The sequence below is a fragment of the Bradyrhizobium sp. Pa8 genome (assembly GCF_052588265.1).
Window position 1 is genome coordinate 733,893 of record NZ_CP176767.1, and the last position, 57,671, is coordinate 791,563.

A 57,671-nucleotide genomic window follows, 5' to 3' on the forward strand; every position below is an offset into this window, starting at 1 on the left:
CCGGTTGTTTGTCTCAGAACAGATCGTGCAATGTCAGCCCGCTCCACGAAAGGGTCGGTATAGCCGGTATGGGCGGAATTGAGGGAATCGCTCGAAGCGGTGGAATGCTCGGGACGCTCTTTATCGACGGGATTGATCGCATCGGCGGAAGGGGGCCGCCCGATGCACCATCCGTGAATGCAATTGCATTTCCACCTGAGCCGCGGATCCAACCGTTGTGCAGCCTTGCAACATAGTGTCCGCCATTCGTGTAGACGCTCTCTCCGTTCACAAAGCCAACAGTCTGGCCAGACCACGTATACATGGTCCCGTCGTCATCAGTGTAATGGGGTTGCGCGGCCACTGCGATCGTAAAAGTCTTTGGCCATGCCTTTAACCCTTCACGTCGCGCGGGTCAGCGCCGCGCCGTAGCTGCGCTCTTCCCGGATTTTCCTTCGGTTTTGTGCAGGACGGCTTGGCCAAGTCCGCCGGCATCATGCGCGCGGTGACCAGCCCGGATATCCTCTGCTTGGTTCTTAGGTAATTGACGGAGAAAGCGTGATTGCTGCACCATCCCACGGTCGAATGCGCGCTGGCACGAGTAGGGCACACGCTCGGCGAGCTCATAACCGCTGTATCGTTGGCTGGTTGGCTACACGCGGCCGAGCTGGAAGCCGTCAGTATGGCTGCGGTGCACGCCTGAAGATCAGCAGCAATCATGCAACAGCTAACGCCATTGACTGAGGAGCAGGCCGCGCTGCTTGTTGAATTTCAGCAGCACATGGATACGCAATATCAGATTCAGCTTCTGAAGCGATATAGACTGACCCTGCCTGCGCTTCCGCGCCGAAGCTTTCTAGTTTAGGCCGGCCTGAAGGGATATGGCCCCTGCCAGCTGTGGACCTCGTCTTACTGTGTGTGCGCCGGGAGGCCGGCAAGGAATAGATGGTGAGAGTCCATTACGATGAAGGAGTAGCGTCCCACATCGGCCCCGAGCCGTGCGGCAGCGTCCGTGAGGGCGCTGGCGAAGCGTCGGCAGGGGAGCATGCAGGCCAGCCATTGAGCCGCGAAAGAAGATTGTTCCGGGAGCCGACGCTGTACTCAGAGCGGAAGGCGACACGGACGGGTGCGATAACGCGAGCACCTGGACGTCCCGGCGTGGTCGTAGACCCTGGCATGTATGGACGTTCCTTGCGCGGAAACCGGGAGATCTCGAGTCTGACCGGGGGACGGTTCGGCCGCCCCGGCCCGCACCGGGAAGGCGAGGAGCCGTAGCCGGTGATGCACGGACACGAGAAGTCAGACCCCGCCATACTAGCAACGAAGCTGACGAACAAAGCCGGGCGACCGGCGGCGGAGTCGGTGGAGCGAAGGGCGGGGGCCAAGGGGAACGCGAACCAGCTCAGCACGCGCCGGGCGCAGGACCGGGAAAGCGTGTCACAGGCGCTGGAGCGCGTACGTCAAGCCGCAAGGCAAAGGAAGAAGGAACGGTTCACCGCGCTCTACCACCATCTCAGCCTGCCTATGCTCAGGACGGCGTTCTTCGCGCTTAAGCGGGAGGCGGCGCTTGGAGTGGATGGGGTGACGTGACGAGGCCGATCTCGATCGCAAGATCGCAGACCTGCACGCACGGGTCCATCGGGGAGCGTACCGGGCGCAACCAAGCCGCCGCCGGTATATTCCGAAGGCGGATGGCCGCCAGCGCCCGCTCGCAGTGGCTGCCCTGGAAGACAAGATCGTCCAACGCGCAACTGCTGCCGTGCTGAACGCGATCTTCGAGGAGGACTTCCTCGGATTTAGCTATGGCTTCCGGCCCGGGCGCGGCCAGCATGATGCGCTGGACGCCCTGGTTGCCGGGATCAACAGCACGAAGGTGAACTACATCCTGGACGCCGACATTCGGTCGTTCTTCGATGTTGCGTCATACTACACCTTCAGTTTTTTTGAGAGGGTCGAAGAGGTCCGGAGCAACTGCAGGTACTTGAATTCGTATGCCTTTTGCCCGTCCGCGATAGACGTGAACGGCCTTAAGCTCGCCGCGCTTTACACGTTGCAAGGTGGTTTGCCGCGAGACGCCCAGTAGATTCATGGCCTTGAACATCTTCACGTAACCTTCGGGCGTGCTCTCCACAAAGCGCGACCGCAACTCGTCATTGATACGGATGCGCCACGGCGCGCCAGGTGTGATCTGCTCTCCGGCAATGAAGCCCTCGTTGAGGAAGCGATGCAAAGTAGAGGGTGCGATCCCGAGAGCGCGTGCTGCTTTCTCGATCGTCATGCACTCGCCGTCCTGCACTTGCTGTTTCGGCTCGAAGCACGGGATCTCCCAGTGCGTCCGCAGGCTCGACACACGATTTGCCGTAAACGACAGTCCTGTGGCCGTTGTACGGCCTTGGCGATTGAGGATGCCGGCGATCTTGGTGTCGGGATAATGTGCAGCCAGTCGCCGCAGCAGATCGATCGTATCGTCGGCGGTGCTGATCGGCGATGGGTGCGAGTGCGGCAATGGGACATTAACTTCACTGAAGAGACCGCCGCGCCAACGCAGCGTCAGGTGAGCGTTGTTCATCCGCTCTCAACGTTAGTGCCGATCGCGAAGCGTCTCTCTTCATGCGAGCTGAACATCCCGGCGTCCACCGAACGGGAGACACATATTTTGGCTAAAAGCCTGACGTCGTTTCCGATCAATCGAGTTGATTTGCCCGCCGGATCATTAGTTGGCGCCATTATTTCCGAACACGACTTTTGTACACCGCTATCAGAGGTTGGCATGATCGAAGGACGTGTGGACTGAGCGCCACCAAAGTGTTGTTTCGCTCACTGCAACAAAAGCGAATGAGAATGCAAGGAACTTGGGCGCGCGGATCACTTTCACGCGAGATCATTGTCGGCGTCATCGCAGTGTGAAAGGATGATACTACTTTAGATTGCTTGAGGCGAGATGTTCCCCTCATTGCATAAATGCAATTGGAGATTGTTATGACAAATGCAGCAGCGGCGCTTACCCACTCGGTATCAGTGACAGAGAATTCCGATGGACGATTGGAGGTGTTCGGTCTCGGAACCGACAGGGCGCTCTGGCACGTCTGGCAGGAAAAACCGCACTCGGGGCCATGGTCGAGTTGGGCCTCGCTTGGCGGCGTTCTCACCAGCTCGCCGTCCAGTGTCGATAATTCCGAAGGTCGGCTGGAGGTCTTTGCGCGCGGAACCGATAACTCACTCTGGCACATCTGGCAGGACAGGCCACATGCCGGACCGTGGTCGGGCTGGGCCTCGCTCGGCGGCGCCATCACCAGCGATCCCGCTGCGATCGCCAACAGCGACGGCCGGCTGGAAGTGCTTGCGCGCGGCACCGACAATGCGCTGTGGCATATCTGGCAAGAGAAGCCACATGCCGGTCCGTGGTCAGGCTGGGCCTCGCTTGGCGGCGAGATCACCAGCGACCCCGAGGTGTTCATCAATTCCGATGGCCGTCTCGAAGTGTTCGCCCGTGGCCCTGACAATGCGCTGTGGCACATCTGGCAACAGGAGCCGCATGCCGGTCCGTGGTCACGCTGGGCATCCCTGGGCGGCGCCATCACCAGTGATCCGGCCGTGGTCGACAACAGCGATGGCCGTCTCGAAGTTTTCGCCCGTGGCACCGACAATGCGCTGTGGCATATCTGGCAGGAGAAGCCACATGCCGGTCCGTGGTCACGCTGGGCATCTCTGGGCGGCGCCATCACCAGTGATCCGGCCGTGGTCGACAATTCCGACGGCCGACTGGAAGTGTTCGCCCGTGGCATCGACAACGTGTTGTGGCACATCTGGCGGGAGAAGCCGCATGCCGCACCGTGGTCACGCTGGGCATCTCTGGGCGGCTCCATCACCAGTGATCCGGTGGCTTTCGATAATTCCGACGGCCGGCTAGAAGTGTTTGCGCGCGGCACCGACAACGCGCTCTGGCACATCTGGCAGGAGAAGCCGCACTCCGGACCGTGGTCCGGCTGGGCATCCCTGGGCGGCGTTCTCCTGAGCGATCCACTCGCCGCCTGATACGGACTGCACGAGAGGCCGGCCGTCTCACAAGGCGGTCGGCGCCCTCACTAACCCATCATTAAGCTACTACGTCGTCACGCAACGTCGCGCGATCGCGCGCTAATTCCGGCTTTTGAACCGGCACGGATAGCCGCTTCTTCCGAAGCGCGCTGAGTATGGTGTTTTGAGACGATCTTGCCGTTGTGAACTACGGCCCGACCGTCATTCTTCGGCACGGAGTGAAATACTTTCCGCTTCGACATTCTTAAAGTCCTCAAAAATCAAGGACGACGAGGAGGGATGCGGTCAAACCGACCGCTAATATCTGTGCAATAACTACCGGCGTCGTGATCACATCCCCCGGTCATCCGGTTGGGTGCTGGTCCGGTCGGTGCTCGCTAACGGCCCCCTCAACTGTTTGCGCTGCAAACTAGAGCGATTTGCGAACGCCAGGCACAAAGTTCAAGTTTGAGCGTGCAGATTTTTTGTGTTGAGACCATGCGAATCGATTTGCCTGGCTCGGCACACTCGCCATGCATGCCAGCCGACGCTTGTTGGACTCTGATCGGGGTAGCGGCGCGAGCGAGTTTCGGCAAAGCCGCAAGCCTCGTGCGTGAGAGGCCGAAGATACGATTCATTTCCAGTATGGATGGAGGACAAATTGCGTGCTTCGCACGCGGCGATCTTCGGAATGACCGCCAGGTGTTCGGTATCCAAATTCGGAATGGAGTTTCGGCGCGAAACCCGATTCGAAAGCAAGGCGAGAAGAACGCACGTTCAACCGCGCTCCAAAACAGGTGCAGCCCAACTCTTTTGCTTTCAGGCCGCGGAAAGAACCGGTGAAAGGCGGATTTGCGCTAAGCGCGCCAATCGCGGAGGTCTTCTTCGGCGACAGCAGGACGGAGCCCATCTGAGCAACGCAATGATAACATTGACTGGATCGCAGGTTCGATCGAGCGTGAGCGCTCAAGAATCCGCGAGTGTCGCCCATCAGCTCCTTTCTCCGTAGCCGCCCGGATTGTCAATTTTATGAACACGGTGTTCTACTGGAGGAACACCGGCGGAGGGATTTCATATTTAAACGGTTTTTTCGCGAGATTCCGGTGGCGAGGCCGCGGGACTGCATCGTCTCGCGGCCTCATTCCTTTTTCGCAGTTGAACGCGGACAAGTCCCTCCGGACCGAAGTCGGCCTCGCTCTCCAACAATCATTAGCGCTTCCACCGCGGCTTCGCATTCGGGCGCGTCATACTCGGCGCCTTGGTTGGGTCATTTCTGCGCGTTAGGCTAGCCTTGCTGTCGCAACCCATCCGGACGAGCGGGGATAGGGGATCCGACAAGCGACCGTGATCCCGACATTGGTCCGTAGTCAGCCAGGACCAGGAAGCTCAGACAATGTTGGCGTTGATCGTCAGCTTTCAGACCAATGTCGACAACTTGATCATACAGCCCCGCTACGAAGCGCCTGCAGGACCTCCGAGTCTCGATTCGGCACGGCCCTCGCTCCGTTCGAGGCAGCATCACCGATTACTCCAGATGCGGTGATGTTAGGGGCGGGCTCGGCGCCGCGTCGCCGCTAGCGTCTGGCCCGTCCCGCTGGTGCTGTGAGGCGATATGAAACAGGATCTTCAACCGGCGACCGGTTTCGGTCACGCTCGCCGCCGCTATGTCCTACGCGGGCACGAACGCGAAGGGGGTAAGGACCGAATCAGTGTCTCCCTAAGCCGCGGGAGCCGAAACCGTCATGCCCGCGAGATCTTTGCTCCGCGCAAGTTAGGAAAGTGTACCCGCACCTCCGAAGCAGCCGCGCAGGCATAGCTCGCGACTCCATATCGTCGCGTAAACGTCAATGTACGATCTTCCAATCTCGACAAGCTAGAGCAAAGATAGCAAAGATGCAGACTGGAACGGTAGTTTCGTACAGTGTTGAAAAGGGCTGGGGCTTCATAAGGCCTGATGATCGCAGCGGCGAGGATTTGTTCGTGCACATGTCCGAACTACGCAACTGCATAGGTACCGATCTGGTGCCGGGCACGCGCGTGACGTTCGATCTTTGCTTCAACAAACGGCGCTCAAAGTACAGAGCTGCCGAGGTCAGGTTGATCGATTGAAGCGCCGAAGTAGGTGTTCAAGATTGTTCAAACAGAGCAAAGACGGCGAGTTCGTCCCTGGCAAGCGTTTATGCCGGGTGAGGCAAACGCAGCAGACGTTTTCCGAAGCAGCACTCGAGTAAAAATCTGTCTACTCGGCTGAGCACAGATTTCACTCGGGTACTCACTGGAATGCATCAGAAACTCCTTCGCGTTGGCTCTGTAGGGAGATGTGAGGGCCGCCGCCAAGCGAACAACCGTCATCACGTTGTGCCGGCCGCATGTCATTCCTCCCGGGCCACACTCTCTGCAATGATAGAAGCTTTCGAACCTGGATGATCGCCCTCCAATAATACTTCCTTACGGGACACAGATTGTAAGACCAAGCATCACCAAAATTCACAGGTTCGAGTGATATGCCAGGTCCTCAGTTGATAGTGGCGCTTCGCAACATTCAGACAAAATCCATTACCGCCATTTGGCGAATCCGTCGGCCTTGCCCAGGAGAACAAGAAACGAAACCATGCGTATCCAATATGGATGCCGATCACACCACTCGCTTTGCGCGGGTCGATTTCCGCAATGATGATCGTGTCTTTGGTATCAATGACGAAGATCGACTATTGCATATGTATGTGATCGGGAAGACCGGCACAGGCAAATCGACGCTCATCGAAACGATGGCCCTCCAGGATTTGGCGCGCGGAAACGGCTTTGCGCTCATTGATCCGCATGGCGATCTTGTTGCCCGCATCGCTTCGCGCATTTCGGCAACACATACCGATAGGGTAGTGTACCTCGACGCAACCAACCCAAATCAGCCATACGGTTATAACCCTCTTCGTCACGTCAGCGAAGATCGTATTGCTCTCGCGGCTTCCGGCATGATGGATGTCTTTAAGAAGATGTGGCCGGACGCATGGGGCGTGCGTATGGAGCACATCTTACGAAATGTTCTGATGGCCCTCTTGGAGCAACCGGACGCGACGCTCCATGACGTGTTGCGCATATTCTCTGACAACGAGTTTCGTAAAAGAACGGCCAAATCCCTCCGGAATGAAACCGTCCGGACGTTTCTGCTCAATGAGTTTGAGCGATTCTCATTTGGCTATCGCGCTGACGGCACCGCGCCGATCCAGAACAAGGTCGGAGCGTTTCTGGCTGATCCGCTGCTCGATCGGATATTAACGGCCCCCGAGGAGGATTTGCATATCCGCCGGATCATGGACGAAGGCAAGATTCTCTTGGTCAATCTGGCGAAGGGGCACATTGGGGAAGATAGCTCGTCGCTCCTTGGCGGATTGCTCGTCACAACGATTGGCCTGGCCGCCTTTAGCCGGGCCGACACTCGACAAAACAAACGTCGGGACTTCTTCGTCTACGTCGACGAGTTTCAGAGCTTTACCACGGTCGCGCTGGCGAACATGTTCTCCGAGCTTCGCAAAGTACCGAGTCGGCTTCACCGTGGCGCATCAATATCTGAACCAGCTTGCTCCTGAAGTGCGCCATGCAGTTCTCGGCAACGTCGGCTCTATCATCTCATTCCGTGTCGGCGTCGAGGATGCTCCATATCTCGTTCGAGAATTCCAGAGCCGGTTTTCGGAAATCGATCTCTTGAGGCTGCCAAACCACCGCATCTATCTCAAGCTTATGATCGATGGAACGCCATCAATACCTTTCAGCGCCGCGACGCTTGAGCCGCTATAGCGACATTTGCCAAACTGGCATAATCCCGTGTCTACCACCCGTTTTTCTCCTGAAGTACGATCGCGCTCGGACATTGTTCTTTCCGGCGCCAATTCGGATGTCGGTAGCGAGACGGAGGATCGATCTGTTGCTGTTTTGAGGACGGCGCAGCTCCGCCTCGCTATCCGGCACCCGAATGGTTCGGGCTGACGGTAGTGAGGAGAAGAACATGTCCACGATTGCCCTTTCGTACAAGGCCGTAAAGCTAATGAAGCTCTGCGATCTCGAAGGCTTCCAAAGCCTCGACGATCTTCTGTTGGTGGTCGCCCTTAAGGACTCGGCATGTCCCGCCATCTGTATAACGGAAGGATGTGATCACACGGCAAACATGGAGCCGGATCAGGACCGGGGGTTCTGCGAGGCCTGCGGTGGCAACACCGTCGTGTCGGTACTTGTGCTCGCCGGTCTCATCTAAGAGATCAGCCATGCAGGTCCGAAACTTCTATCACTGCCCAGAGCGCGGTCGCGAGTGGACGAACGTGTGGTCCGCACAGTGCGACAATGACTGCCCGCACTGCGGCGCATGTCATATCTCGCCGTACAAAAGCGAAGACGCGGAGGAGAGCGATGACGAATAGGATTGCTCTTCTCAACGACGCCTTCCGCCGCACGTTTAGCGGCGGCAAGGTAATGATGACATCAGGCGTCAATGAACTGCCGGACTGCGTGAAGGCTGAAGCGCTCGTTCAAGTGGCGAACTTCGCTGAATTCACCGAGAACAACGATCCGTATGACGAGCACGACTTCGGCAGCTTCGATCTGGTCGGTCGGAGGTTCTTTTGGAAGATAGACTATTACGACAAGCGGTGCGAGTTCGGCTCTGACGACCCTGCAGACCCTGAGAAGACCATGCGAGTCCTAACCCTCATGCTTGCCGCAGAGTACTGATAGGATCAAAATTGTCACCTTCGATCACGAAGGCCGCTGTAGAACGTGCTCTATGGTCCTACACGTTTTGACCCTATTCTTTCTGTCAGGTTGAATTTCACGAACTGAGCAGCAGGGGGGGGGCGGCGCGTCTCAAATCACGGCATCCCGTGCTGCTCGGAGATTTTTGCTGGGCTTGATGCGTCCCCTCAGTGACCAAGCTTTCGTCTCGCAGATGGGTAGCCCGTTTCTTTCCAGCCCTGCCCAGGCGGGGCTTGCTTCAGAAACCATCTCGAAGAGGGGTGCCGCGTCGATCGCGCGAGACACTGACCTTATCCGCCTCCCTTCATGACGCTGCGGAATAAGCATCTAGCGGGCTGGTCGCCCGTTGCGGGGATCGTTGGTAGACCCGACTTGCGGCGTGATGCCGTAGAGCCCAACCAGTGCGGATTTACTCGGACGATCTTTTTGACCCTCGCTTCATTGCGAGGGTATTTTCTATGACCCCTTGGTTGCGTTGAACCGCTTCACGATCCCCATCACCACTCTCGAAATCTCCTGTAAGTAATTGGTTCAATCAATAAGCCCGACCGATTGCGCAATCGGTGATGAGGACCAAGACGTCAGTGCCGCGCGGCAAACAAGATAGTGGGTTATGCCCAGTGGTTTGACGGGCCGGACGTATGGGATGCTTCGCCGCATGAAAACTCGTGCGCTTGTTGCTTGGAACGTCCGTTGGATCCGCCTGAAACGCGGCATTTCGCAAGAAAAATTGGCTTGCGACGCCGGGATCGATCGGTCCTACATGGCTAGTCTTGAGCGGCAATCGAAAAACCCGACGATTGATATTCTCGACCGTATCGCCGAAACGCTGGGCGTTCATTTATCTGAATTTTTTGTCCGGCCATCCAAACGTGCGGGGACCCTCAAGGCCTTGCCTAAAGGTCGCAAGCTGCGTCCACGTCGTAGGAAGGAATAGCTATTCCCGCGACCTGGTGACCGAGATCGATTACGCCTAAGCAGGTGAGAGACCCGCGGCATTCATCGCCTCCCGTAGCACGACCCGGGGCAGCAGACTAAGCGGCCAGCCAGTTCCCCGATATGTAGCACGAATAGCGCGTCCCGGCCAATCACCTGCTCACGCCGATAGCTAATGATCTTCGTGGATAAGTGGAAACGGCCCTCGGCTCAGCCAAGCCCGGGCCCTACGATGTGCTGCATATTATTGGGGCATGTGATGACTAAGATCAGTGTAGACCTCGAGAACTGCTACGGGATCAAGAAGCTCAAGGCGGACTTCGATTTCAAAAAGGCGAGAGCGTTCGCGATCTACGCTCCCAATGGGGCAATGAAATCCTCATTGGCGACGACGTTCCAGGACATCGCAGACGGCCAGCCATCAAAAGACCGAATATTCCCCACGCGCACGACAAGGCGAACTATTACCATCGACGGTGCTCCCCTTGCCGAGGATGCTGTGCTGGTCGTTCGGCCCTATGACGAGATTTTTGGGAACAATGAGAAGACGTCGACCCTGCTCATAAACGCAAAACTTAAGCAGGAATACCTCAGCCTGCACGAGGCAATCGAGGAATGCAAAGACAATCTCGTCAAAGCACTCCGGACCCAATCCGGATCAAAGCGAGATATCGAAAAGGAGATCTCACGGACATTCACGGCAAATGAAGATCAGTTCGCGAAAGCTCTATTCCGCATCGAATCCGAGGTGCTTGCTCAAAAGTCCGCCCCGTTCAGTGATGTCGATTACGACACAGTCTTCGATGATAAAGTTCTTGGTCTCCTCGCGACGAAAGACGTCAAAACAGCCATCGAGGATTACATCAAAAAGTACAATGAGCTCTTAGCCAAATCGACATACTTCAAACGGGGTACTTTCAACTATTACAATGCTGCGTCAGTAGCGAAAAGCCTCGCTGACCACGGCTTCTTCAAAGCGAACCACTCGATCAATCTTGTATCTGGGACGCGTCTCGAAATAAGCAATGCGAAGGACCTAGAGAGCCTTATAGCCAAGGAAAAGGAGGGCATTACAAACGATGCAACCCTCAGAAAGAAGTTTTCAGAAATCGAAAAACTTATGCAAAAGAATGCTACGGTGCGCGACTTCCAGTCTTACATCGAACAACGTGAAGATTTGTTAGCCCAGCTGGCAAACGTTGACGCCTTTCGGGAAGAGGTCTGGAAGTCGTACATATTCGCGAATATCGACCTGTTTAAGGAATTGCTAGCTCACTACCGCGCAGTAGAGAAAAGGAAAGCCGAGATCGAAAAAGAGGCTGCCGCCGAACGAACCCGCTGGGAAGAGACTATTGAGATTTTCAACGATCGTTTCTTTGTGCCATTCGAGCTTGTCGCAAAGAACAAAATCTCGGTCATGCTCGGTGAAGACCCCGTTTTGAACCTTGGCTTCATCTTTAAGGACGGCAGTGAGAGCACATCCGTTGACCGGGACGCACTTATCTCGGCGCTCAGCACTGGAGAGAAGAAAGCCCTATACGTTCTGAACATTATTTTTGAAATCCAGGCGCGGCGAGCTGCAAACCAGAAGACTGTCCTTATCGTTGATGATATCGCTGATTCTTTCGACTACAAAAATAAGTACGCAATCATCCAATACCTGAAGGACATAGCGGATGATGAAACGTTTAATCAGATAATCCTCACGCACAATTTCGATTTTTTCCGTACCGTAAACAGCAGATTTGTAGACTACGACTATTGCTACATGGCATCGAAAAGCTCTGCTGGACTTTCGCTACAGAAGGCCGCCGGCATAAAGAACATCTTTGTGAATGACTGGAAGTTGAACTTTCACTCGGATGCAAAGAAGCAAATTGCCTCCATACCGTTCATTCGCAACCTCGTTGAATTCACGAAGGGCGACGCCGATGCGGACTACGGGACTCTGACGTCTTTGCTGCATTGGAAGGCGGACAGCACCACGATCACGCGGAATGCATTAGCCGAGGTCTACAATCGCGTGTTCCATTCAACGATAACGCTGGCCGATGGTACGGGTTCTGTACTGTCGGACATTTTCACCGCGGCCAAGGAATGCCTCAAAGCCACGGAAGGAATGAATTTCGAAAACAAAGTCGTGCTGTCGATAGCCACGCGGCTCTCCGCCGAGAAGTTCATGGCGGAACAAATCAAGGATGAGAAACTGCTAGCCGGCATAACTTCGGCTCAAACGCCCAGGTTACTAAGAGAGTACAAGAAGCGGTTCACGGCTGAAGCCGCCAACATCGCCATTATCGAAAGGGTAATGCTGATGACCCCGGAGAATATCCACCTGAACTCTTTCATGTATGAGCCCATCATTGATATGTCCGACGATCATCTCCGAAAGCTGTATCGAGATGTCGAGACGCTTAGTTAGCGTCGTTTAGCTTCCCGCAGTGTTCTCGCAGCTTTGCCTTCTGAAGCGAGCCTTTTGCTAGATAGGGCGCGCGATTTCGTTGCGCTGTTATCCCGCTCTTTCAAGATGCGGCGTTCAGCCTCCTCGCAATAGCTCTCGTTCATGTCGATTCCAATGACAGACCTCCCGGAGCGAAGCGCCGACATGGCTGTCGTGCCCGAACCAAGAAACGGGTCGAGTACAACCCCGCCCTCCGGGCATCCGCAAGCCAAACAACGATCAACAAGCTCGATCGGATATGGCGCCGCGTGGCTGAAGGGATTTTCAGGTCGAGCGGCAATCCGCCAGATATCTTCCTCGCCATTCAACGCGGATCGATCGAAGAAATATTTTGGCCCCTTCGAGAACATAAAAACGTGCTCAAAGGTGCGGTGTGGCCGATCGTGCGCTGTGGGCTCACTCAAGCAGCCGGGGCGCTCCCAAATCACTGCGGTCCGCAACGTCCACCCAGATTGCTGCATGGCAAGCGCTACACGCCAGGGAAGACCGATGAGCGATTTCCGCGGGAGACCTAGCCCTGGACCATCTACCGCCCGGAGTTTGGCTCTTGCTAGCTGGCGTCCAGCGCTTTTTCGATCACGTCCATGCGGGCGGCCTTTCGCATTGTAGTAGGCATCCCCGATGTTCAGAAAGAAGGTCCCTCTTTCCTTTAGGACCCTGCGCAATTCCTCGAACGGCTTAACGAGCGCGTCAACGTAAGCCTGAATTGTCGCCTCATGGCCGATTTGGCCTTGATAGCCGTAATCGCGCTGCCAAAAATAAGCGGGTGAGGTCACCGCACAGTCGACCGACTCCGACGCCAATGACTTCAGGCCGTCTGAGACGTCAGCCGCCAATATTTTATAGGTCAATCGGCGGCCGACACTTCCTTCACGAACTTTAACTCGCGGTGTCTCGACACCTGGGATATCGTTCGGAGAAGCCTGCGGGTCAGCTTGTTTGAGCGAAGCCTCTTGGGGCGTACATTCCCGACCGAGATACGCATTCACCGCATCTTCTGAAACGCGGATTTGCCCCCTGTCGCCCGCTCTTACGTGGGCAAGCTGACCAGAGCGGACTGCTCGACGGAGGGTGGAAATGGATACTTTGAGTACCCCTTCAAGCTCCTGAAGCGTGAAAAGTCGCTGGAGCATTTCCCCTCCGAATCATTGCCCACTACGCCAACGGCGTTTCTATGCCAGAACTTGCCATAGATGGTCAATGGTGGTCACGCTTGCCGTCGTCTACTGTCAACGCTGTTTTAATACCGGCAGCAAACGTCCGCCTGTCAAACGACGACACCAAAACCACACTCGTTGAATTGAGAGCGACTTCTGGTCTCAATCCGACGTCTTCGGGTACGAGCAGAACCACTTTTGGATTCGACTGGTTGGGGCGCCACATGTCATTAAAGTCGGCGATATAAGCCAGCCCCTTGTAAATGCCGTCGCTGAGGTAGCTTCCCCGCCATGAGTTCTTTGCTTCCACAAAAACGACGTGGCGTTCGTCATCTTTCTCGTGGACGATCACAATGTCTGGTCGCAGCGGAGAGGATCTCACTCCCAGGTGAGCTTCTTGGATCGCAAGCTGCGCAGAGTGGCACCCAAGAAAAGTCACGGGCGACTGGTCGAAGTAAACAGTGACAGTTGACGCACCTCGTACGAACCGAGCGACGTGAGCCCGCCCCGATATCGCCAAGCCGTACTGATGGGGAGGCCCAAATGCCGCTTCGTGCTCCAGGACGTCCAGCACTAGAGTGAGACCGTACAGTTCAAAAAGGTCGTCTTCGTCTAATGGTGAGAGCCAGTTCACTAATAGCAATTCGCGAACTGAAAGCCACCTACTCGCCCTGTTTCGGTCCACCATTTGCCGGCGCTGCTGCGAAAGCGCTGCCGCTAGCCGGTAGGCCGGCAATCTCTGTCGCTGGGCAGACGTAATCATGTTAGCTTCAAGCACCCTTGGAGATGGAACGTCCTTGAACCAGGGATGCCTATTGGCCTCACGACATCCGTCGCGAATCATTTGCAGCTGCAGCGGGAGTGCCTTAGACCCGATGCGCTCTTCGACCTCGCGAAGCGAGCGCTCTAGGCTATCGACCAGCCATCTCACCAACTGATTTTCTGGAAGAGCAAAACTTCGAGCCGGAAGCCGCGTGATGAATTGAACCGGCGAAATGCGTCCCGACTGGCGGGCCGTAGCGGTCAGGTCCCATCGAACGTTGCCCCTTAGCGCCGGACCCACCACAGCGTTCTCACCGAGATGTTCATTTGACAATGAATCGAGCAAGGCCGGTAACGCTTGCGTGCAGAACGACGCATAGCCGGCAGAGAGTAGATCAACTACCGATCCTAGAAACCAAACGTCCGTGGAGGCTGCGGACAATGCGTCCAGAAAATGCTGCACTACATTCGGCTCAATAGCAGGGGCTTGGCTCGCCTCGACAGAAGCCCCAATGCTTGACAGATACCGGCCGGCTCGCCTGGGATCGAGTACGAACTCTTTCCATTGCTGCGAAAGGCTCAATCGACAAACCCTGTCCAAACCGACAACGTGGTTTCGAACCGGTCAATCGCATTCGGAGTAATAATGAATCGCTTAACTAGCTTGACCAAGTCCTCGTGCTTGTCTGCCCGCCCTTGGAATTGCGGCGCAACAAACAACTCGAGGCCTGACAATAGCAGCCCCTCAATCGTCCTAGCGGAATCCAGCGCGAGCTCACCTCTTGCATGGCGCATTATCGCCTCTGGTATGGCGTAACCCATCGCCATCCCGAACGAAGCTAGACCGTCAGTTTCAGCAAAGATGCCCTTCAATGCATCAAGGAAGTCCGTTTTCGCTGGCTTCAGACCGGCGCTGCCTTCACCTGCTCCAACATCAATAAGTCCTTTATACACCTCCGCACTTGGGACCATCACGGGAATGAACGCGAAGCGCCGAATGAATGCATATGATAGGCGCTTCAGACTCGCTTTATCTGCATCATTCATCGAACCGATGATCCGCCACCAGTTCGGCACTCTGATTATCTCAAGCGCCTCATCGGCTGTAGCTTCCTCCATCGCAAGTTGAATTCTTCGCGGAGCGGCACCGCCGACCGCGTCTCTCGTCACATACGGCAAATCGACGGCATGGCCGCTCAAAAGAGTGAACAACTCTCCAAATGCCTTATCGATGTCCGCACGATTGATCTCATCTATGATCAGTGTCCGGCGTTGCTTGAGTGCGGCGGTCACAAAACCGGGTTGGAAATCCAACTGCCCCGGAAGCACTGCAGAGGGTAGATATCCGCCAATTGTATCGATGGTGGTCCATTGATCGGTAGCCGCCGCCATGGTCCAGGGAATTCCGGACGCCCCGCAAAGCCTCCTCGCAAGTTGCGTTTTCCCAGTGCCGGGCGGACCAGTGAAGATCACATGCATGCCCGCCCTTAGCGCTGAGGCAGCGCGAAAGGCCGATTCCTCCACCCCGGCAAGGCCGCCAAGTGCCGCACTAAGATCATCGCCATCAACTTCCCACGTAAAATCCTCCTCGTCAGGGGAAGCAGGCTGCGAATCATCAGTTGATGTGACGCTTGCGGAAGCAGCTGCAACAGAACCGGGCGGCACAAGCAGCGCCAAAATATCCGCATCACTTAATAGACTCGCGCCGAGCGGAATCGAGGACAGCACCGCGTCCCCATCATCCGAGAAGATTGCCCCAACTAGGCCGTAAGTCCTGAGGTGAAACTCCTCAACGAATTGGGCAATGGCGGCCTTCTGCGACGCGACATCCTTTTGTCGATAGCACCAAGTTGCGAGATTGTGGATCGATATTGGGATGCGACCAATTACGTCGCTATGCCGTGCCGAAAGGACCGTTAGAAGGTCTGGATCAAACGACCAAAGATCATTCGCTGTATCGCTGCCCTGCCTGTATACGAACTGTTTGCCCGTACGCATGCGCTGCAAACTCGTCCCAGCATGGTGCTTGGGACGCCAAGGCGTCAAACCCGCGATGGCTTTTCCGAAGGGCACATACCATGGCCTGGCTGAGCTGCCGCCGGATGGTTGAAAATAGTCCCGCAAAAGCGACGTCTCTTGTGCGCTGCCGAACGTCTTCGATGGAGTGGGTGAAATGGGCACTCCGTCCCGCAACATTGCAAGAAAGCTGATCAAAGACTGATGCGTCTGCTCCGGCAAGACTTCCAGAGCGTGCGATATATGGTCTTGGGTGAAATAGGGCATGGGCTTCCAGAACCACCGAATCTCATTGGTTTACGCCGATTCGCTAGGCTGCTTGAAGGTGCACGGGGTAGATTTCTCGATGTCAGATCGTCTATCCGGCCGACATCGCGCAGAGGGACAAAATGCAAGAGGTGACCGCGAAGCCCGCGACGGCGGAAATCCATCCGCTCAACTGTCGTCCCGGTCAGGCCTTTAGCCGCTGTAGCAGGTTTGCCACGGCGGATGAGCGCCACCTCCCACCCCGCGGCGTTATCATCTCCCGGTCGTTCAACTCGTCGGCTGTTGCCAAGAGCGTTGTCGCGCCACCATCCCGAATAGCAACGTCCGACGCCCGCTGGTCGGCTTCGGCTCTCGCCCTCCTCGCGACCGCTGCATCCTTACCCTTCACCGGGCCTGTGTCGGGCAGGCCGGCCGATATCGACGTTGCATTTGCGGCGGCTGTATCGACCTCTCCATCGAATTCGCGAACAGCGCCAACGAAGCGGATACCGATACACCAGCGAGCCGGTGCCACTCCCAAGCCTGGTAGGTTGAACTTAGGTCGGCCCGCGCCCTTAATGGCTAATCATCAGGCGATCTTCAGGCTGCATTGATAGGCAGGCGAGAGGGCGACCCCAATTTGCCGCGACCGCGAGGAAGTTCGTGTCGCGAACATTTCTTCAGGCGGTTCTAACGATGAAACGGTAGGTCATACAATGATACGCACTCTCTTTCTGATCGGCTTAACGTTTGTCGTGACGACAAGATCGAGCGCGCAGGGAGCCGACGCCAATCCTATCTATGCTGACCAAGGTACCGATTGGAGCGCGACAGCGAGGGCGGACTTCTATTCGCGCGATCAGGGCTCGCGCTTGATCACATTGTCCTGGATGCAGGCCCTGAAGCAAAGGAACGGACAGCCGTTCATCGCGGATGGTCTATCACGGTACGGCTATCTACCGAGCCCTGGAAACACGGCCAACCTCCCCGTCGGCTTTCACGCTTCTGGCCCTCAAGACTTTCAGGTCGTCGGCATGACCTGCTCCGCATGTCACACGCGCCAGATTGAAGTTGACGGCAGGGTGTATCGCGTCGATGGTGGTCCGGCGTTTGTGGACTTCTACGCACTGCTTAGCGATTTGGACAAGGCAGTCGGCGACGTGATTGCCAGCGATAGCTCGTTCGCTCCGTTTGCTGCAGCTGTTCTGCGGTCCGCAACGCCAGATGCGACTGACGTTGCGGATCTTCGTCGACAGGTAGATGCTTGGTACTTGCGGTTCCACACCCTCATGGTGCGCGCACTGCCCAAGAACGGCTGGGGAGTTGGCCGTCTGGATGCAGTCGGAATGATCTTCAACCGCGTATCGGGATTGGACATCGGCTCGCCACCCGACTTCATGATCCCGGAAAACATCAAAACGGCTGACGCTCCAGTGAGATACCCATTCCTTTGGAACGCGACGCGGCAAGACAAGACGCAGTGGCCGGCATTCGCAAAAAACGGAAGTGACATCTTGGGGTTGGCACGGAACGTGGGCGAGGTTCTGGGGGTTTTCGCTACGTTCGAACCGAAACGTCAGGGGGCGGTCATTAATTTCCTCAACAATAATTCCGCAAACTTTGACGGCCTGAGCGAGCTCGAAAACTTGGTGAAGCGAATTGGCCCTCCGAAATGGCCTTGGAAGATTGACGCTGCCCTGGCGACCAAGGGCAAGCTGATTTTTGAAAGGGATACCGCCGAAGGGGGATGTAGCGCATGCCATGGAATTCAAGAAGGCGAGCAACGCTTTCCATTCATCAAGACGTGGAGAACTGCGATCCAGAACGTTGGTACCGATACACGGGAATACGATGTCCTCGCTTGGAAAGCGAATACCGGCGTGCTGAAAGGAGCGTACATTCCCCTGGCAACCGCCCCACTGAAGGACAATGACCAGGTTCTTAACATTCTTGCCACCTCGGTTATTGGTTCAATCGCAGAACACGTGTTGACCGGCGGCGCCGCTTCCACCAACGCGCGGGTCGCCGCGGCGCCAGATCCGGGGTCGTCCGACACACCGGAGTCTCTGGGGCTGGTACGACTACCGCCAACGCTGCAGGATCTGCTAACGGCATTCGATACTGCCAGCACCTCGGAAGCGACAAAAAGGGCCAAGCGGCAGCGAACGGATAGAGCTTCTTCTAGCCAGCTCCCTCCAAGCGGCGCCTACGAGGCTCGCGTTCTGCAGGGTATTTGGGCCGCTGCCCCCTATCTTCACAACGGTTCGGTCCCTACGCTGTCGGAAATGCTCAAGCCCTCGGCGCAGCGCACATCACAGTTTAGCGTTGGACGGAAATACGACATCGAAAACGTTGGTCTTGCGACCACCCAGGAGCCGCTGAGCGAAACACGATCCGTAACGGATTGTAGTGACAACAATTCTGGTAATAGCCGATGTGGCCACGAGTACGGGACGAGTTTGAGCGACCAAGACAAGAAAGCGTTGCTTGAATACCTAAAGACACTGTGACCCGCTGCAGCGTTCCCCATTTGAGCGGTTTTCGGACATGCTGGTCACGATACGACCCTGGGCATGTGACCTTTATCAATCAAGCTCTCGTAGTTGGCACGAGCGTGGAAGAGGAGATCTCATTCGGCACAACTGCTCGATGAGTCTGAGTGATGGCTTACAAGATTGTAGCCATTTTACCGTCCGCGTCGTTTGCGGAGGCTCCACATGACACGATCTCAATACCATCGTGACGCGAAGCATGGCAAGCTCGGGCCAATGAGTGATTTGCCCGATGAGCTGCCGAGCGATCCAGCCGAGTTGCGTGCCTTTGCCGCCACCAGTGCTGACAGCTGGGCCGCATTCATCCGCATCACGCCGGCCACGATGGGTGGCCATTTGAAGCCGCCGCCATCGAGCCGCTTCCAGTACATTACAAGGCCGCTGCCATCCCAGACAACGATCTTCACTCGATCGGCGCGCTTCGCACGGAACACCGTAAGCGCTTAGCCGGAACCCTTGCTTCGGGATCCGTATAGCTGTGCGAAAGAAGCCTCCGGCTTGGACGGAGGTTTGGGATGGGATTGGACAGCAAAAAGGACGTCCATTTGGACGGCTCACCGACGGGGTCGGTGAGCCGGTTGGAAATCCTTGAAGGGCCCTCAGGACGTCGAATTCGGTCGGAAGCAGAGAGAGCCCGGATCGCTGTGAGAGTCTGCTACCCGGCGCCCAGGTATCCGAGGTGGCGCGCAGGCACGGAGCGACGCGCTGGCAGATCTACGATTGGCGACGGCGGTTTCGACAGCGAGGCATGTTGCCGCTGTGTGAGGCGTCCCCGCCGACATTTGCGCCGCTGGTCGTGGAACGTGCGTTAGAGGAGCGTCAGGCTCCGGCGATCAAGCTTGAGATCGCGATCGGTGATGTCGTGCTGCGGACAGATACGGCCATCGATGCCGAGCAGTTGTCCCGGGTGATCCGTGCGGTGCGAGCGTCACGATGATCGCGGTCGGTTCTGATCTGAAGATTTACATCGCGACGCGGCCGATCGACTTCCGGTGTGGCCATGATGGGCTTGCAGCGAAGGTGCAGGAGATGCTTCGTCTCGACCCGTTCAGCGGCGCAGCCTTCGTGTTCCGATCGAAACGAGCGGACCGGATCAAGATTTTGGTCTGGGATCGAACGGGCCTGGTGTTGGTGCACAAGCGCCTCGAAGGTTGCAAGTTTGTTTGGCCAACGATCGCGGACGGCGTGATGCGGATATCGCCGGCGATGTTCGCGGCCTTGTTCGAGGGGCTGGATTGGAGATTGGTCCGCCCGGAAGAAGCGCGGCGTCCTCAGGCGGCTGGATAACTGCGGCCGAATGACTCGGCTGCTATTTTGAACGTGGCACGCGCGGCGGCGATGTGCTCGAAATAGCGCATGAGCATCGCGACGCTGCGCGACGAAAATGAACAACTGAAAGCGCTTTTGGCGCAAACGCAGGCGGCCTTGAGCGAGCATCAGGGGGCGCTGGCGGCGTCGGAGGAAGCCCGGCGTCGGCTGGAGGTCATCCTCGGCGAATTGCGGCGCGACAGGTTCGGCGCGAAGTCCGAGAAGCTGCGGCCAGATCAGTATCACTTGCCGTTGGAAGACGCGGAGATCGCCCAAGGGATCCTGGACGCGGCGCAGGAGAGAGCCGCGGCTGTGATTAAGGGCCGATCGCGGAGCGATCCGGATCAAGGCTCTGTAAAAGTAGAGACTTGAGCTGACAGCCGGTGCTTTGTCGCGGCAGGTGTCCGACAAAGATCTGATGTCCGACCTCATGCGGCCGGCAGCCATTTCTCCCTCGCCAAAGACCGCGCGTCAAGCCAGGTTTGCATCGGCGTCTTGCCGTAACACCAGCGGCCCTGATGTGGACGTGTCTCATTGTAAGCGGCAATCCACTCATCGAGATCGCCCTGCAGCGCGAGGATGCTCGGATAAATCTTCTTGCGGAACGCGACGCGGTAGAACTCTTCGAGCACGGTGCGATGAAAACGCTCGACAATGCAGTGGTCTGCGGGCTCTTGGTCTTGGTGCGGGTGTGATCGATGTCCTCGACGGCGAGATACAGTTCGTACTCGTGATGCTCCGGATTGCCGCAATACTCTGTGCCGCGGTCGGTCAGGATCCGGCTGAGCGGGATATCCTGCGCATCGAAGAACGGCACCACGCGGTCATTGAGCAGCTCTGCCGCCGTGATCGGCGTCTTGCGGTCATACAGCTTGGCGAACGCCACTTTGCTGTAGGTGTCGATGAAGGTCTGCTGATAGATCCGACCCACGCCCTTCATGTTGCCAACATAGAAGGTGTCCTGCGCACCGCAATAGCCGGGGCACTCGCTCTCGAACTCGCCATGCGCCTCTTTTTCGGACTTGGCCTTCTCCAGCGCGACGAGTTGGGCCTCGGTCAACACCAGGCCGTCCTGGGCCATCTTGGCCTCCAGCGCCGTCAGCCGTTTCTTGACGTTGGCAAGGTCATGACGCAGCCACACCGCGCGTACGCCAAATGGCGAGATCGACAGACCTTGGCGTCTCAGTTCGTTGCTCACCCGCACCTGGCCCCATGCCGGTTGCTCGATCGCCAGCTCCACCACCTCGGCCTCGATCTCAGGCGCTACACGGTTCTTCGGAATCGGTTTCTTGCGGCTGATCTCGGCCAGCGCCAGCTCACCGCCTTTGTCGTACAGTTCCTTGAACCGATAGAAGCTATCGCGGCTATAGCCCATCATCCGACAGGCTTGGCTGACATTGCCAAGCTGCTTCGCCAGTTCCAGCATGCCCACCTTCGCGCGAATGACCTTCTGCTCTTGTGTCATGGGACGTCTCCTGTGAGACGCTGCGGGCTGCGCGGGAGCGCCCGTTTGGGTGAGCGCTCCCGCTCGCCCGCAGCTCCGTTCCCTGCCAGTTTCGAACCATGCTGTAAGATTAAGTCGAAACTTCTACAAATACATCTGTCGCCGGTGCTCGGGCCCCGTCGTGCAGGCGCACGCACCGGAGCACGTCGTGCCCAGCGGGCTGCCGACCGAAGCGGCTATCGCGCACGTGATCGTCTCCAAGTTTGGCGACCACACGCCGTTTTATCGTCAGGCCGAGATCTATGCGCGCCAGGGCATCCGGCTTGATCGGGCGACACTGGGCAACTGGTCCGGTCGCGCCTGCTTCCATCTTCAACCTATCGCGGACCACATGCGTCGCCAACTGGCCATGGCGGATCGCCTGTTCATGGACGAAACCACGGCACCGGTACTCGATCCCGGGCGCGGCCAAACGAAGAAAGGCTACTTCTGGGCGATCGCCTCAGACGACCGCGGCCACAGCGGTCCAAGTCCACCAATCGTGTTGTTCAGATATGCCCCCGGTCGCAGCGGTGCCTTCGCGCAGCAGTTCCTCGACGGCTTTGGCGGATGCTTCCTGCAATGCGATGCCTATGACGGCTATGACCGGCTGGCCGAAGTCGATCGACCGCAAGGGCCGTGGACGCTCGTGCATTGCTGGAGCCATTTGCGCCGGCGCTTCGTCAAATCGGCCCGTAACAGCAAATCGCCGATCGCCGAGGCCGCCGTTCGGCACATCGCACAGCTTTACGCCATCGAAGCCTTGGTACGCGGCTCATCGCCAGACGTCCGGCTCGCCGCGCGAAAGGAGCATTCGTTGGCTCTCGTCGCCGCTTTAAAAATGTGGTTCGAGAAGCAGCTGTCCATGATCTCCAGCGGCTCGACACTGGCCGAAGACATCCGCTATGCGCTCAATCATTGGCAGGGGCTGACCCGCTTCCTCGGAGACGGGCGCCTCGAGCTCGACACCAACCCGGTCGAGAACGCCATCCGGCCAGTTTGCCTGACCAGGAAAAATGCGCTCTTCGCCGGTAACGAAATCGGGGCAGAAAACTGGGCCTTGCTCGCGTCGATCGTCGCCACCTGCAAGCTCAACGACGTCAACCCGGCTGCCTACATCGCCGAAACACTCGAGGCGATCATCGACGGCCACCCTCATAGCAGGATCGAACACCTCATGCCGTGGCGATTCCGCAAATCGTCAAGCCAGCCCCAATAAGGGTCCCGGCTAAGCGCTTACGGAACACCACCGCCACGCCCCTCATCGGATCATGGCCCAGCGTCTCCTTCGCCAAAAGCGCCAAGCCCTCCGCACCTTTTCTGAAGTCCACAGGTTGCGTCGCCATGTAAATCGCAAGGTTCCCGGGTGGCGTCAGCATGAACGTGTCCGTCGGAGCGCAATGAACACATCACTCAATACAGCAAGGCCAGGTGCCCCGCGCACCTCCACGCGCGCGCCCTGGAACTCAACCGTCACAACGGCGGCTTCCGGCGACCCGGAGAGGTTTGCAGCCGCCGGCAACGCCGATTCCGACACCACCGGCACGAACGACAGCGTGTCCGCCGACGCCGGCAATACCATCTGGCCCAAACGCGCCAAGCGACGCCAGTCGTGCACCTGCTGAGGCCGGCAGCCATGGCGACGGGCGACGTCTGTGACAACCGCCCCCGGCTCGAGGCTTTCCGCAGCAATCTGCGCCTTCAAATCATCCGGCCAGCGCTTGCGACCTGCGCCTGCGAACACTTCAATACGCGGTGACAACGGTCGTCTTATCTCGAGTTCTTTTGGAAAATCGACTACTACGACGCGCTTTGTCAGTCTGGGTCGGAAGACCCAGCCGACCCGGAGAAGACGACACGCGTTCTCACACTCATGCTCGCCCAAGAGTGTTGAGTAATGGGATTGCTCCCTTGTTGCCCCGCGGTCGGCGGGGCATTTCTTTGCTCTAAAACTCTAACTTCTGACGAGTCAGAGCCTCCCTTCTCAAAGAGCTTGATCGGCCTCAGATCAGGGCCTTGCTCCACAGAGGTCTCTTTGCCGCTTACAATAGACCATGGCGTCACAACATCTCTCAGCAATCGCTTAACTACCATTCTTCCATCGTTCTGCGCACCGCAGCCATAGCAAGTAGCTCAGAATTGCGCCTTAGCTGACTAGGGGCTGTGGAAACGTGGTGAGAAACGCTGCAATTGTTAGCATCAAAATTGAGGTCGTCCAAGCTCCCTCAAATGCCTGCACACCATTGTGTGGATCCAAGTCAAAAAATTCAGTCCAACCCCTACAGAGCGAGTTCCAGCCCCAATGAGCACCAATTGCACACAGTAAATCAAACTGCAGATAAAGCGCAGAGAACATAAACCCCGCAAACGTAGCGGCGACGACGTGCATCGGAATGAATGGCTGGCGAAAAAAGCGGTTAAAGAAATGTGCTAAGCCAAAGACAATCCCGCCACAAGCTAAAGCGATTGCAGAGCTGAACAGCCGCTCGAGACTATGTACGAGACCGCCGCGGAAACCTACCTCCTCGATCGCCGCGGCGAAAATGTTGATCGCCATAAGGCGAGGGAGTCTTGCGAATGGCCAAGCTCTACCAATTCTTGGCCGGTATACTAAGAAAAAGAGCAGAGCGGCGAGCACGCTAGTTGAGACACCAACGAGAATCCCAGTGAGTAGCGAAGGCGGCGATCCAATTCTTGGAGGCGAGATATTACTCAGTGCATTCAAACAAAAAACGAACCGATGAATTACCGCTGCGCCAAGAAGGCCGGCGAGAGGCATTATCGCTAATCGAAGATCGGGATGCTTCCTTCTAGTAAATAGCTCCGTGACGGCAATGAAACCGAGACTCATCAAGACAGGGGCGACAACGCTGCATACGTGCCATATCATGGCTGGCTCGACTTGCTCACGCAGAATGGGGCATTCTCTGAGATTTCATCCTGCCGGTCGTGATCATTGTGAATGAGGTCAGGTCAGCCGGTAGAACAATCGGTGACCCGCAATCTCGGCTGGCCGTTATGGCACAACTCGGCTTAGGACTATCAACGCGGGCCTTGTTGTTCCTTTAAATTGACGGCCCCTAACCGCGCTGCAGCAGCTGGTGCTCGCTTCGTAGCTGCTTCGTGGGGCTTCTCTATCCAGAACATCTTGTCCGTAGCATCACTCATGACAAATTTGGTGCAGAAAAAGCACCTTTCTTTTCGGCTCTCGAATTTCGTTCCGGTGAGAGCTAAGAATCGCCTAAACTGTTCAAACCGCCCATTTAGAAACGCTAATTCTTCTGAAATTGAATGACTACCGCACGGCCTAGGCGGGACTAGAGCATCCACAAATGAATCATTACAATGCAGGAGCCTCATGCCCATATCGTAGTAAAGACAAGAGACCCCGTTGTGTATGGCCTCACACTCCGAAGAAGGCTCGGAATAATATTCGTGGACAGTCGCTGCCTTATTGGGCGCGTACGAAGGGCCGAGATCGAGAACAAATGTATAGCCCGCTATTTTTATCGCTAGCCTACGGTGCGTGTTCGGATCCTTAAGTACAAATTGCGATATCATATCGGGGCTCACGTCCACACCAATACGTCGCAGTCCCTCTTCTAGAACCGCACAGGTATCTCCAAGATTTGTTTTATCATATATGGTGTCAATAACCACGGAGTGCTGATGATTGAGCATACGAGTAGCAGTGCAGACGAGTCGATCTAGCGATCGCAGCTCCTCATCTTGGTATAAATTCCAGCCAAAACGCCACTCCAGCGTTGGAAACGAGAATGTCCGACTGATGGAATCAAATAGGGTTCGCTGAAATCGATTGTCGTTGCGGAATCCGCCTGTTTTTACGATTACCTTTGCTCCCGGGATGATACTTGTTATGGCGGCGACAACATGCTTCAAATTCACATAACCGTTATCGGCCCGCGACTTGTAGAGAAGAGCCTCTCCGCCCGTCAGGATAAAGCTGGGAGCTCTGTTTCTCTGATCATGCTGCGAGATGTACTCACACACATCAGCCAATTTTCGTATCAGGAGATTGAAGGAGGCGCTTTCGTATTTTTTTATTTCATCGTAATTGTTGCAACAAAGCATGCATTTTTTGTCACAGATGGTAGTGAGGCGGAAAATGAAACAATCAGCGCGATGTGTCATCGTCTTGTATCGTTTCTCTAGATGAAACCGCAGCTATCACCGACTTCAACGAAGACCAAGTTCTTTAAGGCACCGTGACGGGCGGGCATATAGACTCCCGCGATAGAAAAGTGCATCACCGCGACATCCGCCGTCGCAGCATTCCTCCTCAACGCAGCTGGCGCAACCAGGAAGGGCGCTTAAGGGAAGCCGTTTGAGCGCGCGAAGCTTCAGAATGTTTTCCGATGTCTGCCAGAGATCCGTCAGACGATGTCCTTGGAAGAGGTTACCGAGCTTGAAGGAGGGAAGTGCGGTGCAGGGATATACGTCTCCATTGAAGTCAATATACGCAAAATGATCACCGGCTGCACACTGCATAACGCGATCATTAGTCTTTTTGGCGGAGCAGAAGAATAGCTCGGATGTCTGCAGGTATACTCGAGGGTGTACTGCATTCAGACGACTAAACAGCGCCTCGAGTCTCCGCTCTTGGTCAATGGTCAATCGTGTACGATCATAAATTTCAGGAGTGCCGAAAGGTCGCAGGTCCTGGAAAGTGATCGATTCTACCCCAAGGTCTTCCAACTGCTGCACGAGCCTGTCGATATGCTCGAAGTTATATCTTGTTATAGTTGTTATAGCCGCAACGGGAACGTCCGATTGAACCAGGTTACGCAGAGCTCGAACCGAGTGATCGTATGCGCCCGGGCCCCGACTGAGCGAATTGATTGATTCATCTGGGCCGTCCAGGCTAATCCCAAAAGCTATGCCGAGCGACTTCGCTCGCTCAGCTACTCGCTTCGTAACCGGCCCCCCGTTGCTCAACATCACGACGCTGATGCCAGCGCGGCAGAGACGGTCGGCGAGTTCCCATATGTTCTTGAGGAGGAGGCATTCGCCGCCAGAGAGACTCACTCTCAGGACTTTTGCCTCAATGAGGTCCTTGGCCACTCCCAGCAGCTGTTCGAGCGTAGGCTGTTGGAATTTCTTGGCATGTGCTTGAGCATCTGGGAAGCAATAGAGGCAACGAAGATTACAGGCAGGGGTTACTGCCCACAGTATATTCATCGGACTGCGCTGGCTTCTGAGACGAAAGAAGCCACCGAGCCCGGCCGCTCGTTCGAGGACCGGATTTGGCGAGGGAGAACTGGGAGGAGCGGTGCTTAGAAATCCGTGACAGAGTAGCCACGAACGTAATTCCTCATAGCCTTCGCCCTTGTCGCTCTTGGCGATAAAAAAACGACGGTAAGTTGCATGATCAACTCTTACCAAGGCACCGTTGCCGCCATTGTATAGCAGACAGCCATCGTCTTCATGCCTTACGATAACCTTTTGCACCAGCTCCATTGCTGGCTCCTGTCACGCATGCACGGCCATCAAAAGGAGAGCCTAGTCGGTCGCCTCTTAAAACCTCTAACTCGTGCCGCCGCTACTACCGCCAACCCCCCAGGCGAGTTTTCCACTGGCGTCAGTGATCACCTCGAATGGCCGACCCTTAATATTGTTCATGGTCACCTCAATCGCTCCGCCCTTTGCTTGCTCAATGAGGCCATGTATCACCCCGGTAGCGAGCTCGTCGGAGATTTTCTCTGGCACAGGATTCCGAAGTTTAATGTCGTGCATAGGAGCCTCCTTTTTTTTCAAAAACAGGTAACCTTTAGCTTCGTATCCATGGCTTGCCCTAGGTTGCTATACCGCAAACACAGCAACAAGCATTCGACGGCTCTAGAAGAGCCCGGCGGAATTCTTTCGCCACGCTGGATAGACTGCCACTGATTCCGACTCGAAGTTACTACCAAAGCCGGTAGGCTTTCCCAGCTCCTATGTTCGTCTTCTGAGTGCAGGGCGGTCCGCCCGTCAGCAACTTCCTATCATTTGTGCACGTATAACACTCCAAGAATCGTAAATTCCGGCCATGCGCGGCATTTGTACGATTTGCCTTACTACTACGGTTGAGCTGCCCCAGTCGTTCACGGCTTTTTTTACCGCCCATCAGGGCTCCGGCTGTTCGGTGTCGCTTAGAATGGTCGGCTTAACTTGCAAAAGCAACTCTTAGTGCTCATCGAAGCCCAACAGCGCGACCATGTTTGTTATCGACGTGAACACTTTTGCTGAGGTCGCTTTCGAGACACAGATCGGCTCGTTCTTATTGTCTGTAGGAAGCATACTCTACCGTGCAGGCGATGGCTTTCGATACCAGCAATCGCCTCCGTTCTGGCTCCAATGTGACGAACCGCACTAAGTTGCTGATCAACCGTTGTGAAACCCTTGGCATTAGCCGGTAGGGCGAATAAATGCCTCCTGGTTTTGGTAGTAGCTCAAATGGGTGTCAGCAACTAACTTCTCGACGACCCGTAGGAGACTAAATCTCCCTTTCGGGAGATAGCGGAGCTGACATCTGTCCAATCTGGTCCACCGGAAAGCCCTCGAATTGTATAGTCGGGAAATCCCGCAGGCACCTACCAGGATTGGGCGGCTAACTAATCCAATGCCGACGTCTAAGATTGTCACCTCAACTCCGCTCGCAAACAAGCGGCCTCGACGCGTTCGTCGCAAATTTTACAACTTACCAGAAGGAACGCTGCGAAACACAATGACTTCCGAGACTTTATTTTGAGGCCCGGACGCCTGACCGTCCGGCGTCGGGCTAAGCCAATGCCGTCTTCTTTCTCGGTTGTGAACCTGCGCGGTTTCAAGCTGACAACTAGCCCTCGGCGCACAACCGCAGGTCTCGTGGAAACATCGTATGGGAGGGCCAGAATGGCCAAACGCGTACGTATTCGCTGTATCAACAAGACGGACAGAATGAATCCTCACGAAAGGATTCGGAATGTTGGCGGAGCAAACTCCGACGGAAGTCGGTGGAAGCAAACTGTCGACCAGACAATTAGAGAAATCGAAAATAGCGAATGGGAATTCTTCGTGAGTGAGGCGGCTCGCACGGTTGAAGTGATTGTGGCCAAACACAACGGTCACAAATACATCAAGACTACCGCCGATGGTGTTCAGCCCGATAATCTTCTTTCGCTCCCCGAATGCCCATAGAATAATTCCAGGGGGCGGCGCGCGAGCCGATCAAATCACTTCGGCAATCTAATCGATGGCGTCATCTTTTCCGCCCACTCTCACCTCGATCTGCTAGGTGGACTCAGCCCGCACCTTTAGCGCATCGCCTGATTTAATAGCGAGGGTACCGACGTACTCGGAATTTGAGCTGCGCTGACGTTGCCGCTTAACTTTCATCCGGCAGCGGTTACTGCCTCGGGCCGGCGCCGAGCCGGGTTTGTCGCATGCGGGCTTTGGCAATCCTTTGGACGCGACCCTTCAGAATCGCGTTCCATGAGACGGTTTAGCGCGACTCCTCAATGAAACAAAGCAACCAATCACGCTGATTCGGCAATCGATTCGAAGTCGTTGCGGCACCTCAGCAGGGCCTTGCTCCACAATTTAGCCCGCCCCGACCATAGCCCACCTCTGGCAATCCGAACAGACTCGGGTAATCTGTGGTTGTTTGCAAGGGGGCTCGATCGATGGACGCATTTACTGAGAAAAAAGTACCAAAATCACAGCGCGCAAATTTCGTGAAGGTACTCGAACGGCAGCTTCAGCGCGAACAAGACGAAGAGCAACTAAGCCCAGAGGCTGCGTTCCTATCTGTGGGAGTTCGCATTCTTGGCTACGATATCGAAAATGGCTTCGTCACCGATGGCCCGAAAGACTACGGGTTCGATTTCCTCGATATTTCGACCGATAACTGCACGATATTTCAGTCCAAATCGGTTAGCTATACAAATGGCATTGACCTCGGCCTGCAAATTGGACCGAACTACCTCGATGATGTTCGGCAGATCAAGGAGGTTCTTGGTAATCTCGACAACATCCCGCCCGACTCTAACAAGCAGGTTTCGCGCGCCTTGAATGCGCTCAAGAATGAGATATCCCGCCAATCATTGAAGAAGATTGCGGAGAAGGACGATCGAGCGGCGCCACCGTTTCCCGTTTCGGTCATGCTTCTCGCGTTGGGTGAAAAGTTCACCCCGCAAGCACGCACTGAATTCGATATGTTAGCCGAGACTAGGATTCGATATGCGGGGGTCGATGTCCTAATATCGGTCATACCGATCTTCATTGATGATCTGCTCGAGGAAATTTGGAGTCAGCGCAACGACGACTGGAAAGATAGAACAGGCGTCAAGAAGGATCGAATCGTCCTTCACGCAGTCGGCGACGTGATCAAAGATTCCAAGACTGCTATCTTTTATGCCAAGGCTTACGATTTTGTCGAGGCGTTCGACATGCTTGGCTATCAAATTTTCGAACCAAACGTTCGATCTGAAATTAAGGCATCAAAGGTGAATAAGGCCATCAAAGATACAGTGGCAACACGCGCAGGACGAAAAGACTTCAGGCACCTCAACAATGGCATAACGGTAATCTGCGACGGCTATTCGCCGCGCGGATCAAAGGATCAGCCGACGGCGTTTGAACTGCGCAAGCCCGGCGTCGTGAACGGATTGCAGACCGTCAAGTCTATGCACGATGCGTTCAAGAAGCTAAAGCACGAAGATCAGATCGATTTTCAAGAGAGCTGCTTGGTTCTGTGTCGCCTCCACCAACCTGACTCCGTTCGACACATTGAGGATCTGATTAAAGCGACGAATAATCAGAATCCAATGAAGCCCAGAAACCTCAAGTCTAATGATCCGGAACAGCGCGCGTTTGAGACACTTTTTGCTGAATTAGGTTGGTTCTATGAACGGAAGGAAGGCGCATGGAGCGCATTCGCCAGTGACGCGCGAGGTTGGAAATCTCTAGGCGGTAGGAAGCCGGAGTTGTTCAAGACGAAAGCGAGCGGATATAAGAAGGTCGACAACGCGGACATTGCCCAGAACTGGCTCGCGTTTATCGGCTTCTCAACCGAAGCAATCAATGACAAACGATCTATCTTTGCCGAGGATCATCTTTATTCGTTGAGTTTTCTTAGGCGAACAGCCAAACATGGGTTCGACTATGACTTCAAGCTCACTCGAGAGACTCAGGTATATACCGAGGCCAAAGAGAAGTCGCCCGATCCCGCTGCGCTTGTTTTGGCAACTCTCCTTCGCGAGGTGGCTGATCACCTCGCGCCCACACGGAAAGAAAATCGCGAACGGGCAATTGCGAATCTCGATCTTGGTAGGCGAAGCCGTGATGAACAGGACAGAGAGCTCGATGCCGATCCAGGCTACCAAAAGGGCAAGATGCTCAGGGGAATGCTGACGCTCTTTGTTGAGTTTGTCGGATTTGCACTCTTCCGTTCCTTAGGTGATCGGGTTCACGAGAGAATTGCAAACTTGCGAAAGACGCCGAGTCTGCAGGCCATTTTCGAAAACCTCGACTATGACCCGTTGGTTCTGGCCTACAAGCAGAGAAACTTCAAGAGCAACGATGTTGTGCCGATCCTATTTGCTGCTTTTGAGCATTGTGTGGGCGCGCTGTACGAGAACACAAGCTGGTTGCGTGGCTACAACGACGCGCCCGTGAAAAATAAGTACATCTACTCGGCACAAACCCGGCGGCAGTTGCTCGAAGAGCTTCTTGAACTGGACAAGCGGTTCAAGCGTGCTGAATGGGTAAGAGATTGGGCAGACGGCTTCAACGAGAAGAAGGGCGTTTTTAACCAGATAGCGTCAGTGCTGTAGAACACGAGGCGCTCAATCGCCCACGCGTGTAGTCGGCAGAGCCCACGTTTTTAGCCGCCCGCGTGACCGGGCACACTCATGGGAGCGGTGTGTGCTGGCGAAGGCTCTCGAAGGCACTCCGTCGATCATACTGTGCGGCCAAAACGGATGGCGATAATCGTGCCGACATTTCCGAGAAGGCATGTCGCCGTACTCTCAGTGGCATTTTCTGTTCTTAAGATCCGGGCCTGTTCGCCGTCAGGGCCTGTGAGACAAATTGAATGGTTTTGCGGAGGGAGGATTTCTGGTTCATCGTAGCCACCAGGAGCGAAGATGAAGCAGAAATCCGGGCCGCGTAAGCCGGCGGCTGAACAAGTGTTGAAGGACATCCGGCGCCAGACCCGTCGGCATTACTCTGCGGAAGAGAAGATCCGTATTGTGCTGGAGGGGCTGCGGGGCGAGGAGAACATCTCCGAGCTCTGCCGCCGCGAAGGCATCGCCGCCTCGATGTATTACGGTTGGTCCAAGGAATTCCTGGAAGCCGGCAAGCGTCGCCTGGCTGGCGACACGGCCCGTGCTGCGACCTCCGGCGAGGTCAAGGATCTGCGCCGTGAGGCCGCAGCGCTGAAGGAGGTCGTGGCCGATCTGACCCTGGAGAACCGCCTGCTGAAAAAAAGCATGAACGGGGATGGGGAGGACGAGGCATGAGGTGAGGTATCCCGCCTCCGAGAAGGCCGAGATTATCAAGCTGGTCGAGCAGTCGCACTTGCCGGCCAGGCGCACGCTGGAGAAGCTCGGTATCCCACCAGCCACGTTCTATCGCTGGTACGATCGTTATCGGGACGGCGGTGTTGAGGCGCTGGCCGATCATCGATCGCGGCCGGATCGGGTCTGGAACCGCATTCCCGACGACGTTCGCGGCCAGATCGTCGACCTGGCGCTGGAACTGCCGGAGCTGTCGCCGCGCGAATTGGCTGTGCGGTTCACCGACGAGCGGAAGTACTTCGTCTCGGAAGCATCAGTCTACCGGCTGCTGAAGGCGCATGACCTGGTCACCAGCCCGGCCTATGTGGTGATCAAGGCCGCGGACGAGTTCAAGGACAAGACCACGGCCATCAATCAGCTCTGGCAGACCGACTTCACCTACCGTGCGCCTCGCCCCACATTTGGGGAAGCGCGTATGACTGGAATGCAAAAGCGAAAGGAGGAAGAAAAAAAAATGACTTGTCCCCTGCTGTGAGGGGACACGAGCCCAAGCGGCGGTGACCTGTCGTCAACTGGCAGGGTGACGTAGCCCGCAGGTAAAGGGGATTGAGGCGAAGCCGTTAAGCCGAGATGGTCCCCGAGGCTGAAGTATTGGAAGGTTGAGGAACACGAACCGGTTCACCCGCATCTGAGGGCTGAAATGTCGCCTCCGCCTACACGGCTTAACAGGTGGAATGCTGATGATGTCGCCGGACAGATATGACGGCCGGCATCCGAACGCGAGCCCAGATGTAAGGACGCTCGCGAGGGGTCATGGGGAGAACGCAGCCAGACCATGGCATCGGCATCGACTTGCGGAAAGCAAGGGAAAAGACTGCGACCGGCAGCCTCACCAATACGATGACGTCCAGCATATGAACGAGGGAAGGCATGATGGAATACCCACGATGCTTTGTGTCGCAAGGGAGTTGACCCTGACGTCCACCATGCTGGCGGAGTTTCCGTAGTAGTCCGCGGCAGGGAAAGCCTGCCACATGGCGAAGGGGAACAGTTCAAACTGCTTGGAGTGCAAACTACCTGACCCAATGAGGTGAAGACCTTTGATAATCAGTGAAATGCAGCACAAGCTCGCGACATGGGCCGGGAGCGATCCGAACCGAAGGTTCGATCGCCTCCTTCGGCTGATTGCCAACCGGGAATGGCTTGCCGAGGCCGCTCGGATTGTTCTGGCGTCAAGTGGCGCACGAACACCGGGCATCGACGGAATAGATAAGCAACGACTGCAGGTCAGATTGGATCAGCATCTGGATGACCTGCGGAAAAGCCTGCTGGAGGAGAGTTATCGCCCCCAGCCGGTGAAGCGAATCTATATCCCGAAAACCAACGGCAAGCTACGCCCACTGGGCATTCCGACTCTGACGGATCGCATCGTCCAACGAGCCATGCTCATGGCCATGGAGCCAATCTGGGAAAGCGACTTCCATCGCCTATCCTATGGCTTCCGGCCTGAACGGAGCGTGCACCATGCCGTCCGCACCGTGAAGATACAGCTCCAGGATGGAGCCGACATGACGAGGGGCCGCTGGATCATCGAAGGTGATCTGGCAAGCTACTTCGACACGGTCCATCACCGGCTGCTTATCAGATGTGTGCGGCGACGAGTGCAGGACGGGCGGTTTGTTGATCTTCTCTGGCGGTTCCTGAAGGCAGGTCACATTGACCGTGACCTGTTTACAGCCTCCAGCGAGGGTGTTCCGCAAGGTGGCGTGCTGTCACCGCTCTTGTCCAACATCATGCTCCACGAGTTTGATGCGTGGCTGGAAGCGAAATACCTGAGCGACAAGGCTCGCAAGGACCGCTGGGCATGGAACTTCGGCATCAAGCTTGGCCGCCCGATCACGGTTCGAGAGAACCGGCAATGGAAGCCGGCGGTTGCTTATTGCCGATACGCTGACGACTTTGTCGTCATCGTAAAAGGGACCAAAGCTCAAGCAGAGGAAATCCGCGAAGAATGCCGCGCCTTTCTGGAAGGCAAGCTGAAGTTGACGCTGAATATGGAGAAAACCCATATCACTCACGTCAATGACGGCTTCGTCTTTCTGGGGCACAGGATCATTCGCAAGCGAGGGTCGCACGGGCGCATGTCCGTCGTCACAACGATACCCAAGGAAAAGGCGAAGGGGTTTGTTCGCAGGCTCACTGAAGCCCTTTCCGGCAATCATAGTGTCAGCACGGTCGACATGATCGCTGGCCTGAACCGTCAACTGGCGGGATGGGCAGCGTTCTATAAGTTCACCGACTTCACCGCGCACGTATTCCGGCGCATCGACCATGTCGTATTCTGGAAAATGGCGCACTGGCTGGGGCACAAATACCGGTCTCGCATCAAACCTTTGATGCGGAAATGGTACCGACCCCCGGAACCGGGCAAGGCGAAAACCTGGCTCGTGTTTGGTCGAAATGAACGCGGCGGGCCCCACGGAAAAGCACTTTACCGGCTTGTCTCAAGTCCGAAGGCGCAGTTCCGATGGCGCAATCCGGAGGAAAATCCCTACATCTTCCGAAAAGAAGCCCGCAGCACTGTCACCTCGCACTATCAGGATGTTGCTATGGCCATGGGCCAAGCTTGAACAGAGAGCCGTATGCGCTGAAAGGTGCACGTACGGTTCGGGGAGGAGAAGCGCGCTCGCGCTTCTTACTCCACTCAAGATCACCGGCTGGGGCTGGTACTATCTGTCGACCGTCCTTGACGACTTCTCGCGCTACATCGTGGCCTGGAGATTGGGGCCGACGATGTGCGCCTCCGACGTCACGGCGACGCTCGACCAGGCGCTCGCAGCTTCCGGCCTCGACCACATCACCGTCATGCAGCGGCCGAGGCTTCTGAGCGACAACGGATCGAGTTACGTCGCGGACGATCTGGCCACCTGGCTCAAGGGCAAAGACATGCAACATGTGCGCGGGGCTCCGTATCATCCCCAGACCCAGGGCAAGATCGAGCGCAGGCATCAGACGCTGAAGAACCGCATTCTGCTCGACAACTATTACTTACCCGGCGATCTCGAACGACAGATCAGTGCCTTCGTCGAGCACTACAATCACGTTCGCTACCATGAGAGCATCGACAATCTCACACCGGCCGATGTCTACTTCGGCAGAGCAGAGACAATCCTGGCCGAACGTCAGCGCATCAAGCGCGACACCATTGCAAATCGTCGCTTGCAGCATCGTCTGCAGGCCGCTTAAACTCTAACCCCTGATGAGCCAGAGCCTCCCTTCTCGAAAAGCCTGATCAGTCTCAAATTATCTGACGACGGACACTCTTGTCCCTGATAGCGAACTCGCTTCTTGGCTTCCGCTATTTGCTCGGCGCTGAGCATACGTGATAGCCTTGTTGATTGCCCTACCGCAAACACAGCGAATATTCGACGGCCCTGAGGCGCCCGACGGCATTCTTTAGGCTTGGAATCCTCCCGCCCCGGATATCCGTATCTGCAACGAATACCACTGATCCCTATTCGGAATTACTACCGAAACTGGTAGGCTTCCCTGGCGGGCGCCCGCGACGCCCGGAGCGGAAACGTTGTACGGCTCACGGCTAGTTAGTTAGTCGAGTTCGCAGCCGCGCGCGACCGAGATTGTCTATGTCCCTACGAATGAGGCGATGCTCAGCCATTTGCGGGGATGTTCAGGCTCTGGGGACTTAGGGATGTGGGGAGATCACACAGACCCTCAGAGGTTCAATGAGCTCGTTGCTGATCCGACCTGATCGACACGCGATATTGCCGGCACATGACCATTTACGCGCCGAGCTTCAATCGACCGCGGAGGTACGCTCTCGCCATGAGCGCACGTAGACAAATTCAGCGTGCCATACCGGATGCAACAGAAACCAAGCTGCTGGAAGCCGCTGAGACGTTTGAGGAGTACATGGATATCGTTTGGAAAATAGTAGAGCGAATTCTTGCTGAGGGGATACGACGCGATTCGCCAACTTCCGATCCTTGAGTTACATTCAGATTATTCGTCAATGTATGAAATAGTACTTCGCATGTGTACGCGTCTCGACAGTCAAGCAAGGCGAACACGGCCCATCTCTGCAAGAACAAAGAGCTGCGATCATTGCATTCGCGCAGCGCAATAACCTTTCGATTGTCGAATGGTTTGAAGAGCGAGAAACAGCTGCAACGATTGGCCGCGGCAGCTCGTCACAGTGATTTTGACTCTTTGGTCGTGCCTGGATCGGCGCGCCCCAGTTTGGCGCGAGCTTTGTCTGTTGTGAACATCCAGTTGATACGGGCGCGAGCTTTATTTCGCTGCCGCTCCCATGCTGCGATCTCGTTTGTAAGGCGTTTTGGATCGGCCATCAGGCGGCCGAGACACTGCCCTTGGAGGACGCCGATCTCGATCTCGACCATGTTGAGTTAACTGCGTGTTTCGGGGGGTAGTGGAACTAAGAGGCGACGCAGGATGCGGCTGGCCTTGGCGGGGACAAAGGCATGGTAGAGAGCGCCGGGGGCATGGATCGACAGATTGTCCTGCACGACACGGATGCAGGCGGCCCTGGGGTAATGGACATCGACGAGTTCGCGCATGCAGTGAGGCATAATCCACGGCGGTGCGCCGTTCGGTGACTTTAACCTTGCGCCAGGCCCGATGCGGATCGAAGGCGACGAAGAGATCGACGGTGCCGTTCCGGCGGTACTCGTAATCGTAACACTCGCGCTTTCCCGGCTCGGGTGGGATCGGCTGGCGCACCTCGCCGATGAGCTGGACGGGGGTTTCGTCGAAGCAGGCCAGTGGCCGTTCGGGATCAGGCGCTTCAGTGTAGAGATCGAGCACATCTTCCATGCGGGCGATGTATTCGCCATCGACATGATGGAACGCACCATATGTCCCTGCGCAACGGCTTGAGGTCATTATCGGCCAGCCGTCGGCGCACGGTCTCGCCTGACAGGCCGTCATGATCAGTGAGTTTGATCATCACGTCGGTCAGCAGCGCCAGTGTCCAGGGCCTCCGGCCGGTGGGCGGTTTGGCGCATGCGGTCGTCACCAGCGGGGCTTCCTCCTTGCCGGTCAGCTTGGCTCAATTCGACCCGGTACCGTACATTCATCGTTCGCCTCCCTGTCGGCGGGTCCGGACGAATCGATATGCAAGCTTCATTTTGACTAAATGGGGGGTTGTGCTCGCCGAAAGGTTGCATGATGCTTGCGGCCATATCTTCGGGGGGACGAATCATGGCGAAGTTCTCTACTAAAGTCGCTACGCGGATCACCACTCAGCTCAAGCGGTACCAAAGCGTATTGTCGGGACTGCTGAAGCGCGATGTTAGCGAGGCAGATACCGTCACTGTCGTTAACGATATGCTTTCCGATATCTGCGGCTATGACAAGTATCTACATGTCACCAGTCAATATGCGATCCGCGGCACTTATGTTGACCTTGCTGTGAAGGTTGACGACGACATCCGGTTCATTATCGAAGTCAAGGCCATCGGGATCGATCTCAAGGATGCCCATGTCAAGCAAGCCATCGATTACGCCGCCAACGAGGGAATCGAGTGGGTAGTGCTCACAAACGGTGCTCATTGGAGAATCTATAAGGTTCACTTCGGTCAACCGATTGAGAAAATCCTTGTTTGCGAACTAGACGCGATCGAGGAAAGCGCCAAGAGTCCGGAAGCTCTGGAGTGTTTCGGAAACTTGAGTCGCGAAGGCTTTTCAAAAAGCACGATGGCTGAGTTCTTGTTGCACAAGCAGGTCACGAACAAGTTCACCGTCGCAGCCGTCTTGCAGACCGACTTCATTCTTGAGGTTTTACGCCGCGAGATCCGTCGGATGAGTTCCGGCGTGAAGGTGGAAGTTGACTATCTCAAGTCGCTACTGCGCGAAGAGGTCATCAAACGCGACTTGGTGGATAGTGACGAAGCGAAAGCGGCTCTTCAGAACATCAAGCGGTTGCAGCGAGCCGCCACTCGGAAAAAGACTGCGTCAAAGTCCGCGGACGAAGCGCCAATCGTAGCGCCCGTTGAAGATGCTTCAGCCTCTCTCCCGCGAGCCGTCGCCACTCCTTGAGCGAATGTTTGGTGCCCCAGGGGGCGGGGAGTATCTGCGAAACACGAAAATAGCTCGCAGCTGAGTCATATTTTGTCGATTTGGCAAAAACACCCATCGTGCATCAGGGAGGCGTGGGGACTAGATTTCGACTCATGTCGCGCACCACGTCAATCTTCTCGGTTTCTTTGCCACCCGAGATGCTCGCCGAGCTGGAGCAGGTGAGAGTGCGAGAGCGCCGGACTCGCTCTGAGTTGATTCGAGAAGCGTTGCGTCGGTACTTCAGTTGCGCAGATATTGAAGGGGTATAAGATAGGGTGATAGGTATGGCTACTCCAAAACCAAACAGTGTTCAGGAAAGTCTCGATTTTATCATCGCGCACATGGCGACAAAGATCGAAATTGAGGAGTTTCGCGCCGAAACAAGCCGGAATTTCCAAGAGCTTCGAAGTGAAATAGCTGACGTTCATCGGAGCCTTGATGTCTTGAGAGCAAAAGTCGAGAACATCGAAGGCTATCGCATAGAGATTGACCATGCACTCGAACGCATCGCGACGATCGAAAGGCATCTCGGGATCCGCAGCAAGCTGGCTGCCTAATCTCGGCTTCGCGGTCAGATTGAGAGGCAACTCCTCCTCAGGCATAATCCCGGGTCTATGACTCGCAAACAGCATCGGTATGATCGGGACATGCTTCCAACAGGTCATGAAGTGTCGCCCGAGCGCCTCGAAGAGTTCAGGGCGATCTACAAAGAAGTGTACGCGGAAGAGATCAAGACGCTCGAGGCAACTGAATTGACCGATATGTTTCTGACAAAGAGAAGACCGCGCACCCGGAGATGCGCGGTTCAAAGAGAGTAGAAGCTGTCATACGCGGCCGACAGTAGTTGGCACGGCGGCGGGACAATGGTCACGCCACAGCACATAAAGTGGTGCATAGTCCCAACGCCAAGCCTCACGATACCAGTAAAGGTACCGAACGCACGGATCTCCGTTGTGGTTGTGGTAGAGCGTACCCCAGAAAAAGATGTACTTGTTCTTCCACTTGCAAGGTATCAAGTGCGAATTCTGATGCAAGTAATCGAGCAGATTAGCGTTGAACCGCGATCGTTGCCCCAGTTCTTTGTAGAGTGCATAGCCAGATGCGCATCTGCCTTTCTGCTGCTTCTTGGACAAATAGAGTCCAACCTTCGTGGGATCCCAATTAAAAAGGCCGCCTTTCTGGTGCGCCCCCTTCATAACAGCCCAGCGATCCGGAACGAATGGCTCAGTATCGAGGTTGACTAGCTGGCCAGCCGATTTGCTGGCACCGTCGCTAGTCTTCAGCTTGTGGATGGACATGTCGAACTACCAGCCGGTTGTGCTAGGGGGCGACGAAATGCTCGCCATAGCTCGAAGCAGTCCAGATCGGTGAACAACTGTCCGGCCACCGAGAGCAGCAAAAGGGCAGGTCCGCAAGCAAATGCAATGGCAAGGCAGGTTGCCCTGCGGGGAGTGGCGATGAGACCTTACGCTCTGCGTAAGAGAGGGGATTGGCAGCAACCCGAGTTTTACCCAAACGCGCGTAAGGGTGGCGTGATGACTGAGTCGCGCTTGTTCACCAACCAGTGTTTCGATCGATTTGGGCTTGCGTAAACAGCAGTCACCCCTTAGTCGCGCGAAAGCATACTCCGAGCGCCTTTTGAAGAGCACTCTCTGCGGATTGAACTACTGCGAGCTATGGCGAGATGGTAGAGAACACTGCTTATGGTAAGGTATCACAGAAGCGCATCGTTCGCGAGAGACGGCACATCCGATTGCTCTCGTAGAGAGTTCAGTATACCCTGTCGAAATACGTAGCAGTCCAAAATATTGGGACTACAAATGCGTGAAGGGTTTCACAAGCAATCGCGACCTCATAATCGATGTCGACTCCCTATCATAGTTCAGGAGGGTATCGACCAGTATCTCGGTAGGTTGCGCACCGGTGCTGGAGGAAACAAATTAGTCAGTGCTCTGAAAGAGCTTCTAAGGTACTTCATTCGAAAGTTTCGAGCCGAGCTGAAGAGGGAATATTCGTCGTACTTCTTGGTACATGGGCTTCGGCGTGAATTTCTTTGTGAATTGGTGAGTCGACAACCGTCAATACCTGATTACACTGCGCAGTTGAAGGAATTCCTGACAGAGCTCGGAATTACGGTGATGCAGCACCGTCGTGCTATCGCCGCAGCGCTCAAGTATTCAGACTGCTTAGAGGTTGACTGGAGGCAATCCTCTGAAACGAGTATTCGCCCTCTCTTGCCGCTTGATGATCCAGCTGTGTTCGAATTGTTCAGTAGCCTTCTTATCTTGATCGGTGCGTATCAAGGCGCCCTACACTGCCTTAAGCGAGCGGAGAAAGGCGGGAAGTTACGTTGGAACTATTCCGATGAGTGGCCTTTTGACGTTGCCCTCGACCAGCGCACTTTGGATCTTTGCCAGCTGTACGATGCACGAGTAATCGGCGGGACGCCTCTAGGTCTATCAGGCACATGGGCTCCGACAAAAGCCAGCTTTCTATTTCCTGAACTAAGTCGAGGATACAGTTTCTTTCATCCTTGGTTGGCAGCGGACCTAGATCTTCCTTCGTTCCAGTTGGAAGATATAGATCTTCCCGTCGTTCTGATCCTCGTTCCAAATCTTGCGCTTCGCGCACAGAGAACGGAAGGCGTGAGGCCTACATGGCTTTTCGGATGGCTAAACTTGGCCGAACACCTATCTCGAATTCGGTTTGGAGATGACTTGGACCGAGTATATCGTCGCTCGTCGAAGCGGCCGGCGTATACAGTGAAAGACATGTTGCTCGCGCTCAGTGCCTTCACACACTGCCAACGAATATCGGCGCAAAGTTGTCCTAAGCGTTGGTTCTCAATCATGACGGTTGGCTATTCGATCTGGACTGAGGTCGACGGAATTGTTAGAGATGGCTTGTTGCCGCATTTCATGCATCTCCGCCGCAAATATGGTGGATGCGAGTCTACAGAAGACGAGGCCGCGCGTCTCTCAGCGATTGTTTCCGAACTAACTTGGGACCACAGCAGCCGCAAAAGCTTGAATCTCAGATTACTAACGCCCGCTCGGTTCATTGTGCCTCTCGATGAGAATAGTTGGCTCCTCGACTGGGCCAACATGGACGTGATCTTAGCCGAGAGGCTCGGTCAGTTCGGTTGGATGAGCGGTACGGCCGCTAAGGCACGCGGCAAGGATTTTGAGCGGATACTAGTGGATCATCTATCAAACGAATTTGCGGAGAATCCTAGTTATCGAAGTTCGGTACAGCTAGCATGGCACGGTGACGGCGGTCGAAAGAGGCTTAGGCTAACCAATGGAAGAAAACCGGATCTCGACATCGGGATATTCGCTAACGATCTTATGTTAGCCATCGAGGTAAAGGCTCGTGGAGCATCGCGTAAGTTGCTCTTTTCCGGCACCATTGACGAGATGCACGAACGTTGGCGCAAGCGGATACGCCCAGCTCTCGCCGACATCGATTATCTTGCTGCTAGTATTGCCCGACGCGAATCTAATTTGAGAATTCCTCGCTCAATCCGAGGCATCGTTCCGCTTGTTTGTTGTCCCTTTCCGGAATGGATTGTCTCGCTGGACAAGAAATTCTGGATCTATGAAGACATTCCGCGCGTGTGCACTCCTGATGAGCTCCTACACATAGTCGATCGCCTAGTCGACGGCGACGATCCCAATTCGGAATCAATCGTTCCGCTGCATAGGTTGAGCGTTGAACGCTAAGCTTTATTAGCTGACAAGTTGCCTACACGATCAATCGTTCGCAACGAGGTTCTCGAATTTAAGATCCGGTCTCGTGAATTCAGAATGAAATGCGCGAAGTTTTTGCTGCCGGACATTTCATGTAACCTGCTTTAACACCCTAGACGCGCGTACTGGTGACACGGCGGCTACCGCTGACTTCAGAATGTCCTGGCGCGCTAGCCGAAGGCATGGCAACCGTAGTGCCGGATGGACTTAGTTATCGGCGGGATTGAAATCGCATCAAGGATTGCATGGTGCGACGTTGTGGCAAAACCCCGGGTCTATGACTCGCAAACAGCATCCGTATGATCGGGGCATGCTTCCGACAGGCCATGAAGCCTCACCCGAGCGCCTCGAAGAGTTCAGGTCGATCTACAAAGAAGCGTACGGAGAAGAGATCACCCGGCCCGAGGCAGCTGAAATGACCCGCCGTCTCCTCGCGCTCTACCAACTCCTCGCCCGACCTTTGCATATCGTCGAAGGGGAGCGAGCCTCTCCATCGCCTCCTCGTCTCGATTCAACACAGCCCTGATGCAATCAAAAGTATGCTGACCTTCTTCGGTCTTCGAATATTGCGATATCTGTCTTGCCAGCTTGGCAATTGTGCCACGTGAGGTTCGAACGTCGTCGACGACTCCCAGCAGAGTGTTACTTGTTCATACTTAGTGCGAAAAACGAAAATAGCTCGCAGCTGAGTCATATTTTGCCGATTTGGCAAAAGCACCCATCATGCATCAGAGACGCGTGGCCGCTAGATTTCGACTCATGTCACGTACCACGTCAATCTTCTCGGTTTCTTTGCCACCCGAAATGCTCGCCGAGCTGGAGCAGGTGAGAGTGCGAGAGCGCCGGACTCGCTCTGAGTTGATACGCGAATCGTTGCGTCTGTATTTCACTCGAGCAGGGATGGGTTCATAATCGCAAGCAAGTCTCAGCGAGTTCGGTGAGGAGAAAATAGAATGGAATCAACCTCACCTCTGTCCCACCTGTCGAACTTCCACTTTACAAGAGCTGAGACGAAGTCATTTGATCGCAAGTGGTCAGAAATTTGGGCCTGTATGTGCGGATCAATGAGTGCTCGCGCAGCCCCAACTAACTCCCGGCTGAGTGAATTCCCAACGGGGCCGCAAATCAGGATTACGTCTTCCGACGAAAATGCCCTGGGAGAGATGTCGTCGTCAGAAGATGGAATAATTTGACTCACTCTGAAGCCGACCCGGGCCAGTTCCGATTTAATCAACTCCGCAGCGCGCGTATCGCATCTATGCACATTAGTCAGTCTGTCCGACCCGTTCTCCTCATAGAAGACTCCTGTGACGATCTTTGGGCTTGAACGAAATCCGTAGACTGCCAGCTTTTGCGCGTACGAGCTCTCACGGTCAAGCCGGGATACTTTAGCTTGCAGATAGAATACGATTATTAAGAGAACTGCTAGAGGGACGAAGGCCACGTAGGGATGATCTCTACCGACATCTCGGAAGAGGCTCAGAAAGAGAACGAGAAGACTGGGTATGGCAAATGGGACCCACTGCACGATTGCTCGGTGCTTGTGAATAAAACGGTCCATGGCAGCCCGCCTCAAGGAGCTCATTGAAGAAAACTCCCCGGTTATAACCGGGGAATTTATCGAAACTAGCGATTGCTGTAACGATATTTGCGAAGACGCTTCTCGATCCAGTCGCTGAGCGCAACAAGCGACTGTCCGGCGATGGCTATCAGAAGGAGGACGCCAAACGCGGTCCATACCTCGGCAGCCAGGAGCAAGAACTGATCCATCGTCATCTCCCACTTATCTTCATGGTTTGCGATATCCTGCGTGGGCAGGCGTCAGGCGCCACTCAGCCAAACGTCTGCCAGCGAGAATCAGCACAAGGAAGGGAGAAACTATGGTCACACTATACTAAGAGTGCCCTTAGTCAAGAATGTAGGATGGGTTATACGTCTTCTCTGATTACCAACCGAACGCATGAAAAAATCACGAATCTATGATCCGCAAGCAGCATCCGTATGATCGGGGCATGCTTCCCGCAGGTCATGACGCCCCACCCGAGCGCCTCGAAGAGTTCAGGGCGATCTACAAAGAAGCGTACGGTGAAGAGATCACGCGGCCCGAGGCAGCTGGAATGACCCGCCGTCTCCTCGCGCTCTACCAACTCCTCGGCCGACCTTTGCATACCGACGAAGGGGAGCCAGCCTCTCCATCGCCTCCGCGTCTTGATTCAACACAGCCCTGATGCAGTCAAATGTATGCTGCCCCTCGTCGGTCTTCGAGTATTGCGCTATCTCTTTTGCCAGCTTGGCAATTGTGCCACGTGAGGTTCGAACGTCGTCGACGACTCCCAGCAGAGTGTTACTTGTTCACACTAGCACGAAAATCGAAAATAGCTCGCAGCTGAGTCCTATTCTGCCGATTTGGCAAAAGCACCCACCGTGCCTCAAAGAGGCGCGACCGCTAGATTCCGACTTATGTCCCGCACCACGTCAATATTCTCGGTTTCTTTGCCACCCGAGATGCTGGAAGAGCTCGAGCAAGTGCGGAAGGTGGAGCGCCGCACTCGATCCGAGCTTATACGCGAAGCGCTACGTCGGTACTTCAGAACGGACGCGTTCACACGTTCGGCTGGCTAAGATACCTGCGAAACAGCATAATTAAGCTATGGCGATCGCATCACTGTGTGTCCAACTTGCACTGCTCATCATCTGGATCTCTTGCTTACATCGACCGCACCTACAACAGCAGTTGCTCCGTAGATATCCATTCCACATAGCATACGCGTTGACCCTGCTTCTGTTCTTTTGGACGGCGGCAAGGGATCCGATATTCACACGCGATCAGATCAGTTGGCTCCTTTATCTTGGGATCACGGTCGTATTTTTGCTTGGAGAATTTTCAATTGAAAAGAAAAGTGGATGGTGGAACTAATCACCGTTAGCAGTATGGGCCGTAGCAGTTTCTAGGTCTTACGAAAATTCCGCCACTCGATCGCGAATAGTAACTCCAACTTGGAGGAGGAAGGTTACGTCGGAAGAACGTAGGTGAGCCGATATCATAGGGCCGATAATGTCGATAAATTGCGTTGGCCCCCTGATAGTACGGATAGACCAAGGTCCTTGGTGTTATTTGATAGTACTGCGCATTACATTGGCCCGTGATTGCAAGGCCGCAGAAACTAATTGAACCTGCCCAAAGAACGAGACGATTAAGGAGCTTCATGGCAGACCTCCTCAATACTTGAGTTGGCCATGTTACTCTGCCGTCAAACCGTTCTAAAGTGGTTCGCATAAAATAAGTGACTGGCTGCTCTCCGGCCCCTGGTAGCCAGGGAACGCTTCTCATCAAGAGCTTGCCGCATGTGGCGAGCCGATTGCGCAGGTATTGAATTGAAGTCTTTGGAAGATTTCCCATAAACTCGGTTGCGCGAATGGCAAATCCGGGACCGAGCGGTCCTTGATATTTAGCAAAAACGGCAGATCCGAACGGATCTACCGTCTCCACGCGCCCTTGGTCTTATAGGGACGCGATGTACTGGAGGCGGAGGTTCTGGTCCCACCCGCCGTTGAGCGCATCGAGGCGGTTGACGTTCACGGTGAAGCCTTTCTCCGTGACGGCCGTGACGGCGATCCCGAACGTGTCGGCGATGTTCCCCGTGTAGTTGGTGCCTTGCAGCGGTGTCGCGACGACGACAGGGGCTTTCGGGAACGGCGTCCCGAAGGTCACGGTGTACTTGTAGGTGCCCTTCGTGCCGCCCTCCGGGACGAGGCTTCCGGCGGCCGAGCTCCCAAGCGTCGCGATGCCAGCGATGGTCTCCATGATGACTTCCTCCGTGGATCGGTGATGCGGACAGTCGCCCATCGCAAGGACGGCTGTCCACTCGAGTCTTTCTTTATTGTACGTGAGGAGAGCGAACAAATAACCTACTAAGTCTGGTAGCGTCGGTAGATCCAGCCTCCTACCATTCCGGCCGCTTGTGCTCACAACCAGCATCAACTGGGATACCTTCTCGCGATAGAACCGCTTCTGTCGAAGATGTGGAATTGTCGATTAATGACGTCGGAATTTGACCGACCAAGCACTCTGCCAATTGATTAGGCACGATCCCGTGTCTACGACTCGCAAACAGCGTCCGTATGATCGGGACATGCTTCCAACAGGCCATGAAGCCTCACCCGAGCGCCTCGAAGAGTTCAGAGCGATCTACAAAGAAGCGTACGGAGAAGGGATCATCCGGCCCGAGGCAGCTGAAATGACCCGCCGACTCGTCGCGCTCTACCAGCTCCTCGTACGACCTTTGCATACCGACGAAGGGGGGCCAGCCTCTCCATCGCCTCCTCGTCTCGATTCAGCACAGCCCTGATGCAATCAAATGTATGTTGCCCCTCTTCGGTCTTCGAGTATTGCGCTATCTCTTTTGCCAGCTCGGCAATTGTGCCCCGTGAAGTTCGAACGTCGTCGACGACTCCCAGCAAAATTGCCAAGCTGGCACAGTCACACCCCGTTCACATATGGATCTGTAGAGATTGGGAATAGAATTATACAACTGCATTGGATATTTTGAGGTGCTTACCTGACGAGAACACGCCGGCGACGACGCGCGACCTTCGATGCTCGCACACGGTAAGCACGTCCTTGAAAACTAAAGGTGCTACCTCTCTCGATCAGAACTCGGTTTTCCTAACGCTCTACCCAGCTCCCCGACGGTGTCGACCATCTTTGCGAATAGGCTCGTCGACATCTTGTCTGGCTTGATATCCTTGAAGGCGGTACGCACCTCCAAATTCCATCCAAACGCCTTTTCGAGGTCATCGATTCTAACGTTTTCCGGAAGTCCCGTCGCGTCGATGAGTGCGGCAAAAGTTGCCTCTGACGGAGCTGCAATGCTTTCTGACTGAGTATCCTTTGAGCGATGCTTCAAAAGCTCGACCAAGGTATTTTTACCAATAGGTGTTCCGTACTTCAGATAGACATACATCCGACCGAACCGAATTGCATGCCTGCGCGCAAACAAGAGAGTTGCCTCATGAAAGAACGCGCGAGAAAGAGCGGCGAAATAGTAGATCAGTCCGGCGGTAAGACCACCGACGACTACAGTCCGGATGAAATAGACGACAACGTATAAGGAGAAATGGTCTGTCAGAGGAGGCTCTAACGCACTCAGCGATTGAAAAAGAATAGCAGGATCGGAACGTATAATCGTTGCGATAGCGATGCCCGCAACCAATGCTGCTAAACCTCCACAGGTCACACCCGACCGGTAATAATTTTTCCCTCGTTCAGTGAGATGTATTTGAGCTTTTTCGACAAAGACGTCTGTCGCAGCGAGTTGAAACGCGTTTACTCGTTCTTCGCTAGAGTGTCGTTTGCGCTGATCGCTTAGTTCTGACGCGCGCCGTTTAAGGTCGAGATGAACGACGTCCCAAGAAGAAAAGGAAGAAATGGGCAATGAAAATCTCCACAACAACTGCCATAAAAAAGGAGGCCATAGGCCTCCTTAGTACTCAGCGCGCAGTGATACGGGTAATTTGCCTTCCTGGCCGAGCCGCAGATTGACTCCAGTGACGGACCCCGGTTGAAAATAACCTCGAGCGCTATCAGTGCGAGTGTGAGCCCCACGATACCCAGGATGACTAGCACTGGTACCTCAGCGAGCCGCATAATTAGCGGGAAACCAAAGAGCATCAGAATTAGGAGAGCGTCTCCCAGAAAAAAATCGTAATCGTTACCGAACAACATCTTGATTTCCTTGCCTCACAACTTCGGACCATCCCGAAGCTGAATTGGCAAGGAAATCGAATGCACAATGCCTTAAAGTTGCAAATAAGTCAAGTTCTCGCCGACGTAATCCCGGGTCTATGGCTCACAAATGGCGTGCGTACGATTCAGATATGCTTTTGCCGACCAGCCACCAAATCTCACCCGAGCGCCTCGAAGATTTCAGAGCGATCTACAAAGAAGTGTACGGAGAAGAGATCACCCGGCCCGAGGCAGCTGAAATGACCCGTCGACCCCTCGCGCTCTACCAACTCCTCGCCCGACCTTTGCATACCGACGAAGGGGAGCCAGCCTCTCCATCGCTTCCTCGTCTCGATTCAACACAGCCCTGATACAGTCAAACGTATGCTGACCTTCTTCGGTCTTCGAGTATTGCGATATCTCTTTTGCCAGCTTGGCAATTGTGCCCCGTGAAGTTCGAACGTCGTCGACGACTCCCAGCTGATGTGGAATGCTTGCCGTTTGAGCGAGCGAAGCAAATGGCTTCTTGGCTTCAAACTTGAGTATTTTGTCTTTCAAATAAAGGTTCGAACATACCGTTTGAAGTATTTGCCGTTTTTCTCGATTGTTACCGTTCCTGAACCAATCCGCGGCTCTATTCCTGAACAATACGACCTCGCGAAAAGGTTCGAACAAATTTGCTCCTCCGCTTGTATCTGATAGCGTATGTTGCAAGCGGATTTGTTCTTCTTGCAGCTCTTGGCGCCGGCTGACAAATTCCTCGTCGGTCAAGAGGTTTCGAAGCCGCAAACCGGTCAACTCATTCATTTGACCTTTCACATTGTCCAAAGCCTGCCGCAGAGACCGTTCGCGCGCTTGAACTTCGAGCTTGAGTTGTTCGTCGTCGATTGCCATCTCCTGGCTGATCCAACGTTCGATCCTTGAGTCCACGGAAACGGATCGCAGAAGCGCAAGAACTTGTCGCTCTAGATCGTGGAGCTCAACTGATGGTTCGGTGCACTTTTTGTCTAGTCGGGGTCGAGAGCAATGGTAGTAGACATAATGCTGCTGATAGCGGTTCAGTTTGTGCTCGGCGGTGATGCCCAAGCCGCAGGCGCCGCATTGGATCATTCCCGTAAATGCAAATGTATGATGCTTTGCTCTTGGACGGTTAGGACGATCGAGCATTCGGCGAACCCGCCGAAACTCGTCGATTGAAAGAACTGGCTCATGCTTACCTGGATAGATCTGTCCATCCCAGACAATCATTCCGGCATAAAACGGGTTGCTCAGAATCTTGTAGACGGAGCTCATCGCAAGCGGCTTGCCGCCAGACCTCTTGCGTTTTGGTGTCAGAAAACCCCACTCATCACGGGCCGCTAGAGCGATCTCCTTTGGAGTGTACGCCCCAGTCATCATCAATTCGAATATCTTGCGCACCAGAGGGAAAGTTACGGGGTCCTTAATGATTGTCCTGGTCGCGCCGTCGTTTTGATATCCGAGCGGCGCCTGGTTAGGGCGCCAACCGTTTTCAATTTTTGTCCGGTTTCCGCGCTTTACGTTGTCCGATAATGCGTCAGAGTAGTATTTCGACTGACCGAACATGATCTGCAGCATGAACTTGCCTTGTGAATTGTTCTCGAAAGTGTAGGTCGAAAACTTCAAGTCCTTGATGACACCGCAGTCAATCATGTAGATGAGCCGCCCTCCATCAATCGAATTTCGAGCAAGACGATCTGGCGCCCACGCAATGATCCCGTGAGCCGCCCCCTTCTCGATCTGAGCGAGCATCTCATTGAATCTCGCGCGCCCCGGCGCCTTGGCGCTGAACGCCTCTTCGTAAAGTCCAGCGACTTCGATGTCGGGCCTTCCGCCGAATGTTCGCTGCAACGTAGTCAGCTGGGATTCGATCGACGCGACCTGCCGATCTTCGGCTTCCGACGATTTTCTACAATAGATGAAATACCGCATATGTGGCTGGACTCGCGATTCTAGAATCGGAATCGAAGTTGCGCGAATCGGATATCCACATGATGTGTGATCGTGGACCATCTTGGAGGGGGAGCGATATGCCGACCTGGGCAGTATTTCCCTCCTGCGAACTGACCAGAGGATTAGATAGCCTGGTCAGGTGGAAAGCAACGCTGACGCAAAGAAGATGATTGTACCGACGGCATCCGCGATCCTTGATGATGGCAGCATTGTTGAGATGGCATTCCACCCAAAGAAGCGACGAACAGTTTTCGCGATTTATACTGCCGGGCGTTGGACGCTGTAGGATGGTATCGACCTCGGCTCCGAAGCGCGACTCGTGCCATTTTCTCCGAACAACAACTTGATCAAGAATGACGTTGTATTGCTTCCATCCGAACCGTCAATTTATGGAAGCGAGGGGAAACTGGTCGCGGATGTACAGGACTTCATTCACCGCCACGTAGACTTCAGCTCATCATTTGAGAAGGTGGCGACGTACTATGTCCTACTGACGTGGCTCTATGATGCCTTCAATGAGTTGCCGTATCTGCGATTGCGCGGCGACTATGGCAGCGGCAAGACCCGCGCACTACTGACGATTGGTTCGCTTTGTTACAGAGGATTTTTCGCGAGTGGCGCCTCTACCGTTTCTCCTATCTTTCATACGCTCAACGCCTTCAGAGGAACGCTCATTTTCGATGAAGCCGATTTCCGCTTCAGCGACGAAAAGGCCGAGATGGTGAAGATTCTGAACAATGGAAACGTCAGTGGCCTGCCAGTGTTGCGGACCATGATGAACCACCAGCGCGAGTTCAATCCGCAGGCTTTTCACGTATTTGGCCCCAAGATCGTGGCAACGCGCGGCAGCTATGACGACAAAGGATTGGAAAGCCGCTTCATAACAGAGGAGATGGGCTCGCGAAGGCTGCGCTCAGACATTCCCATAAATCTACCTGAGAGCTTCAAGGACGAGGCGCGCGATCTTCGCAATAAACTATTGTTGTATCGATTCCATCGAAGAATGGACATCAAGTTGGACGAAAGGTTAGCGGACCCGCGACTCGAGCCGCGGCTCAATCAGATCTTGCTTCCGCTCCTCAGCGTCGTTTCCGATGAACGTTTGCGCACAGAGTTGCGCTCTATGGCGCTGGACGCACAGCACAGTTTAGTTGCCGACCGCGGTTTGCTTGTTGAGGCTCAGGTGCTGGAAATTCTCGCCGAACTGATGGCTGGCTCGGATCGTTCGGTGGTACCCGTGTCCGACATCGTCGCGATATTCATCGAGCGGTATGGCTTTGAGTACGAGCGGGCGATCACCAATCGCTGGATCGGGAGCATCCTTCGAAAGCGGCTCAACATTGGCACTTATAAGAGTCACGGCGTATACGTCGTGCCAATTGGAGATCGCTCCAGGTTAGAGCTGCTGTGCACTCGCTATGGGGTTAGCGTGATCGGGGGGGCTCCGCCGGCGGTATAATAGGGGACATGGGGATGTGGGGACTGTCCCTCGAGCAGTCGTTGCCCGCACCCATACACATCACAAGCAAATCGCTACTCCCTACTGGCGGCGGCCTTGAGGTCCGGGAGGACGTCCCCACGTCCCCTCGTCCCCGTTTTCGCGCCGCTCCGGAACCCTCAGCAGTTTGCCAATTTGGCAATTCTTCACGTCTACAGTGGCCAGTGCAGTTGGCACATCATGGCACGTGTTTCCCGACGCCTAGTCGGCGAACAGAAACCATGAAAACAACAAAGCCTGTCAACTACTTACGTTCTCGCCGCCTTCGTTGGGGCCTTTCGCAGGGCGAACTTGCGTATCTCCTGGGATGGCCCAGGCCGGACGTCATCTCGCGGATCGAGAAGAAGCAGCGTCCGCCGACTTTAAAGCTCGTCATTGCCTGCTTCATTCTGTTCGGTGCTCCTGCAGCGGAGCTTTTCCCGGATATTTCGGCAAGCATAGAAAACGCCGTGATGACACGCGTCTGGGAGATGTACGAGGAAATCCAAGGCGATCCATCCAGGAAGACGAGAGCGAAGATCCAGTTGCTTGAAGGGGCCATTGCACGATCGGAAAAGAGGAAGAACGAGCCCCGCTCATGAACTTCCGAAAACGATACGAGTTGGTCCTTGCCGTTCATTTTCAATCGCGCGGCTTCGCGTTTGTGCTCTTTGAAGGTTGGCTATCGCCGGTCGATTGGGGAGTGTACGAGCCGCGAGGCGACGAGAAGAATGCACGCTGTCTGGAACGCTTCCGTTCATTGCTCGAATTGCACACGCCCGATATACTCCTCTTGCAAGACATGTCGGACCGTGGCACGAGCCGCGCCAAGCGTATTCGAGACCTCAACCGCTCCGCAGCAGAGTTCGCAGAAAAGTCGGGCATGCTCGTACGTGCGTACTCGCGAGCGCAAGTCATCGAGTGCTTCGAAGAGCTTGGTGCCGTTACGAAACATCGTATAGCGGAGACGATCGCGAACCATATCCCTGCCCTCAATCTATCTTTGCCACCCACGCGAAAGTCTTGGATGAGCGAAGACGCGCGCATGGGAATTTTTGATGCCGCTGCCTTGGCATGGCTGTTCTTTCAGTCGCTTGGCAAGCGCGAAAGCCGAGTGCGAAAGAGCGATTTCCCGCAGTGAGAAGGAAGACCTTGTCCTGAGTCAGAATGCCGCACTCGCACTCGATTCTCATCGACGGCTGGCCGTGATTGAATGCGTTCATCTACGATCGAAGCTGCTCGCAAATTATCGCGCCAGTTCGGTTGGGGGATAGGTGCGCGAAGAAATTCGGCGCGGCTTCGCCACTACTACGTTCCATAGCGCCTGACATGGAGTAGTAGTGATGGTTAGATTATTGAACATCGTTGTTTTCACCGCGGCGGCAGTGGCCCTCGCCGGATCGGTAAATCCTCCGGCGTTCGGTCAAACGCCTACAGGGCAGGGTCCTCCTGCGGTCTTAAAAACGATCACCCCTGAGGCGTCGAAAGTGGACTCGTTCCGCTCGCGTCTCCAGGATCAGCAAAAGACCTTGGAGTCGTATGGGGCAAAGATATCAGGCTTGGTGGATCGCCTAAAGGCAATGTCCGGTGCGACGGTAGAAAGCCGAATTGCTGAGGTTCGGAGCTTGAGGGACGCATTGGTTCAATTAGGCACCCAGTTGCAACCAGACGCACCGTTATCCCAAAGCATCGACCAATATCAGAGTTGGATTTCAGCGCAGATGGGGCGTGTCAACAATCAACGTTCTACGCTTGGCCCCGAATTCGTCCAAGAGCTTGTCCGCCGATACCAGCAATATCAACAAGAGGTTACGCGCGCGCGGGAATCGGTCAGCAACCACTCGAATGCAATTGATCACGCTCTGAAAGAACTGACGACAGCCGAGCTACGCGCGGCGGAATTGTTGATGGCCGAAGATGCCGCTAGCGCGGTCAAGGAACTTCTTGGAGTGTTGGGCAGTGTCGGACAGACGATCGAAGAGATTCGCAGCAATATGCGGAAGCTCGGAAACGCTGGCGCTTGACGCCGGTTGCACCTTTTGACCTGTCCGCTTCGGCTTTGGCGGACAGGGCCATCAATAAGATCGGGAGGTTATCGTGCGCGTAGGACTTACATCTCTGATAGTAATTGTCGGATGTGTTGCAACAGTCGGCGCAGTTCCAAGAAGCGTCCACGACAACGTGATGTCGAGCACGGACGCTCAGACCGTTATGAATGAAACGCCAATCACCCCACCAACGGTGACGCTGAATCAACTAATCGATGAGGTACCCGATGGAGAGATTGTGATCGAACTCTATAAAGGTGTTCGCACGATGCGGGATATAGAAGCGGCAAATGAGTATGTCAAAGCGCAAGTCATCAAGGCCCAGTCTATTGTCGCTGACATTGCGCGTTTGCACGCTGCTACCTTCAGCTCGTGCGACGGCTTGGAAGCGCCGCAAACCGAAGCGATTACTAGGAAAGCGCGGCATTTCTTATCCACTCTCGTCCGGGTTGATCGCGAGCTCGCAAATTCGTTGGCCGCCACGCAGCAGGAAGTAGAAAGCGAACGGCCCGGCTCGTTCAGGGCCAAGGAGGATCTAAACCGACTTGTACTTGCGGTCCATGAACTCGGCCGCCTGCGGGTGCAGGCAGAGGAGATCGCGAAGGCTCTTGGGAGCCTCGGCGCTGGTATCCATGCGGCATATGCCTCGTGCAGGTCGACGTCGGTGCTCCCACTGTTCGCGGAACGCGACGCGCCAGCTGTAGGATCCCCTGAGAGGCGATCGCAGGCGTTGTCGCCGAAGAGCGCCATCAAACCTGCGTCCTCGCGGGTACTGCGTCTTGCCCGGTAGCCATCTCGAAAACTGCTTACAATCCGCGCCAGCCACTGCCTGTACGACCGCTAAGAGCCTTCTTACCCCTTTTTATCCCTTGCGTTCCCGAACCAAAAGATGGCCAGAATGAGAAAGGGCACAATTGGCGCCTGACCGCTTGCCCACAGAACGGCGAGACACCTAGCTCGCCGTTCATCTAACTGGCAACGTCGATGCCATCGGCAGGCACCGCAGAGACAGCGCCGGACCTTCCACCGGAGGTGGTCCATAGCTTCGGTGGCGTTAGCGGCTATCTAATCTAGCTGATCGGTCAAGAAGCGCAACCGACAGCGGCTGTGCACGCAGCGTCGACGGCTCGGTCACTACCAAGAGCAGGGCGCGAGGCTTCGGCCCCGATCGCATTGCGATTGTCGTTCGGAGCTGTACTCGCCACAAGAATGACGATGTGTATCCCGTTACGAAGCTGAGAGTGCTTTTCAACACCGAGGGAGACTTCTCGCCGAACGACAAATCTCGAAGCGCCCCCCTTTGGCCAAATCGGCGAGAGGTAATTACATTTGAGGAGCGGGAGGAGGAGTTGCAACGATGTCGCTTGCTGCCAAATATCGAACCGATCTCCCTAGTGGGATCGAAAAAATTGTCGCGCGGCTCAAAGACGGAAAGTCCTTCGTACCGTTGGTCGGCGCTGGACTATCGTATGACGCCGGAATCCCGATTGGTCAAGGCGTCGTAAAGCTTCTCAAGACGCAGTTTCCCGACCGTCTACCGAACGACCATTATGAATATTCCGAGGCTTTTAACGCTGCTCTTCCAGGCCCTGAAAACAGATTTGAGCGGCGTAAATTCTTTGAGGCCCTTTGTGCTGGTTACAGACCTGGGGTACAGACTGGCCTCTTTGCCAACCTCATTGAGCATGGTGTCTTTCGCGTCGTACTCACGACAAATTTTGATCACTTGATCGAACAGGCGCTGGTCGCGTGCTCGTCACTACCCATTCAGATCTTTGTCGACGAAGAGGCATTTTATCCAACTGTACCGCTGCCGAGATGCCCAACCATTCTAAAAGTCCATGGCGATTTCTTGTTCGATGATCTGGCCAACCTTGAGATGGAGATGCAGCGCAAGCTCTCCGACGACATGAAAACCAAACTGATCGATGGTACAAGGAATTCAGATCTCATCGTTATTGGATACGGCGGGCTCGACGAGAGGGTAATGAAGTTTCTTGAGCAGCGGGTAGCGACTACAACCGCACGGGTCTATGCCGAAAGCCGCATCTGGTGGCTGATCTTCGATCGCAAAGAGTTGGAGAATCCCTTATTTGAGCGTCTCATCCAAGTTGGGGACAGGCATAATTCGAGAGTGACTCCAATTGGGCCGGCAAGCGCTAAGCGCTTTCTCGAATGTTTGGCGCAGACGTTGAATTTGCCGGTACTGACGTCCTATCCCTTTGGGATTAATCCCTCGTTCAAGAATCCGCTTACAGCCTATACCGTAAGATACTCACGAAGTCCTCAGGGCCTTCCTGTAAGGCAGGCCGAGCCGTATATGGCGGCCGCGGCCAACGATGTGGTCGGGAAGCTCCAGTCGCGTCAGCCTATTTGGATCGCGGGGGCTCCTGGATCGGGAAAAACTCAGATGCTGTTCGAGGTCAGTAAGAAATTCGGCGATAGGCCACTTTTCTATTTTAGTCCCAAATTTTCAGAGTTACCGATTTGTCCACATTTTATGACCGACCTCCGCACTTTCGCTGAACAGATTGGAGTGAACACGCTGGCCGTTGCTCGATCGAGTGAACTCTACCAAGCGATTTTCGCCAATGATGCAGTACTCCTTATCGATGACGTTGTTTCCGGCCATTTCGAGACGGACGCAGAATGGCTAAGAGCGCTGGGCTTGTTGATCGATGCCTTTCTTAAAGAAATGGCGGGCAATCTTGTATTTACTTGCAGCCTTTCCCTTCGGCGATTTATGGAATTGGTTCCTATTCGTGTATTCGGTGTCCTGTCAGAGTTCAAGATAGAGCGAATTGGCGAGATCGAGCGCCAGAATCGCTACGTGAGTGAGATAGCTTCCAAGGCATCGCAGATCGAGGATGCCGCCGGAGACGTAGTTGCCGCGATGTCTGCCCTCCGACATGCTGCTCCGCGCGAGGTTTGGGCGCGATTAGTTGGAACTGACAAGTTTGAAAGTCAGTTCACATCACTGGAAACTAGCGGCCTACTGGAAGCAGCGGGTCAGAAAATTCGACTCCGGCAAGCGGCGTGGGAGGCTTTACGTAGTAGAAGGCCGCCAACCAGAGAATACCTGCGCACCGTCGCAGATACGCTGGCGCGAGGCACGCAGGAGTCCGTGTCCCTGAGGCGAGAGCACTACCTGCTCGAGGCAGAACGACTATATTTCGATGCCGGCCAAATCGCCCGCGCATTGGAATTGATAAGTCTAGGTGCCGGGAACGCGCATGGGACACCGAATGTGAAATTCTACTTGGATACGCTAGAGAATTATGGCGAGCTGTTGAGTAAGGAATCATCCCATCTCTCTAGTCTTACACCTCTAGCGCGGGTTGAAATCCTCACAAAAATATTCGGTCTGCTGGTGAGGTGTTGCGATCAGCGATTTGACTATGACATGTTTGAGCGACTGCTATTGCACGGTCTTAAGGAAAGCTATCTGCATCTTTACCTCGCCTTTCGACGGCGCATTGAGGGACAGCTCGAACTAGCAATCCAAGAGTTGAAAAGTGGCTTGCGTGTATTGGCCTCGGCTCGCGAGCGCGAAATAGAGGGTGCGCTACAACTAGCTCTTTCGGCCTCTTATATCGATCGTGGTGCGAGCGAACCTGACGAACGAGCTCGCCGTTCGTATTACACGAAGTCATTGGGCTGGGCAAAAGCTGCAGAAAAAACATTCCAGACTATAGGGGACCTGGTGTCGATGATGCGCGCCACCGATAACGAAGCCGGAGCACTAGTTTCTTTAGGCAGATACCAACAGGCCCTTGAACTATTGAAGGAACTACAAGATAGGAAGGTTGGCGAGCCAGGATTCAATGAAGACAAGGCAGTTATTTACGGAAATATTTATCGAGCGAAGTTGGGACTCAACGAGATTAAGAGTTCAGAGGGTTACTATTTTGAGAGCCAATTGCAGAACGCGTCGATGAGACGATGGGATGGAATTTGGTCGAACTTACTGTGGCTTCTCTGTACTTGCCAAGAGAACCGCGGCAATCCGGATTTGCCTACAGCAGAGTCGGTTTTGAACCATCTTGAAAGCGTAAGTCGCTTTCGCACAGCGACTTAAGAATTGCTCCTAGCTTGGGACGAATATCCAATGGCGGTTTAGTTGTTGGATACCTGCGGTCGCAAGAGAAACGGGACTGCCTAGACACTAGGCAGTCCCGGAGCGGGGATAAACCCGAATAGTGATAGCGGTCATTGCTCAGGCACGAATCCTGTCGCCGAACCATAGGAGTCGAACGGATAACTCCAGCAGTGGCCATCGAATGCGGCCTCTTTCTCAAGCGAGAAGAATGTCGGGACATCTGCATACGGGGAGTCATCCATACCATGCTCCAAGAACTCATCGCCCGCACACTCTATTCCGAACTCTTGTACATGCACAAACCGATCGGGATGGCTCAGTAGAATGGCTCCGACTGCAAACGTGGTTAA

At 55.1% G+C, this 57,671-nt stretch carries 48 protein-coding genes and 7 pseudogenes (1 of these 55 only partly in view); 35 read left to right on the top strand and 20 right to left on the bottom strand.

The genetic code is table 11. The features are described from left to right. Positions 1–13: 13 nt before the first annotated feature. Complete coding sequence (locus ACKWRH_RS03455; RefSeq protein WP_445219326.1) at positions 14–304, bottom strand: 4-fold beta flower protein; 291 nt, start codon at positions 302–304, stop codon at positions 14–16. A gap of 953 nt (positions 305–1,257) precedes the next feature. Between ACKWRH_RS03455 and ACKWRH_RS03460 the strand changes: the two genes are divergently transcribed. Both ACKWRH_RS03460 and ACKWRH_RS03465 read left to right on the top strand, forming a co-directional pair. Then, entirely contained in the window at positions 1,258–1,569 is a 312-nt protein-coding gene (locus tag ACKWRH_RS03460) for a hypothetical protein (RefSeq protein WP_445219327.1), read from the top strand. 124 nt (positions 1,570–1,693) lie between these two features. Beyond that, positions 1,694–1,834: pseudogene (locus tag ACKWRH_RS03465) on the top strand (hypothetical protein); the annotation flags it as partial. A 66-nt stretch (positions 1,835–1,900) separates the two neighbouring features. Here the strand turns inward: ACKWRH_RS03465 and ACKWRH_RS03470 are convergent. Beyond that, a complete protein-coding gene (locus ACKWRH_RS03470) occupies positions 1,901–2,548 on the bottom strand; it encodes a helix-turn-helix domain-containing protein (protein WP_445222639.1) in 648 nt (215 codons plus the stop codon). 410 nt (positions 2,549–2,958) lie between these two features. Between ACKWRH_RS03470 and ACKWRH_RS03475 the strand changes: the two genes are divergently transcribed. The 8 genes from ACKWRH_RS03475 (at position 2,959) to ACKWRH_RS03510 (ending at position 12,097) form a co-directional block, all read left to right on the top strand. Next, on the top strand, positions 2,959–4,014 hold the full coding sequence (locus ACKWRH_RS03475) for a hypothetical protein (RefSeq protein WP_445219328.1): 1,056 nt from the start codon (positions 2,959–2,961) through the stop codon (positions 4,012–4,014). A gap of 1,875 nt (positions 4,015–5,889) precedes the next feature. Then, on the top strand, positions 5,890–6,105 hold the full coding sequence (locus ACKWRH_RS03480; RefSeq protein ID WP_445219329.1) for a cold-shock protein: 216 nt from the start codon (positions 5,890–5,892) through the stop codon (positions 6,103–6,105). Positions 6,106–6,620: 515 nt separating this feature from the next. After that, on the top strand, positions 6,621–7,583 hold the full coding sequence (locus ACKWRH_RS03485) for a type IV secretory system conjugative DNA transfer family protein (RefSeq protein ID WP_445219330.1): 963 nt from the start codon (positions 6,621–6,623) through the stop codon (positions 7,581–7,583). Beyond that, complete coding sequence (locus ACKWRH_RS03490) at positions 7,549–7,791, top strand: hypothetical protein (RefSeq protein WP_445219331.1); 243 nt, start codon at positions 7,549–7,551, stop codon at positions 7,789–7,791. Before ACKWRH_RS03485 ends, ACKWRH_RS03490 begins: the two co-directional genes overlap by 35 nt. 208 nt (positions 7,792–7,999) lie before the next feature. Further along, positions 8,000–8,245: a hypothetical protein gene (locus ACKWRH_RS03495; protein ID WP_445219332.1), complete on the top strand. Its 246-nt coding sequence runs from the start codon at positions 8,000–8,002 to the stop codon at positions 8,243–8,245. Positions 8,246–8,397: 152 nt separating this feature from the next. Continuing rightward, positions 8,398–8,718: a DUF3768 domain-containing protein gene (locus ACKWRH_RS03500; protein ID WP_445219333.1), complete on the top strand. Its 321-nt coding sequence runs from the start codon at positions 8,398–8,400 to the stop codon at positions 8,716–8,718. A gap of 679 nt (positions 8,719–9,397) precedes the next feature. Next, positions 9,398–9,676: a helix-turn-helix domain-containing protein gene (locus ACKWRH_RS03505; RefSeq protein WP_445219334.1), complete on the top strand. Its 279-nt coding sequence runs from the start codon at positions 9,398–9,400 to the stop codon at positions 9,674–9,676. Between the two features lie 258 nt (positions 9,677–9,934). Then, positions 9,935–12,097, top strand: coding sequence for a phage infection protein (locus ACKWRH_RS03510; protein WP_445219335.1), 2,163 nt, complete (start codon positions 9,935–9,937; stop codon positions 12,095–12,097). Here ACKWRH_RS03510 and ACKWRH_RS03515 read toward each other — a convergent pair. From ACKWRH_RS03515 to ACKWRH_RS03525, 3 genes are all read right to left on the bottom strand, one after another. Continuing rightward, positions 12,094–13,269, bottom strand: a complete 1,176-nt coding sequence (locus tag ACKWRH_RS03515; protein WP_445219336.1) for a DNA methyltransferase — start codon at positions 13,267–13,269, stop codon at positions 12,094–12,096. The two genes, ACKWRH_RS03510 and ACKWRH_RS03515, sit on opposite strands and share 4 nt — an antisense overlap. Positions 13,270–13,333: 64 nt before the next feature. Next, the gene (locus tag ACKWRH_RS03520) at positions 13,334–14,638 is read right to left on the bottom strand and encodes a hypothetical protein (RefSeq protein ID WP_445219337.1); all 1,305 of its coding nucleotides are present in this window, start codon (positions 14,636–14,638) and stop codon (positions 13,334–13,336) included. After that, a complete protein-coding gene (locus ACKWRH_RS03525) occupies positions 14,635–16,338 on the bottom strand; it encodes an AAA family ATPase (RefSeq protein WP_445219338.1) in 1,704 nt (567 codons plus the stop codon). Before ACKWRH_RS03525 ends, ACKWRH_RS03520 begins: the two co-directional genes overlap by 4 nt. Before the next feature lie 695 nt (positions 16,339–17,033). Between ACKWRH_RS03525 and ACKWRH_RS03530 the strand changes: the two genes are divergently transcribed. Beyond that, entirely contained in the window at positions 17,034–18,827 is a 1,794-nt protein-coding gene (locus ACKWRH_RS03530; RefSeq protein ID WP_445219339.1) for a di-heme-cytochrome C peroxidase, read from the top strand. 218 nt (positions 18,828–19,045) lie between these two features. Here ACKWRH_RS03530 and tnpB (ACKWRH_RS03535) read toward each other — a convergent pair whose 3' ends face one another. Next, entirely contained in the window at positions 19,046–19,303 is a 258-nt protein-coding gene (gene tnpB / locus ACKWRH_RS03535; RefSeq protein WP_445219340.1) for an IS66 family insertion sequence element accessory protein TnpB, read from the bottom strand. Between the two features lie 314 nt (positions 19,304–19,617). On the opposite strand from tnpB (ACKWRH_RS03535), the gene ACKWRH_RS03540 reads away from it, so the two are divergent. The 3 genes from ACKWRH_RS03540 to ACKWRH_RS03550 all read left to right on the top strand — a co-directional run bounded on the left by ACKWRH_RS03540 (position 19,618) and on the right by ACKWRH_RS03550 (position 20,549). Beyond that, positions 19,618–19,806, top strand: coding sequence for a hypothetical protein (locus ACKWRH_RS03540; RefSeq protein WP_445222640.1), 189 nt, complete (start codon positions 19,618–19,620; stop codon positions 19,804–19,806). Beyond that, complete coding sequence (gene tnpB / locus ACKWRH_RS03545) at positions 19,803–20,156, top strand: IS66 family insertion sequence element accessory protein TnpB (RefSeq protein ID WP_445219341.1); 354 nt, start codon at positions 19,803–19,805, stop codon at positions 20,154–20,156. The genes ACKWRH_RS03540 and tnpB (ACKWRH_RS03545) overlap by 4 nt, the downstream gene beginning before the upstream one ends. Before the next feature lie 69 nt (positions 20,157–20,225). After that, complete coding sequence (locus ACKWRH_RS03550) at positions 20,226–20,549, top strand: transposase domain-containing protein (protein WP_445219342.1); 324 nt, start codon at positions 20,226–20,228, stop codon at positions 20,547–20,549. Positions 20,550–20,605: 56 nt separating this feature from the next. Here the strand turns inward: ACKWRH_RS03550 and ACKWRH_RS03555 are convergent. Then, a pseudogene (locus tag ACKWRH_RS03555) lies at positions 20,606–21,642 on the bottom strand (IS481 family transposase). A 49-nt stretch (positions 21,643–21,691) separates the two neighbouring features. Between ACKWRH_RS03555 and tnpC the strand changes: the two are divergent. Next, on the top strand, positions 21,692–22,879 hold the full coding sequence (tnpC, locus tag ACKWRH_RS03560) for an IS66 family transposase (RefSeq protein ID WP_445219343.1): 1,188 nt from the start codon (positions 21,692–21,694) through the stop codon (positions 22,877–22,879). On the opposite strand, the gene tnpB (ACKWRH_RS03565) is transcribed toward tnpC, so the two are convergent. Continuing rightward, positions 22,836–23,039: an IS66 family insertion sequence element accessory protein TnpB gene (gene tnpB, locus ACKWRH_RS03565; protein ID WP_445219344.1), complete on the bottom strand. Its 204-nt coding sequence runs from the start codon at positions 23,037–23,039 to the stop codon at positions 22,836–22,838. The genes tnpC and tnpB (ACKWRH_RS03565) overlap by 44 nt on opposite strands. Continuing rightward, complete coding sequence (tnpA, locus tag ACKWRH_RS03570; protein WP_445219345.1) at positions 23,033–23,422, bottom strand: IS66-like element accessory protein TnpA; 390 nt, start codon at positions 23,420–23,422, stop codon at positions 23,033–23,035. The genes tnpB (ACKWRH_RS03565) and tnpA overlap by 7 nt, the downstream gene beginning before the upstream one ends. Before the next feature lie 27 nt (positions 23,423–23,449). On the opposite strand from tnpA, the pseudogene ACKWRH_RS03575 reads away from it, so the two are divergent. Beyond that, positions 23,450–23,554: pseudogene (locus ACKWRH_RS03575) on the top strand (DUF3768 domain-containing protein); the annotation flags it as partial. A 252-nt stretch (positions 23,555–23,806) separates the two neighbouring features. Here ACKWRH_RS03575 and ACKWRH_RS03580 read toward each other — a convergent pair. The 4 genes from ACKWRH_RS03580 to ACKWRH_RS03595 form a co-directional block, all read right to left on the bottom strand. Next, positions 23,807–24,217 (bottom strand): lysostaphin resistance A-like protein, encoded by a 411-nt coding sequence (locus tag ACKWRH_RS03580; RefSeq protein WP_445219346.1) that lies wholly within the window; start codon positions 24,215–24,217, stop codon positions 23,807–23,809. Positions 24,218–24,702: 485 nt separating this feature from the next. Beyond that, entirely contained in the window at positions 24,703–25,812 is a 1,110-nt protein-coding gene (locus tag ACKWRH_RS03585; protein ID WP_445219347.1) for a hypothetical protein, read from the bottom strand. A gap of 45 nt (positions 25,813–25,857) precedes the next feature. Beyond that, positions 25,858–27,138: a radical SAM protein gene (locus ACKWRH_RS03590; protein ID WP_445219348.1), complete on the bottom strand. Its 1,281-nt coding sequence runs from the start codon at positions 27,136–27,138 to the stop codon at positions 25,858–25,860. Between the two features lie 66 nt (positions 27,139–27,204). Beyond that, positions 27,205–27,414 carry a hypothetical protein gene (locus tag ACKWRH_RS03595; RefSeq protein WP_445219349.1) on the bottom strand — a complete coding sequence of 70 codons (210 nt, stop codon included), beginning with the start codon at positions 27,412–27,414 and terminating at the stop codon, positions 27,205–27,207. A 1,137-nt stretch (positions 27,415–28,551) separates the two neighbouring features. Between ACKWRH_RS03595 and ACKWRH_RS03600 the strand changes: the two genes are divergently transcribed. From ACKWRH_RS03600 to ACKWRH_RS03630, 7 genes and pseudogenes are all read left to right on the top strand, one after another. Continuing rightward, positions 28,552–28,836, top strand: a complete 285-nt coding sequence (locus ACKWRH_RS03600) for a DUF3892 domain-containing protein (protein ID WP_445219350.1) — start codon at positions 28,552–28,554, stop codon at positions 28,834–28,836. A 485-nt stretch (positions 28,837–29,321) separates the two neighbouring features. Further along, positions 29,322–31,472: an AIPR family protein gene (locus ACKWRH_RS03605; RefSeq protein ID WP_445219351.1), complete on the top strand. Its 2,151-nt coding sequence runs from the start codon at positions 29,322–29,324 to the stop codon at positions 31,470–31,472. 312 nt (positions 31,473–31,784) lie between these two features. Further along, positions 31,785–32,598 (top strand): annotated as a pseudogene (locus tag ACKWRH_RS03610) (transposase); the annotation flags it as partial. 673 nt (positions 32,599–33,271) lie between these two features. Further along, complete coding sequence (gene ltrA / locus ACKWRH_RS03615) at positions 33,272–34,786, top strand: group II intron reverse transcriptase/maturase (protein ID WP_445219352.1); 1,515 nt, start codon at positions 33,272–33,274, stop codon at positions 34,784–34,786. A gap of 67 nt (positions 34,787–34,853) precedes the next feature. After that, positions 34,854–35,402 (top strand): annotated as a pseudogene (locus ACKWRH_RS03620) (transposase); the annotation flags it as partial. A gap of 597 nt (positions 35,403–35,999) precedes the next feature. Next, a complete protein-coding gene (locus ACKWRH_RS03625; protein ID WP_445219353.1) occupies positions 36,000–36,164 on the top strand; it encodes a hypothetical protein in 165 nt (54 codons plus the stop codon). A 50-nt stretch (positions 36,165–36,214) separates the two neighbouring features. Then, positions 36,215–36,373: pseudogene (locus tag ACKWRH_RS03630) on the top strand (recombinase family protein); the annotation flags it as partial. Here the strand turns inward: ACKWRH_RS03630 and ACKWRH_RS03635 are convergent. Continuing rightward, positions 36,365–37,239: pseudogene (locus ACKWRH_RS03635) on the bottom strand (IS630 family transposase); the annotation flags it as partial. The pseudogenes ACKWRH_RS03630 and ACKWRH_RS03635 sit on opposite strands and share 9 nt — an antisense overlap. A gap of 155 nt (positions 37,240–37,394) precedes the next feature. Between ACKWRH_RS03635 and ACKWRH_RS03640 the strand changes: the two are divergent. The 3 genes from ACKWRH_RS03640 to ACKWRH_RS03650 all read left to right on the top strand — a co-directional run bounded on the left by ACKWRH_RS03640 (position 37,395) and on the right by ACKWRH_RS03650 (position 38,809). After that, positions 37,395–38,231, top strand: a complete 837-nt coding sequence (locus ACKWRH_RS03640; RefSeq protein WP_445219354.1) for a type I restriction enzyme HsdR N-terminal domain-containing protein — start codon at positions 37,395–37,397, stop codon at positions 38,229–38,231. Positions 38,232–38,410: 179 nt separating this feature from the next. Further along, positions 38,411–38,521, top strand: coding sequence for a ribbon-helix-helix protein, CopG family (locus ACKWRH_RS03645; protein WP_445222616.1), 111 nt, complete (start codon positions 38,411–38,413; stop codon positions 38,519–38,521). Positions 38,522–38,536: 15 nt separating this feature from the next. Beyond that, a complete protein-coding gene (locus ACKWRH_RS03650; RefSeq protein WP_445219355.1) occupies positions 38,537–38,809 on the top strand; it encodes a hypothetical protein in 273 nt (90 codons plus the stop codon). A 267-nt stretch (positions 38,810–39,076) separates the two neighbouring features. On the opposite strand, the gene ACKWRH_RS03655 is transcribed toward ACKWRH_RS03650, so the two are convergent. Continuing rightward, on the bottom strand, positions 39,077–39,550 hold the full coding sequence (locus ACKWRH_RS03655) for a hypothetical protein (RefSeq protein ID WP_445219356.1): 474 nt from the start codon (positions 39,548–39,550) through the stop codon (positions 39,077–39,079). A gap of 1,551 nt (positions 39,551–41,101) precedes the next feature. Here ACKWRH_RS03655 and ACKWRH_RS03660 point away from each other — a divergent pair. Together ACKWRH_RS03660 and ACKWRH_RS03665 are read left to right on the top strand one after the other, a co-directional pair. After that, entirely contained in the window at positions 41,102–41,974 is an 873-nt protein-coding gene (locus ACKWRH_RS03660; protein ID WP_445219357.1) for a hypothetical protein, read from the top strand. A gap of 786 nt (positions 41,975–42,760) precedes the next feature. Next, positions 42,761–42,913, top strand: coding sequence for a ribbon-helix-helix protein, CopG family (locus tag ACKWRH_RS03665; protein WP_445219358.1), 153 nt, complete (start codon positions 42,761–42,763; stop codon positions 42,911–42,913). A 714-nt stretch (positions 42,914–43,627) separates the two neighbouring features. On the opposite strand, the gene ACKWRH_RS03670 is transcribed toward ACKWRH_RS03665, so the two are convergent. Beyond that, the gene (locus ACKWRH_RS03670) at positions 43,628–43,771 is read right to left on the bottom strand and encodes a hypothetical protein (RefSeq protein WP_445219359.1); all 144 of its coding nucleotides are present in this window, start codon (positions 43,769–43,771) and stop codon (positions 43,628–43,630) included. Between the two features lie 690 nt (positions 43,772–44,461). Here ACKWRH_RS03670 and ACKWRH_RS03675 point away from each other — a divergent pair. After that, positions 44,462–44,623, top strand: a complete 162-nt coding sequence (locus ACKWRH_RS03675) for a CopG family ribbon-helix-helix protein (RefSeq protein ID WP_445219360.1) — start codon at positions 44,462–44,464, stop codon at positions 44,621–44,623. Positions 44,624–45,503: 880 nt separating this feature from the next. On the opposite strand, the gene ACKWRH_RS03680 is transcribed toward ACKWRH_RS03675, so the two are convergent. The 3 genes from ACKWRH_RS03680 to ACKWRH_RS03690 form a co-directional block, all read right to left on the bottom strand. Beyond that, positions 45,504–45,806, bottom strand: coding sequence for an H-type lectin domain-containing protein (locus ACKWRH_RS03680; RefSeq protein ID WP_167358264.1), 303 nt, complete (start codon positions 45,804–45,806; stop codon positions 45,504–45,506). Positions 45,807–46,638: 832 nt separating this feature from the next. After that, positions 46,639–47,436 (bottom strand): hypothetical protein, encoded by a 798-nt coding sequence (locus ACKWRH_RS03685; RefSeq protein ID WP_445219361.1) that lies wholly within the window; start codon positions 47,434–47,436, stop codon positions 46,639–46,641. A gap of 527 nt (positions 47,437–47,963) precedes the next feature. Continuing rightward, on the bottom strand, positions 47,964–49,676 hold the full coding sequence (locus tag ACKWRH_RS03690; protein WP_445219362.1) for a recombinase family protein: 1,713 nt from the start codon (positions 49,674–49,676) through the stop codon (positions 47,964–47,966). 364 nt (positions 49,677–50,040) lie between these two features. On the opposite strand from ACKWRH_RS03690, the gene ACKWRH_RS03695 reads away from it, so the two are divergent. The 6 genes from ACKWRH_RS03695 to ACKWRH_RS03720 all read left to right on the top strand — a co-directional run bounded on the left by ACKWRH_RS03695 (position 50,041) and on the right by ACKWRH_RS03720 (position 57,300). Further along, positions 50,041–51,156, top strand: a complete 1,116-nt coding sequence (locus ACKWRH_RS03695; RefSeq protein WP_445219363.1) for a hypothetical protein — start codon at positions 50,041–50,043, stop codon at positions 51,154–51,156. 260 nt (positions 51,157–51,416) lie between these two features. Then, positions 51,417–51,776, top strand: coding sequence for a helix-turn-helix transcriptional regulator (locus ACKWRH_RS03700; RefSeq protein ID WP_445219364.1), 360 nt, complete (start codon positions 51,417–51,419; stop codon positions 51,774–51,776). Further along, a complete protein-coding gene (locus ACKWRH_RS03705) occupies positions 51,773–52,315 on the top strand; it encodes a hypothetical protein (RefSeq protein WP_445219365.1) in 543 nt (180 codons plus the stop codon). Before ACKWRH_RS03700 ends, ACKWRH_RS03705 begins: the two co-directional genes overlap by 4 nt. 202 nt (positions 52,316–52,517) lie before the next feature. Beyond that, positions 52,518–53,198 (top strand): hypothetical protein, encoded by a 681-nt coding sequence (locus ACKWRH_RS03710; protein ID WP_445219366.1) that lies wholly within the window; start codon positions 52,518–52,520, stop codon positions 53,196–53,198. Positions 53,199–53,358: 160 nt separating this feature from the next. Beyond that, positions 53,359–54,012, top strand: coding sequence for a hypothetical protein (locus ACKWRH_RS03715; protein ID WP_445219367.1), 654 nt, complete (start codon positions 53,359–53,361; stop codon positions 54,010–54,012). A 567-nt stretch (positions 54,013–54,579) separates the two neighbouring features. After that, positions 54,580–57,300: an SIR2 family protein gene (locus ACKWRH_RS03720; protein ID WP_445219368.1), complete on the top strand. Its 2,721-nt coding sequence runs from the start codon at positions 54,580–54,582 to the stop codon at positions 57,298–57,300. Positions 57,301–57,431: 131 nt separating this feature from the next. On the opposite strand, the gene ACKWRH_RS03725 is transcribed toward ACKWRH_RS03720, so the two are convergent. Further along, positions 57,432–57,671 carry the 3' portion of a hypothetical protein gene (locus tag ACKWRH_RS03725; protein ID WP_445219369.1) on the bottom strand. 516 nt of this gene lie beyond the right edge of the window, so only the last 240 of its 756 coding nucleotides appear in the window; the start codon falls outside the window, past its right edge — the gene reads right to left on this strand; it ends in the stop codon at positions 57,432–57,434.

Coding starts and splice junctions, on each gene's coding strand:
- ACKWRH_RS03495 (WP_445219332.1), top strand. CDS start 8,000: ATGTCCACGATTGCCCTTTCGTACAAGGCCGTAAAGCTAATGAAGCTC.
- ACKWRH_RS03650 (WP_445219355.1), top strand. CDS start 38,537: ATGGCTACTCCAAAACCAAACAGTGTTCAGGAAAGTCTCGATTTTATC.
- ACKWRH_RS03540 (WP_445222640.1), top strand. CDS start 19,618: ATGTTGCCGCTGTGTGAGGCGTCCCCGCCGACATTTGCGCCGCTGGTC.
- ACKWRH_RS03625 (WP_445219353.1), top strand. CDS start 36,000: ATGAGCGCACGTAGACAAATTCAGCGTGCCATACCGGATGCAACAGAA.
- ACKWRH_RS03645 (WP_445222616.1), top strand. CDS start 38,411: ATGCTCGCCGAGCTGGAGCAGGTGAGAGTGCGAGAGCGCCGGACTCGC.
- ACKWRH_RS03675 (WP_445219360.1), top strand. CDS start 44,462: ATGTCCCGCACCACGTCAATATTCTCGGTTTCTTTGCCACCCGAGATG.
- ACKWRH_RS03660 (WP_445219357.1), top strand. CDS start 41,102: ATGACGGTTGGCTATTCGATCTGGACTGAGGTCGACGGAATTGTTAGA.
- ACKWRH_RS03475 (WP_445219328.1), top strand. CDS start 2,959: ATGACAAATGCAGCAGCGGCGCTTACCCACTCGGTATCAGTGACAGAG.
- tnpB (WP_445219341.1), top strand. CDS start 19,803: ATGATCGCGGTCGGTTCTGATCTGAAGATTTACATCGCGACGCGGCCG.
- ACKWRH_RS03640 (WP_445219354.1), top strand. CDS start 37,395: ATGGCGAAGTTCTCTACTAAAGTCGCTACGCGGATCACCACTCAGCTC.
- ACKWRH_RS03605 (WP_445219351.1), top strand. CDS start 29,322: ATGGACGCATTTACTGAGAAAAAAGTACCAAAATCACAGCGCGCAAAT.
- ACKWRH_RS03455 (WP_445219326.1), bottom strand. CDS start 304: ATGTATACGTGGTCTGGCCAGACTGTTGGCTTTGTGAACGGAGAGAGC.
- ACKWRH_RS03530 (WP_445219339.1), top strand. CDS start 17,034: ATGATACGCACTCTCTTTCTGATCGGCTTAACGTTTGTCGTGACGACA.
- ACKWRH_RS03485 (WP_445219330.1), top strand. CDS start 6,621: ATGGATGCCGATCACACCACTCGCTTTGCGCGGGTCGATTTCCGCAAT.
- ACKWRH_RS03600 (WP_445219350.1), top strand. CDS start 28,552: ATGGCCAAACGCGTACGTATTCGCTGTATCAACAAGACGGACAGAATG.
- ACKWRH_RS03680 (WP_167358264.1), bottom strand. CDS start 45,806: ATGGAGACCATCGCTGGCATCGCGACGCTTGGGAGCTCGGCCGCCGGA.
- ACKWRH_RS03670 (WP_445219359.1), bottom strand. CDS start 43,771: ATGGATCAGTTCTTGCTCCTGGCTGCCGAGGTATGGACCGCGTTTGGC.
- ACKWRH_RS03550 (WP_445219342.1), top strand. CDS start 20,226: ATGAGCATCGCGACGCTGCGCGACGAAAATGAACAACTGAAAGCGCTT.
- ACKWRH_RS03715 (WP_445219367.1), top strand. CDS start 53,359: ATGTCGAGCACGGACGCTCAGACCGTTATGAATGAAACGCCAATCACC.
- ACKWRH_RS03710 (WP_445219366.1), top strand. CDS start 52,518: ATGGTTAGATTATTGAACATCGTTGTTTTCACCGCGGCGGCAGTGGCC.
- ACKWRH_RS03510 (WP_445219335.1), top strand. CDS start 9,935: ATGACTAAGATCAGTGTAGACCTCGAGAACTGCTACGGGATCAAGAAG.
- tnpB (WP_445219344.1), bottom strand. CDS start 23,039: ATGCTGACGCCACCCGGGAACCTTGCGATTTACATGGCGACGCAACCT.
- ACKWRH_RS03720 (WP_445219368.1), top strand. CDS start 54,580: ATGTCGCTTGCTGCCAAATATCGAACCGATCTCCCTAGTGGGATCGAA.
- ltrA (WP_445219352.1), top strand. CDS start 33,272: ATGCAGCACAAGCTCGCGACATGGGCCGGGAGCGATCCGAACCGAAGG.
- ACKWRH_RS03470 (WP_445222639.1), bottom strand. CDS start 2,548: ATGAACAACGCTCACCTGACGCTGCGTTGGCGCGGCGGTCTCTTCAGT.
- ACKWRH_RS03665 (WP_445219358.1), top strand. CDS start 42,761: ATGTCACGTACCACGTCAATCTTCTCGGTTTCTTTGCCACCCGAAATG.
- ACKWRH_RS03500 (WP_445219333.1), top strand. CDS start 8,398: ATGACGAATAGGATTGCTCTTCTCAACGACGCCTTCCGCCGCACGTTT.
- ACKWRH_RS03690 (WP_445219362.1), bottom strand. CDS start 49,676: ATGCGGTATTTCATCTATTGTAGAAAATCGTCGGAAGCCGAAGATCGG.
- ACKWRH_RS03700 (WP_445219364.1), top strand. CDS start 51,417: ATGAAAACAACAAAGCCTGTCAACTACTTACGTTCTCGCCGCCTTCGT.
- ACKWRH_RS03515 (WP_445219336.1), bottom strand. CDS start 13,269: ATGCTCCAGCGACTTTTCACGCTTCAGGAGCTTGAAGGGGTACTCAAA.
- ACKWRH_RS03655 (WP_445219356.1), bottom strand. CDS start 39,550: ATGTCCATCCACAAGCTGAAGACTAGCGACGGTGCCAGCAAATCGGCT.
- ACKWRH_RS03595 (WP_445219349.1), bottom strand. CDS start 27,414: ATGCACGACATTAAACTTCGGAATCCTGTGCCAGAGAAAATCTCCGAC.
- ACKWRH_RS03580 (WP_445219346.1), bottom strand. CDS start 24,217: ATGGCGATCAACATTTTCGCCGCGGCGATCGAGGAGGTAGGTTTCCGC.
- ACKWRH_RS03525 (WP_445219338.1), bottom strand. CDS start 16,338: ATGCCCTATTTCACCCAAGACCATATATCGCACGCTCTGGAAGTCTTG.
- ACKWRH_RS03590 (WP_445219348.1), bottom strand. CDS start 27,138: ATGGAGCTGGTGCAAAAGGTTATCGTAAGGCATGAAGACGATGGCTGT.
- ACKWRH_RS03480 (WP_445219329.1), top strand. CDS start 5,890: ATGCAGACTGGAACGGTAGTTTCGTACAGTGTTGAAAAGGGCTGGGGC.
- ACKWRH_RS03705 (WP_445219365.1), top strand. CDS start 51,773: ATGAACTTCCGAAAACGATACGAGTTGGTCCTTGCCGTTCATTTTCAA.
- ACKWRH_RS03505 (WP_445219334.1), top strand. CDS start 9,398: ATGAAAACTCGTGCGCTTGTTGCTTGGAACGTCCGTTGGATCCGCCTG.
- ACKWRH_RS03585 (WP_445219347.1), bottom strand. CDS start 25,812: ATGACACATCGCGCTGATTGTTTCATTTTCCGCCTCACTACCATCTGT.